This is a genomic window from Clostridium sp. K13, from assembly GCF_019734195.1.
GTDB lineage: Bacteria > Bacillota > Clostridia > Clostridiales > Clostridiaceae > Clostridium.
In genome coordinates this window covers 1-57,671 of sequence record NZ_JAASHM010000020.1, presented here as the reverse complement: position 1 = coordinate 57,671, position 57,671 = coordinate 1, and the positions used below count along the sequence as shown (strand labels likewise).

Sequence of the window (57,671 nt, the reverse complement as noted above, 5' to 3'; positions counted from 1 at the left end):
TTTTTAATAGACTTTCTACTCCTAACTATTAAAAACTTTTCTTTAACAACATCAGCAGCAACATTATTTTCAATAAAGTATTTAATTAAACCTTCAATCTCTTTAACCTCATAATCATCCTTTAATATTTCAAAATACTCTTTCTCTAGTTGTTGCTCTATCTCTTGCTCTATCTCTTGCTCTATCTCTTGCTCTATCTCTTGCTCTATGCAACACTTTTGAACATCTTTGTTACTTTGTAACAATTTACGTTTTGCTCTACTTTTTCTGACCCTTTCAGCACTATCACTTTCGCTTCCTATCGCTGATATTGTTTGAGGTAGAATATATTCGTCCTGAGTAGCTTCTTCTAATAAACCATGTTTCATTAAATAGCTAACTGTTAATTGAACATTATCCGTATCCTCATCAATTTCCAACGCTAACTCTTCACAAAAATTATCTTCTATACCTTCATAAAACAACTTTCCATTATCCTTTAAACTTAAAAGTTGCATTTTTAAATAGATAATAGTAAAGGTATCTCCACCTGCTATTCTTCTAAGTTTCTTAATTTCTTTTTGCCTAAAAAAATCATCTTTAAGCTTTAACCAAAAATATTTTTTTGCCATACTTATTACCTTTCTGCTATACTAAACTTGAATATTTTTTTGTCTGGACACACCTTTAAGTTTGGTCGCTGGGGTATGTCCTTTTTTCTTACTTACGAAAATCCCATAAAGTTTCAGTGTAAATATTGTAGAATACAACTTCCTCTGTAGTTGCTCTTTCAACTAAAAAGTCTGCTGGATCTAACCCCTCATTAATTAAAAATTTCTTTTGTTCTATTGTTAACTTTTTAAGTTTCTTCATTTCATCACCCCTTTAAAGTTTTTTAATCTAGAATTATCTTCTGAACCTTCTATTTTTATTGATTCTTTTTATAAAACTTATAATTTCATATACCAATACTGCTACTGGTCCGACGGTTATTATCAATGTTAGAGGAATTACAAAAATACATATTCCCCACAAATTTAAACCTTCCATAAATTCGCCCTCTTATGCTTCTTTAAGCAATCTTTCTATAATATAAGATTGTCCTTTGCCCGTTACCCTTGTAGTTCTATAGGTAAATACCTTTCCTTTAGCTTCTTTAGTGCCTTCATTAACTTCAAAATACCCTCTATCAATTCCACATTGTTTTGGTTCTGTTGAGTTTTTAAATATTAGTCCCCACTCTCTAAGCTTGGACCATAATTTCTTTTCCCCAATTACTACATCAGCTTTAGATGCAACCTTTGCAACTTCTCTAACTAACAAACTGTTTTCACTAACTGCTATCTGGTTAATAAATCGATTCTTATCGTCCAGCTCTTCTGATATAACTTTTATCTCCTCGTCCTTAGCTTTTAATAATTCATCTTTCTTATTCAAAGTATTTTGAGCTATCATTAATGCTCTTGCCATAATTGAAGCTTCATCATCATTCTCATTTATTGCTATATATCCACCAGTTTTTCTTATTTGCTTCAAGATCAACTTAACTTCTTTCTTAAATTGCTTAGCAATTGGTTTTCTACTTTGCATCAACACTTCATAAAATCCATCTTCTGTTAAGAAATGTGATTTTCGTTTTTGACCTGAACGGAAAGTTATTCCGACTAGCCTTTCATCTTCATCTACAGACATTATTAACTTATTAACTGATGAAGTATCATAATTAATCCATTCAGCTACATCCTTAGCTAAGAATAAAGGATTTTCATAACTTCCATACATTCTAAATTGCTTCCCTAATAACTCTCTTTCATCAATAACAGTTAATTCATTGCTACTATAGCCAATTGTCATGCCCTCTTTATGAGAATGTTTTACATTTTCCATTATTTATCCCTCCATTATTTCTTTATTCAACGGTCTTTTTCGCCATTATAGTATTTTTAAAAAGCTTTATCGCCTTTACTGTCTTTTTATTAACTTTTTCTACATCATTTTTCGCGCATTTGACCATTTTAAAAGGCTTTTCAGCCTTACTTATCTTATGTTTAAAGTTCATTCATTATCTTTAATAATAGTGCCTTAATTTTTAACACTTCCATAACTTTCTCCTCCTATTTAGTTAAAATGCTATTCATTGCAGCACTTACTATACTTTCTTTAATTTCATCCAATAATGAAATTGTAAAGTTAGGCGTTGCTTCTGGATTAGCTTCAATTATCTTTTCCACTATCTCCTTCTTTAATTGATTTCTTTCCTCGTAATTCATACTTCCCTCCTACTTTTATAAAATCTTCTTCTGTCCACCCCATTCGTTTAAATACTTCTGTTGCCCATGAATCTCCAAATGTAATTTCTAAAGCAGTAATCAATCCTTGATAATACCTTTCTGAAATTTCTTTTATTTTCTCTGGATCTTCAACTGGATTGATGCAAACAGCTTTAAATTTACTTCCTGGCATTGTGAATACTTCTGTTCCTAAACCCATGCTTTTACCTCTTTGAAATTTTATTAAGATATAATATTCAAATTTTTATTTTTGGTTAAACTAAATTTGTATCCCATTTATTCCTGTTTGGGAACCTTGTTTTTAAAAAAAATATCCTCTATACTTTCACCAAGTAATTGCGATATTTTATAAGCTTCTTCTAATTGTATTGGGCTTACACCTAACTCTTTCTTTCTATATGTAGATATAGGCATCCCAATCCATGAAGCAAATTCTTCTTGGGTTAAATCATGTTCTACTCTTAACCCTTTTAATCTTCTTAAGTTAATCATTCCCCCACCTCCTTAATCCCATTTGGGAACCGGTATATTTATACTATAATTCCATTTTGGGAACTTGTCAACATATTTTTGCAAAAAAAATACTGAAATCGGGTACAATTATTCCCAATATGGTTATTGAGCTTTATAATTTTAATTAAGGAGGTGTTCAAATGGCAACTTTTGCAGAAAGATTAAAAGAATTAAGAAAAGAAAAACAACTTACAGTTGAGCAACTTGCTAATAATATTGGTAGTGCCAAATCTACAATTTCAAGATATGAAAATGGAAGAGAACCAAAAGGCGATATAATAAGATTGTTAACAGATTACTTCGATGTTTCTATAGACTACTTAATGGGTGTAAGCGATATAAGAACACCTAGTATAAAAAATCACACTAAAGATTTAAAGCTTTCTCCTGAAGTAGAAACAATAGCAGCTCACTTAGAAGGTAAAGATATTACACCAAAGAAAATGAAATTATTAAAAAGTTACATAGATACTTTATTTGATGATTTTGATGAGGAATAATTAAAATTTAACTAAATCTAAAATACTTTAGATAAAATGATATAAAAGGGATGGGATAAAAATGATATTTAGAGATATTGTTGACAACTTAAAAAAATTAGACGAATTATTAAATGAATTAAAACCACTTTATAGTACATCAATATTAATTAAAGATGAAATTAATTTAAACCATAAAGATCTTATAAATAAAAGTATTGGGTCATTTTCTTCAGGTCATTATGATGTATTGGTAAATAACTCAAAAAAACTTATACTTGATATAAAACAGTCTTTATTCAGTATTGATCTTTTTGAACTTGGCGAACTAAATGGTAAATTAACCGCTTTAAATAATGATTTTTCTAATCAAACTTTGCTTATTATTATGACTTCTCTTAGATCTTATACAACTGCAATACGTTTATTTATTTCTTCTTCACCACAAGAAATGCATGTAAACTTCTCTAACCTTACAATTGAATGTTATAACTTTATTCATGCTTTTTCTTTATCTAAAACCATTATTAATGAAATTGTATCATTCCAAACGCAACTTGATAATCATTGGGATGGTATAAATGAACATAATACTTTTTCTCTAAGATTAACAAGGGAAACTATTACTCTATCTGAAATGACTAGCTATAATAAAGCTGTAGAAAATATATATGATATATTATGCAGATGTTTAGACATTCCCTCAGAAGAATCTATTTTATTACCAGTAAAAATTGAAAGTGGTTCTTGGTATGCCAAGCTAAAAGGTAAAGAAGAAATCATTAATATAATGCTTACTTTTATGACGCTTGCTTATACTATTTCTTCTGATAACTTTAGTGAGATGGCAAAACTAAAAAATGATGTTGAAAAAGCTAACTTTATAGTCCAAAAACTTGAAATGATAGAGAGTGCTGAAAATATTGGTATTTCAATTTCTGAAGAAGTAAAAGAAAAACTAGGTGATGAAATTACAAATATTATACTTAATACTTTAACTCTTACTGATAAAAATACAGAAATAGAAATTAATGATAAAAAAATAGACCTAATTCCAATTGAAGAAGTTAATAAACTTATCGGGGTATCTTCTCGCCCTCAATTGGAAGAAGCGTATACTGAAGATTAATTATTTATATAAATATATCATAGCTAAATAATTTGCAATTTTAGGCAACCAATATATTATCTGAATACAAGCTATCATTATTAAAGATTCTTTAAATATTTTTGATAGTTACTTTAATATTTCATTTACTTGGTTCATATTATAACCTCCTAAAATAATAATTGATATAATTATATTAATTATCCAACTTAATAAAAGGGTTTATTCCCTTTTATTTTTTAACCGTTAACCGAACATATATTCGATAAAGAAAGGAAAATCACAATGGAATATGAAAAACTCATGATTAAATATCAAATAAACGTAAAAATTAAAGAAATGCCTTTAAAGTATGGTTTTAAAGGCTTGTATAAAAATAGCAAAATAATAATAGATTCTAATATAGAAACTAATTCTGAAAAAGCCTGTATACTTGCTGAAGAACTTGGACATCATTTTACATCTCATGGAGATATTATAGATCAATCTGATATAATGAATGCTAAACAAGAATTAAGAGCAAGGGAATGGGCTTATGAAAGATTAGTAGGAATAGTAGATTTAATTTCTGCTTATAAAATAGGAATTAAAGGTAGATATGACTTAGCCGAATTCCTAGAAGTACCTGAATGGTTTTTACTTGAAGCAATAGAGCATTATAAAGCTAAATATGGGACATACTATAAGATTGATAATTATCTAATTTATTTTAGTCCCAACTTTGGAATAATGGAACTATTTTAGATAAAACTATAAATGAGGTGATATAGAATATGAATGTTGCTATTTATGCACGAAAATCAAAAAATACTAAAAAAGGTGAATCAATAGAAAATCAAATTGATTTATGTAAAAAGTATTTTCTTAATTCTAACCCAGAAGCTGAAAATGTAAACTTTTTATTATATGTTGATGAAGGTAAAACTGGTGAAAATACTAATAGACCACAATTTCAAAAAATGATTCACGATGCAAAAAACAAAAGATTTGAATGTCTTATTTGCTATAAGCTAGATAGAATAGCTAGAGACGTTGCTGACTTTTCAACTTCTTATAAAATACTTCAAAAAAATAATATTGATTTTGTAAGTATTACAGAACAATTCGATACTACTACAATTATAGGGCGTGGAATGATTAATATAGCAGCTACATTCGCTCAGATAGAAAGAGAAACTATAGCTGAAAGGGTTAGAGATAATATGCTAGAATTATCTAAAACCGGAAGATGGTTAGGTGGCACTCCTCCCCTTGGCTTTAAATCTGTACAAATTCAATATGAACATAATGGTCAAGTTAAAAATATGTTCAAATTAGAAGTTGTACCAGAAGAAATGGAAATAGTAAGGCTCATATATAGCTTATATCCTCAATATAAGAGTACAGTTCCAATAGCAAGGTATTTAGTCTCTAATTACATAAAAGGCAAAAATGGGGGCGATTTTAGTAGAAATACAGTGCTTCAAATATTAAAGAACCCAGTTTACTGTTGTTCTGATGCTGAAGCTATAAAATATTTTGAAAATAAAGGTTCAACTCTTAATTGTAATGAGGATAATGAACTTGGCCTAATGGTCTATAATAAGCGTAAAGGTGGAAAGAAAGAAAATCCGGTTGATGAATGGATTATTGCTACTGGTAAACATCCTGGTGTTATTTCAGGTGTTGAATGGATAAAGTGTCAAAATATTTTATCTGAAATTTCAAGTAAAATATCACCAAGAAAAGCAACTGGCAATAAGTTTTTACTTAGTGGATTACTTAAATGTGCAAAATGTGGTTCTAGTATGTGTTCTTGGTCCAGAACTAACAGAGGAATATATTATAGAAGTTATAGATGTGAATTAAAAAATAGATCTGCTACTAGGTGTGATCAAAAAATGGTCAATGCTGATGAACTTGAAGAATTTGTAATAGATTTATGCAAAAATATTAATCTTGAAGATATTATTAATTCTAAAAAAACTAAAAATAATAATGCTGCATTAAAAAGAGAACTAACAACATTAAATAAAAATCTTATTGAAAATGATAAAGTACTTCAAGGACTTATTAAAAAATTAGCCTTACTTGATGATCTTGATATATTATCTATGATTCAAAAAGAAATAAAAAATATAAAAACTGAAAATGATAATATTAATAAAAAAATAAATGAAATTAATTTATCTATTTTTGATGTTGAAGATGAAGGAAATAAAAAACAAATACTTTTAGAAAGTCATAAGATTTTTAAAGATACTATTGATTTAATTGAAGATGTTGAAGCTAAAAGAAATTTAATAATGAACTTTATAGAATATTTTACTTACAACAGTGAAACTAATGAAGTTGGATATAAACTAAGGTTGTAGGTAATTCTACAACCTTTTTTATATTGTGGACATATGTTGTAAATTAGACCTTGTTGCATCTGCACCTTGACCTGTAGATAAATCAATTTTTAGACCTTCTTCTTCAAAAAAACCTTCACTAATGGCTACGTACATTGGTGCATAAAAAACGGATCTAACTACTTCATTTAATCGTACAGTTTGCAATTCCTCACTACTAGTATTTTCTTTAGTACTATTCTCACCCTTGGTAGTTGTCTTTTGACATCCTGCAAAAGTAGCACCAACAATAGCTACTATCCCTACAATAATAGCTAATTTTTTTAAGAATTTACTCATACTTACTCCTTTTTAACTAAACTAATTTATATTACTATGATTCATATTATGATTTATAGTTATATTTTGTTAATTAATGTAGTTTTAATTATTCCAGATTATATGGGTGTTTACTATTTATTTTTTTAGTGTTAAAGTATTTCTGTACTAAAAAAAAAGGAGGTTCTATAATGAAATTCTTTAGAGAATCTATTTTACTTCTTTCTATATATTTTGCAGGAGAAATAATTTCAAAGCTTCTTAATTTACCTATACCTGGAAATATAATAGGAATGATTTTATTATTTGTTTTATTAACATCAAATATTATAAAAGTTGAAAAAGTTGAAAATTTAGCTAACTTCTTTTTAGATCACTTAGCATTTTTCTTTATTCCAGCTTCAGTAGGCCTTATGACATCCTTTGTTTCTCTTAAAGGCAATATTTTCAAAATAATACTTTTATGTATATTAACAACTATAATTGTTATAGGTATTACTGGCATTACAGTTCAATTTATATGTAATAAAACATCTATTAAAGAAAAAGATAAAAATAAACTAAATAAAAAGGGGGCTTAATTAAATGGATATATTTACAAACAATATGTTTTTTGGCATATTTATTTCTTTAATTGCTTTTGAAATAGGCCTATTTATTTATAGAAAAACAAAATTTCCACTTTTTAATCCGCTTTTAATAGCTGCAATACTTGTAATTGCATTTTTAAAGATTTTTAACATTGATTTTGATACATATAATAAAGGTGGTCAATTTATCAATATATTTTTAGGTCCAGCTACAATAGTACTAGCTGTACCATTATACAAAAATTTGCATTTGCTTAAGAAAAACTTTCTCCCTATTTTTGCAGGTATTTTTATTGGAAGTTTAGTTAGTGTCTTATCAGTTATTTCTATCTCTATTTTCTTAGGATTAGATAATAGTTTAACTATTTCATTGTTATCAAAAAGTGTTACTACTCCTATAGGTATTGAAATTACAAATAGTTTAGGTGGGGTTTCATCAATAACAGTTCTTGCTATTGTTCTTTCTGGAATAATAGGAGCTGTAGTTGGACCTACAGTATTTAAAGTTTTAAGAATTAATCATCCAATTGCTAAGGGAATTTCACTTGGAACAGCCTCTCATGCCGTTGGAACAAGTAAAGCCTTAGAAATAGGTGAAACTGAAGGTGCAATGAGCTCCTTATCTATTGGAGTTGCTGGAATAATAACTGTATTTTTAGCACCTATTTGTTACTCACTAATATCTATTTTCATATAAAAATAAACACCGCTGGAAAAGTAGTATTAATACTTTTTCCAACGGTATTTTTATTTAAGCTTTCATTTCTTATATCTTCATAAATTAAATTCCTTCATTTAACCTAGTGCTACATCTAAAATCATCATTACTACGAATCCTATAGCAAATCCAATAGTACTTATATTAGAATGTTCACCCTTAGATGCTTCTGGAATTAATTCTTCAACAACAACATAAATCATAGCCCCTGCTGCAAATGATAAAAAATATGGCATCATAGGTGTAAGTGCCTTAGAAAATATAATTGTCAAAAGTGCGCCTATAGGTTCAACAATTCCAGATGCAAATCCATAAAGAAATGATTTTCCTTTACTTACTCCTTCACTCTTCAAAGGAAGTGATATAATAGCACCTTCAGGAAAGTTTTGAATTGCAATTCCAATTGATAGTGCAAAAGCTCCCGCTATTGTTATAGCTTCACCTGTATTCATTGCACCAGCAAAAACAATTCCTACAGCCATCCCTTCTGGTATGTTATGTAGTACAACAGCTAAAACTAACATTGTTGTTTTCCTAAGCCTTTCACTTTTCATCCCTTCTGGTTTATCATTATCTAAATGAATATGGGGTATTAGCTTGTCTAGTATAAGCATAAATATTATCCCTACTAAAACACCTATTGCAGCTGGAAGAAATGCTAGTTTATTCATATTAGAGCTCATATCTATTGCTGGTATAATTAAAGACCATACAGAAGCTGCAATCATTACACCTGATGCAAACCCTAGCAGACACTTGCTAACTAATTGATTTAACTCCTTCTTTATAAAAAAAACACATGCTGCACCAAGTGTTGTTCCTAACAATGGTATTAATATACCAATTAAAGTATTCATATTATCACCCTTTTCTTAATTGATAATTATTCTCACTAACTATATTATACTACCATTTTTTTATTTTTGCTACTATATTTATTTTTTTATTTAATAATTACTATTTTTGTACTTCTAATAAATATTAAAAATTTAAATTAATCTTATTTATACACTATCCATTTTTTATTATAAAAAAATAGATAGCTACCACCTCTTCAAGGCTTCACTATCTATTACACTTATGAATTATTAATTTATAAATTCAAACTTCCAACTATAATAGCCTGTTTTTTCATCCTTTTCATATCTTAAATAAGCTGAGAATAAAGTTCCTTTTTTACTTTTTAAATTTCTAAAACCTACTTTTCCATTCTTAAGTAAAAGCTCAACCATTTCCTTAGTTACCTTTTTTCCCATAGACTCTATAAACTTATCATTTTTCCAAATAGTAAACTTACATCCATTTTTCCAGTTAGTACATCCAAAGCCCTTTTCGCCTTCAATTATAGCATTACCACAAACAGGACATTTTCCTACCTCTTCTGCACCTTCTGGCTTTTCAACTTTAAACTTATGCAACATAGATGTATCATTTTTTATTTTCTCAACAGAATTTGTAGTAAAATCAAATATTAATTTTAAGAAATCTTCTTTTTTGAATTTACCTTTTTCTATATCTGATAACGTTTTTTCTAATCTACCTGTATATTCTAAATCTAAAAGCTCTTTTGCCGGGAAAATTTCTACTATAGTTCTTCCAAGTTCTGTAGTAGTAAGACTTTTTCCTTTTGTTCTTATGTATCCTATATCCTTAAGCTTTTTTATAGTTTCAGCCCTTGTGGCAGGAGTACCTATACTAAATCCACTTAAGATAGCCTGCATCATTTCCTCTGAATTACTTTCATCATCTCCGCTATCATCTTTATCTTCTTTTTCTTCCTTAAAGCCTTTACCACAAGTCTCCATTACTCTTAAAAGTGTTTTTTCTGTATGAAGCTTAGGTGGTTTCTTAGTTACTTTATTAACTTTGCTATCTACAACATCTAAGTTTTCACCTTTTTCAACTAAAGGAAGTATTGTATCTTTTGTTTCTATTTTTTCAACTACTCTCCAACCTTTAACTATTTCAACTTTTCCTTTTGAAATAAATTCACCTTTTAATAATTCATCATTAACCTTTAAAGTAATTTTAGTTTCTTCAAATTCAGCTACAGGCATGAATTGCATAATAAATCTATTTTTAATAGCATTATATACATGTTGCTCCTCTGTAGTTAATCCCTTCGGAATAACATATGTAGGGGTAATAGCACTATGGCTTTCTACCTTAGAATTATCAAATACTCTTTTTGATTGAACAAACTTAATTTGACTTTCATAAGGAAGACCCTTTTTATGAGTTTCTAAAACCTTTTTAGCCTTATCAACTAAACTTTCTTCTAATACGCTACTAGCTGTTCTTGGATAAGTAATAAGCTTCTTTTCATATAATCCTTGAGCAACCTTAAGAACCTTATCAGAAGTCCAACCTTTATATTTACTAGTAATATACCCTTGTAAGTTAGAAAGATTAAAAAGACTTTGAGGATACTCCCTCTTCTTTTCTATTTCCTTATCTACAACTACTGCTTGCTTTTCTTTTAATACTTTACTTAAATTATCTAGATAATCCTTCTTTTCAAATTTTTCTGAAGAATTTTCATAATAAAGACTTTCAAACTCTATATTGTCTTTAGATTTTAAACTAACTAACAATTTATAATAAGAAGATTCTTTAAAATTTTCTATTTCTTTATCTCTATCATAAATAATTTTTAATGTTGGAAGTAGAACTCTTCCAATATTGATAGTCTTTTTTTCGCTTGCTCCATAACGAAGAGTCGCAACTGAAGTTAAATTTATACCAATTGTCCAATCTGCTAATTGTCTTCCAATACCAGCATCTTGAAGTGGCTTCATTTCACTATTTAATTTTAAATTTGCCATTCCTTTTTTAACTTCATCTTCTGTCCATTCATTAAGTAAAAGTCTATATATTGGCTTCTTAATATCATAATGAATAAATAATTCATCCGATATAACTTGCCCTTCTCTGTCGTAGTCAGTAGCAGAAACTACTCCATCAACATCGTCTCTATCTATTAATCCTTTTATTGTATTAATTTGCTTTTCTGCACCCTTATCTACAACTTCCCTATTGCTACTATCACATTTTATCTTATACTTAAAATCCTTAGGAATAAAGGGGAATTTCTCCATCCTCCATCCTTTCATATTTTCGTCATAATCCTTAGCATCATATAGTTGAAGCAAATGACCAAAAGCCCAAGTAACTAAATAATCTTCGCCTTCATAATAACCATCTCTTCTTGTCTTTATTTTAAATGCATCTGCTATATTTTTAGCTACTGATGGTTTTTCTGCTATAATTACTTTTTTCAAAATGCTCTTCTCCTTAACTCAGTATCTATATTCCATTTCTAAGTCTATATTTTATAATATTTATTTTTATAATTCAAATTTAATTTAATCACATCTCATTAAATATCCAAACATATGCTGATAAATAACTAGCAAATATTAGCCAAATTATATATGGAATCATTAATGCTCCAGCAATTTTATCTGTTTTAAAGAACTTTATAGTCGTAATTATAACCAATACTAATAAAATTAATATTAATATAAATGAAATACCATACAATCTTAAATTAAAGAAAATAATTGACCATAAAAAGTTAATTAGTAATTGGATTAAGTAATAAAAATATCCATCATGATCATTTTTTCCTTCTTTATTACTCATATATATTCTATAAGCAGCAATTCCCATTAAAACATATAATATTGTCCATACTATTGGAAAAACTATATCTGGAGGTGTTAATATACTCTTTTTTAACTGACTATACATACTCATAGAATTTTTAGTTAATAAAGCAACTAATATTCCTCCACCAACTGGAATTGCAATATTTTTTAATAATCCAAGAAGTTCAAATTTATTATTTACACAAAATAATTCTTTAATAATATTTTGTCTTTTCTTTTTAGGCCTCTTATTTAATTCACCTTTCTTTTTCTTTTTCATCTCCATCACCTCTTATTATTACTACTAAAATATATGTTTCATAATAAGAAATAATGTTTACCGTCTCTGTTTTTTCAATTATAAATTGTTAAACAGTAATTTTATTATTAATCCAATCTAATAAATCCTTTATAACTTCATCTTTATTATTTTCATTTAACATCTCATGTCTTCCATTACTATATAATTTATAATTCAAATTATATATTCCTATAGATTTATAAGTATCATACAGCTTAACTATACCTTTTCCAAACTTACCTACTGGATCTTTATCCCCTGCAAAAATATATATTGGTAAATTTTTAGGTATATTATTTAAATTTTCTTTTTTATTAATTTTCCATAATCCTCTAATTAAATCATAATAAAATGATGTGCTACAAATAAATCCACACACAGGACTTTCTATATATTTATCCACTTCTTCATTTACTGAACATAACCAATCATAATCTGTTCTAGTAGGTTTAAAATTAGAATTGAAATCTCCAAAAGATAACTTGTCCATTAATTTGCTTTTAGCTTTTCTCCCTTTAAGCATAATTTCTATTTTTGAAATTAAAATTCCTAATTTAGTAATGCGATCAGGCTTACCATTAGTTCCTGATAAAATAACTCCATCAATTCCATTACCATAAAGTTCAATATATCTTTGAGAAACAAATGACCCCATACTATGGCCAAATAATATTATAGGTAAATTTGAATTTTCCTTTTTTGCAACATCTGTTAGTTCTTTTACATTTTCAACTAAAATATCAAATCCTTCATCATCTGCAATATAGCCTTTTTCTTCATCTTTAGGTGAAGTTTCTCCATGTCCCCTTTGATCATGTGCATAAACAATATATCCATTTTCACAAAGCTTCTTTGCAAAATAATCATATCTTAATGCATATTCAGTCATGCCATGAACAATTTGCACTATTCCCTTAGGATTTTCTACTTCACTCCATTTATAATACTTAATCTCTTTTCCATATCTATCTACAAAACTAAAGTTCTTCAAAACTATTTTCCCCTTTTCAGTTTTTACTTATATTATTCTTCTTAATTATTATAGTGTCAATTAGAAATAAATATTTTTAATTATTTTTTTACAATTTACCTTATTAGAGTTAAAATATTATAATTTAGCTTAAAGATAGATTTGTTAAAGCGTAACTTTGTGTTATACTATTTTAGTATTGATATGGCATTTAAGATAGATATATGCGAATTTAAGATTAATATTGGAAATCATTATAATTTTCTTATATTTATTTGAAATGTTTATATTTCAATATTAGTGTTAATAATGTAAATAAATTATTGTAGGTGGTGAAGGAAATTAGTATTAAGTCAATTCTAAGTATATTAGCAACAAAATTCACATTATTTCTTACTAAAACCATTTTAAAAGGTGGAACTACTTTTCCTGGAAGGGTGGCTTTAAAGCTAGATAGCAATATATTAGCTACAGTTTCTAAAGGATATAAAGTAGTTTTAGTTACAGGAACTAATGGTAAAACTACTACTACAAGCATGATTTATAACATCATTAAAGAAAAAGGATATTCTGTTATAACTAACAATACTGGTGCAAATCTTTTCCCAGGTATAGTTACTACATTTGTAGAAAACTATAAATTTTTCAACAAAGATGAAGATAAATATGCAATTATTGAAGTAGATGAAGCGAATTTAAAATATATTACAAAATATATTACTCCAGAAATAATAACAGTAACTAACCTTTTCAGGGATCAACTTGATAGGTACGGGGAAGTATATACTACACTTACTAAAATTTTAGAAGGTATAACTCTTGTTCCTGAAAGTAAGCTTGTACTTAACGGAGATGAATCTCTTCTAGGAAAGTTAGATGTAAAAAATGAACTTGTATTTTATGGTTTTAAAACAGCAATTAATGAAAATAAAACTATAGATGTAAATGCAGACTCAAAGTTCTGTAAGTTCTGTAAAACGCCATATAGTTATAACTTCGTTACATATAATCATTTAGGTGATTACTACTGTACAGGCTGTGGTTATACTCATCCAGCAATAAAATATGGTGTTGATGAAGTATTAGATTTAACTTCTGAAAGTTCTACTGTAAAATTTGGAGATACAGAAATCTTCTTAGGTCAATCAGGTATCTATAATATTTATAACGCTCTTTGTGCTTATGCCATTACAAAAGAACTAAATGTTGATGATAGCACAATTAAAAAGTCTTTAGAAAGTCAAAGTTCTAGTTTCGGAAGACAAGAAATAATAAATATTGATGATAAAGAAGTTAAAATTATACTTGTTAAAAATCCTGCTGGATATAATCAAGCATTAGATACTTTATGTCTTAACAAGGACTCATTCTCTTGCGCATTCTTGCTTAATGATAATTATGCAGATGGTAGAGATGTATCTTGGATTTGGGATGTTAATTTTGAAAATTTAAAAGATGTTAATTTAGATGAAGTATATGTATCAGGTCTTAGAGCATTTGATATGGCAGTAAGACTAAAAACTGCTGGTATTTCGCCTTCAAAGCTTATTATTGAAGAAGATTATGAAAATCTAACATCTAAAATTAAAGATGGTAAAAACAATAAATTATATATTCTTGCAACTTATACTGCAATGATAAATTATAGAAAGTATTTACATTCTAAAGGCTATATTAAAAACCTTTGGTAATATAGGAGGAATTTATGGAATTAAATATTTGTCACCTTTATCCAGATCTTTTAAATGTTTATGGTGATGTAGGTAATATATTAATTTTAAAACACAGAGCTGAAGAACGTGGAATTAAAGTTAATATTATAAATGTATCTTTAAATGATGAATTTAATGCTGATGAGTATGATATTGTATTCTTTGGAGGTGGTCAAGACTATGAACAATCAATAGTTTCTGACGACTTAATGAATAATAAAAAGGAAGAACTATCTAGATATATTAATAACGGTAAAGTGTTACTAGCTATTTGTGGTGGTTATCAATTACTTGGTAAACATTATACAGCTCCAAACGGTGAAAAAATTGAAGGTTTAGGTATATTAGATATATATACAGAAGCTGGAGATACTAGATTCATTGGAGATACTGTAATATATAACGAAGATTTCAATGAAACTTATGTTGGTTTTGAAAATCACTCTGGTAGAACTTATCTTAATGGTCTTAAACCATTAGGAAAGTGTATTCATGGCTATGGAAATAATGGTTCTGATGGATATGAAGGCTGTGTATATAAAAATACTTACTGCACTTATTTCCATGGTTCACTTTTAGCAAAAAATCCTGAGCTTGCTGATAGATTTATTAAAATGGCACTAGAAATTAAATATTCAGAGGTTGCCTTAGAAAAACTAGATGATAGCTTAGAATTAAAAGCTAAAGAAGTTATGATTACTAGATTAAATAACAAATAAATTTGACTAATAGAAGAAATAGTTTCTTCTAAATATTTAAAAATTATTTACTTAGATAAGAAGGACGGGGAGTTTTATGACAAAAAAGTTTTTTAGAGCATTAACTTTAGTTATTTGCTTAACTTTAGTAGTACCATTCTTAAATACTACTAAAGCATTTGCTGCTACAGAGCCTCAAATAATAGGAGCCTCTGCTATAACAATGGATTTAGAGACTGGTGAAATAATATATTCTAAAAATGCAGATGTTCAACGTTCACCTGCTAGTACAACGAAACTATTAACATCTTTACTTTTTGCTGAATCTAAAAGTAAAGATGATTCAATTCCTTATACAGAAGATGCAGCTGCAGTTAAAGAAACTGCATTACAAAACTTCTTTGGAAACAATATATCAGTAGGTGCTACAATGACTGCTGATGATGTAATGAAAGCAGTTCTTGTTTATTCTGCAAATGATACTGCTGTAATGATGGCTGATTCTGTTGCAGGTTCTGTTGAAAAATTTACTGAGCTTATGAATGAAAGAGCAAAAGAAATTGGTGCTGTTAACTCTAACTTTGTTAGTCCAAATGGATTAGAAACTGATCCAAATAATCATAACGTTACTACTGCTTATGATTTAGCTCTTATTGGTAAAGCTGCTTATGAAAATGATTGGGTAAGAGAAACTTGTGAATTACCTAAGACTTCTGTTACTTTAGATGGTAAAAAGGTATATATAGATTCAAGAGACCTAACTATTGGTGTAGATGGTAATATGGGTGGTAAAACAGGTCGTGAAACTAAGGCTGGACATTGTTTTGTAGGTTTTTACAATAAAAATGGTAGAAACTTAATAACTGTAGTACTTGGTTCTGAATATGGTGCTGATGGAATGAATGTATTTAACGATACTCAAGCTATTGCAGATTATAGTTATGCTGCTGAAAAAACTACTTATAAATCAGTTGGTGATGAAGTTTCAACTGTAGAGTTAAACTATAAATTATTCAGATTTTTTGGTCCTACAAAAACTATAACTGCTCCAGTTATATTAGATGAAAATATTGAATATTACAAAAACGACTTTAATGATTCACATGCTAAAATTGAAGTTCCAGCTAATGAATTAAACGCTTGGAAGGTTGCTTCAAATAATAATGTTGATTTAGTTTTCAATGCTGGAAACTATACTCAAACAGTTAAAGGCTCTATTACTTTAACTGTAGGCCAACTATTAAAAGCTAATTTTGGAATTTACGTTCTTACTTTATTAATAATAATATTAATAATTGTATTAATATTAGTTGTAATCAAATTAATGATTAATTCAAGAAAACGTAGAAGAAATAGAAGAGGTAGATTCTCTAGATATTAAAAAAAAATGCTATGCAAACTTAAAATTTGCATAGCATTTTTTATATTAAAATATTATTTAAATACTGCAGTAACCCATTCATTAGTTTGATGTTTGCTTATAAGATTAAATCCATAGCTTTCTACATCTTGCTTTACCTCATCAAAGCTCCATTCAACAAGACCAGAAACTAATATATTTCCATTATTATTTAAGTGTTCTTTTATATATTTCATAAACATCTTAGTTTCTTCTCCACCTATGTTTATAAAAATCCAATCAAAGTTTTTCTTAACTAAAGCTTCATCATCTAGTATATTCCCAACTACAACTTCTATATTACTTAAATTATTTAATGAAGCATTTAGCATAACCTCATCTTCAACATCTCTTATATCAACTGCTACTACTTCTGAAGCTCCTGACATAGCAGATGCAATAGAAAGTATTCCTGATCCAGTTCCAATATCTAAAACTGATTTTCCTTTTATATCTAACTTATTTAAAATTAATCTTAATATATCTTGAGTTGTTTCATGTAATCCAGTACCAAAAGCTCCTTGAGAAATAAAATTAATCTTTGTTTTTCCTTCAAACTCTTCTTCTGGACTTGCTATAACATATTTATCATCTAAATGTATTGCTGGAAAATCATATGTATTATATTCATAATTATTTTCTTCTACATTTATGTAATCCATTTTTAAAATTTCTTTTAAAGTATTTTTAAATTCTTCTAATTCTTCTTTTTCACCTTCAAAAGCAACTTTTAAAATTATCTCCTCATCTTGTTTTTCTAAATATCCATACCCATAATTATCAGTAGTTATTTCTAATGGATTTTCATAAAAAACATTATATATATCATTTATAGCTAAAAGCTCAATTGTAGAGTCTAATTTTTCATATGGTAATTTATAAGATATTATAAACATAAAATCAACCTTTCTTTATTTAGCACTTCTATTTGATTTTTTACTTGTGTTTTTAAAGCTTTTTTTAGAGTTAAAGTTTTTCTTTCCTTTATTTTTATCAGTTTTTTTCTTCTTAAAGTTTTTTCTATTATCTTTTCCTTCACTTTTGTTACTCTTAATAGCTTTTTCTTTAATCTCTTTATTATTATGTACTTTAGCATCTTTTTTAGGCTTTTCTTTTTTAACTTCTGTATTTTTAGCCACAGAATATCCAAACCTTCCTAGTGCTTCAGTATCCATTTTAAAATACTCACCATGACAATATGTAATTAAATCTGCCTGTTCAAAATGTATTTTTCCCTTTTCATCTATCAAATCTTTATCTATATGAGAACCAACAACATCTGCAATAAATAAATCATGAGTTCCAAGAGGAATTATATTTTTTACTTTACATTCAATAGAAACTGGGCATTCATCTATATATGAAACACCAACATTAGTCCCTTCTCTCATTGTAAAGTTCATATCTTTTATTTTATCAAACTTACGACCTGGTCTTACTCCACAATAATCAACAGCTTTTGTCATATTTATACTTGGTAAGTTAACCGTAAATTCCATAGTTTCTTTTATATATTCATAAGACAGCCTTTCAGGTCTTATAGATATTGATAACATAGGTGGCTTAGTACAAACTGTTCCAACCCATCCCACAGTAAAAACATTATCTTTCCCCTCTTTATTTTTAGATGTTATCAAAACAACTGGCACAGGGTTCAAAACTACGCTACCTTTAAACTCCACTTTTTCTTTCATAACATTTCACACCTTTTCAAAATTATCTTAACGATTATAACATAATTATGTATAAATTGCGAAGCAATTTATACAGTGATAACCTATAAGTGACAAGCCAATTAATAAATTTAGCCTAAGTTGAATTTATTAATTAACTTGAAACTTAACACTGAAAAAAAGAAGCCTTATGGCTTCCTTTTATTCATAAAGAAATTTATAAATATTATATCTAGTACTAACCTTATCAACATATTTTTTTGTTTCTTTAAACGGAATATATGTTAAGTTTTGTCCGTCATTTGAATATTCTGGATCATTAAGCCATTTTGTTACATTACCACTGCCTCCATTATAGGCTGTTAATGCCAAGCTTAAATCATCAAATTCTTTTAATAAGTTATTTAAATACCAGCATCCAAACTCAATATTAACTTCAGGGTCATAAAGCATATTAGTATTAAAATTATCAACTTCTAACTTACTTGCAATCCATTCACCTGTAGAATCCATAATCTGCATTAATCCTTTAGCACCTTTATTAGATTCAGCATTTGAATTAAAATTACTTTCTGTTTTTATAACTGCTAAAACTAAATACGGATCTAAATTATATTCATAGCTATATTTATCTACTATCTCACCATATTTATATGGATATAGATATTTTTTAATACAATAATTTCCACAAACTAAAATCACAATGGCAACTATAAGCCACATTATAATCTTCTTAAACTTCATTCCCTCTCCCTACTTTAAAATAGCTTAAATAGATTTTAAAAACTCTATTAGTAAGTCAACTTGGTCTTTAGTTTTAGCTAATGTATCATTATTCTCAATAATTATATTAGCGAAATCCTTCTTTCTATCTAAAGGCATTTGAGAATTTATTCTATTTATAGCTTCATCTCTTGACAATGTATCCCTTGATCTTACTCTTTGAATTTGTGTGTTATTATCTACCCAAACTAAGATAACATAATCCATATCTTTATGCAAATCATTCTCTATTAATGTAGGTGCATCTACAATAACAAAATCTGCTTTTTTCTTTTCTAATTTATCTATATTTTCATATATCTCTCTTTTTATATATGGCAATATTATTTCTTCATATTTCTTTCTTTGTTTAGGAAACCTAAATATATGATTTCCAAATTCCTTTCTACGGAATTCCCCTCTCCAGTCAAAAAAGCCTGCTCCAAATTCTATTCTAACTCTTTCTAATATTTCTGGATACTTTACAAGTACATCTCTAGCTATTGTATCTGCATCTATTATATTAAATCCTGCTTCTTTTAACATAAATGAAACTGTACTTTTTCCTGACCCTATTCCTCCTGTTAATCCTATTTTAATCATATTTACCCCCTACTTTGCTTCATACCATGTGTTACCTATATTTTCATCTATATCTAATTTTACTGACATCTTTAGTACATTTTCCATCTCTTCTTTTACTAAAGCTTTAACAACTTCCAGTTCATTTTCTTTAACATTTAAAATAAGTTCATCGTGTACTTGAAGAATCATTTCGCTATTTAATTTTTCCTTCTTTAATCTATTATAAACTTTAACCATAGCAAGCTTTATAATATCAGCTGCACTTCCTTGAATTGGTGCATTCATTGCTAATCTTTCTCCAAGTGCTTTAACAATTTTATTTGAAGACTTTATTTCTGGTATAAATCTTCTTCTATTTAAAACAGTTAATACATAACCTTTTTCCTTAGCCTCTTCTTTAACACTTTCTAAATACCCTTTAATTTTTGGATATCTATCAAAATATATTTCCATATATTCAGCAGCTTCTTTTCTAGTTATCTTTAAGTCTTGAGAAAGACTAAAGTCACTTATACCATAAACTATACCAAAGTTAACAGCCTTTGCCCTACTTCTCATTAAAGATGTAACTTCTTCTACTGGTACCTTAAATACTTCTGATGCAGTTTTAGTATGAATATCACTATGATGATTAAATGCATCTATCATATTTTTATCATCTGCCATATGAGCAAGAACTCTAAGCTCTATTTGAGAGTAGTCACAAGATAATAATACATCAGTAGACTCTTTTGGTATGAATACCTTTCTTATTTCTCTACCCATTTCATATTTAACAGGTATATTTTGAAGATTTGGCTCTGTACTTGATAATCTACCTGTTGTAGTAACAGTTTGATTAAAGCTTGAGTGAATTGCACCATCTTCATCTATAACGTTTTTAAGCCCCTCAACATATGTAGAATTAAGCTTTGTTATTTGTCTATAGTAAATAATCTTTTCTATAACAGGATGTTTATCCATTAATTTTTCTAGTACTTCTGCATTTGTTGAATATCCTGTTTTTGTCTTTTTAACTACTGGCAAATCTAATTTTTCAAAAAGAATTTTACCTAACTGCTTTGGTGAGCTTATATTAAATTCTTCTTCGCAAAGTTCAAATATCTCTTTTTCTGTTCTAGAAATCTCTTCTTTAAATTTAATAGCAAGTTCATCAAGTTTTTCTCTATTTACGTTAAATCCTATAGCTTCCATACTTGATAAAATAGCTATAAGCGGATGTTCAACTTCATAATAAAGCTCATCCATTCCTTCTTTATTAACTCTTTCTTTTAAATACTCATAAAGCTCTTTCATACTTGCCATAGCATTGCAAATTAATTCATCGCCTTCACCTTTTACTTCCTTCATTAAATACTCGTTAATTAATACTTCTAAAGGATAGTTAGATTTTGCTGAGTCTATAAGATAAGCTGCTACTACTGTATCAAATATAAAGCCTTCCACTTGAATATCATGCTTTGTTAATATTGTAATTAAGTTTTTTCCATCCTGAATTACTTTCTCAATATTTTTATCTTCCATAAAAGCTTTAAGAATATTAATTGCTTCAACAGTATTTTCCATGCTTATTAATTTAAAATCTATTAAGCTTACTTTTTCTCCATAGCTTATATATAATTTATCTAATTCTATTTTAGAATAAAGATTTGCATTTGAAGTAGTATATGAAATAAATGCTCTATCTTCTTTTTTACTAAGTGCTTCTTTAAAAGCTTCTATTGTATTTACTTCATTTATTTCTACCTTTTCTTGTTCCTCTTCTTCATCACTATCTTCCCCTGGTAATTTTGCAAGTAAAGATTTCATTTGAAGTTTAAAGAATAGTTTTTTAAGTTCTTCTCTATTATAATTTTCCTGACTCTTAATATCCTCTAAATCAAATTCTATAGGAACTTCTGTCATAATTGTAGCAAGCTTCTTACTAAAAATTGCTTGTTCACTATAAGTTTCTAAGTTTTCTTTAAGCTTTTTACCACTTATTTCATCAATATGTGAAAGTACACCTTCCATAGAACCATAAGTAGAAATAAGTTTAAATGCTGTCTTTTCTCCTACACCTGGTACCCCTGGAATGTTATCTGACTTATCTCCCATTAGACCTTTTACATCAATATATTGAGTTGGAGTAACACCAAACTCTGCTTCAAAAGCTTCTCTATTATATACTGCAGTTTCTGTAACACCTTTTTTAGTAATAACTACCTTAATATTATCACTAGCAAGCTGAAGAGCATCTCTATCTCCAGTTACTACAAAGACTTCAATTCCATTACTTTCTGCAAATTTAGCTAATGTCCCTATTATATCATCTGCCTCAAATCCATCTATTTCATATATGTTAATTGCTAATAAATTAAGTACTTCTTTAATAAGAGGGAATTGTTCAGCTAATTCTGGAGGCATCTTTTTTCTACCAGCTTTATAATCTTCATACTCTTTATGTCTGAATGTTGGTGCCTTTCTGTCAAAAGCTGCAACTATGTAATCTGGCTTTATTTCTTCCTTCATTTTGAATAACATATTTGTAAATCCGTAAACAGCATTAGTATGAATTCCTTCACTATTTGTTAATGGTGGTATTGCATAAAATGCCCTATTTAATAAACTGTTTGAATCTAAAATCAGTAATCTTTCCATTCTTTCCTCCAGTGTTATATTTTTTAACTATTATTTAGTAATTATATCATATTTATATTAAAATATACTAAGTTCTAATTCTTCTGATAAATCTTTTAGTATATGTACTCCACCTATACTATTTCCCTTTTCATCTAGTGAGGGACCATAGATTCCTATTCCAAATCTTCTTGGAACCGTTGCTATTATTCCACCACCTACTCCTGATTTAGCTGGTACACCAACATGAACTGCAAATTCTCCTGATGCATCATACATTCCACAAGTAACCATTATAGTTTTAACTATTCTGCATACTTCTCTTGAAATTAAAACTTCATCATTCCATGGTGCTATACCATCATTTGCAATAACAGCTGAAAACCTTGCTAAGTCTTTAGCACTTGCTTCTATAGAACATTGTTTAAAATAAAGATCTAATATATCTTCTACATTTCCTTCTAATATATTTGAGCTTTTCATAAAGTAAGCTAACGATCTATTTCTATCTCCTGTAGCTTTTTCGCTTTCATATATTTCTCTATTTATATCTATTGTAGGATTATTAGTTGCTCTTCTTAAGAAATTTAATATTCTTTGTAGCTTATGTTCTTCATTTTCTCCAAATATAAGAGAAGTTGTTACTATTGCACCTGCATTTATCATAGGATTATATGGTCTGTCTTGATTTCTAATTTCAAGGTTTACTATACTATTAAATCCCATTCCTGTAGGCTCAACATTTACTTTTTTAAATACATTTTCTCTTCCATTATCATTTAGTGCAATTATTAAGCTTACTACTTTTGAAATACTTTGAATTGTAAATTTAATATCACTTTCTCCAGCCCAGTATTCTTCATTATTTTTTATATCATATATACAAAGACCTAAATCTTCTTTATTGGCTTTTAATAATGCTGGTATATATGAAGCAATTTTCCCCTCATCTGTGTATTTTTTATTTTTTTCTACTAAGTTAATTAATAAATTTTTCATTTGTTATTCTTCCTTTTCTTTAATAGAATGAGTTTCATTTTATTATTGTAGTAATAATTATAGTTATATTATCGTTTTCTTACAAGGTATTAACTACCATATCTCTGAATTATTTTTATATTAATTTAACATAATAAACTTATCACATTATTTTTTTATTTCCATCATTTAGATTTGAATTATATTTTAACTACAAACTATGATATAATTATTTTACTAATATTTAGGAGGGCTATACAATGGATAAAGATTTATTAAAAAAATATGCTTCCCTTGCTGTAAATACAGGGGTAAACATTCAAAAAGATAACATATTAGTTATTACATCACCAATAGAAACAGCTGAATTTGCTAGACTTATTGCAGAAGAAGCTTACAAAGCTGGAGCTAAGGATGTAATTGTACATTATGGTGACCAAAAACTTACTAAAATAAAATTAGAAAATAGTTCCTTAGAAACTATTGCTGACTATCCAGCTTGGATGGCAGAAAGCTATAACTCTTATGCTAGACAAGGTGCTTGCTTTATTTCAATATCAGCAAATGATCCTGATGGATTAAAGGGAGTTTCTGTTGAAAAAATAGGTACATCTCAAAAAGCTAGAACATCAGCTTTAAAGGAATATTATGATAACTCAATGTCTAATAAATGTCGTTGGTGCGTATTATCAGTGCCTACACTTTCATGGGCTAAAAAGGTATTCCCTAATGTAAGCGATGAAGAAGCTATGGAAAACTTATGGAATGTTATCTTTAAGACAGTAAGAGTTGATACTGAAAATCCAGTAACTGCTTGGGAAAAACATAATGCTTACTTAGATGAAAAAGTTAAATTCATGAATGATAATAACTTTAAAAGTGTTCATTTAAAAAGCAGTAATGGAACTGATTTAAACATAGAACTTCCTGAAGGACACCTTTGGGCAGGTGGATCTGATGATGATGTTAATGGTGTATTCTTTAATGCAAATATGCCAACAGAAGAAGTATTTACTTTACCTAAGAAAACAGGAGTTAACGGTATAGTATACTCTTCAAAGCCATTAAGCTATGGTGGTAATTTAATTGATAACTTTTCAATTACATTTAAGGATGGTAAGGCTGTAGATTTTACTGCTGAAACTGGATATGATGTTTTAAAACAAATGCTGGATAGTGATGAAGGTGCTAAATATTTAGGAGAAGTTGCTTTTGTTCCTTATGATTCACCTATTTCTAATTCAAAGCTAATATTCTTTAATACATTATTTGATGAAAATGCTGCTTGTCATTTAGCTTTTGGTAGAGCTTATGAATCTTGTGTAAAAGATGCTGATAAGTTTTCAGAAAAAGAATTAGAAGAGATTGGTGTTAATAATTCAGTTATTCATGTTGACTTTATGATTGGAACTAGTGATCTTGAAATCACTGGTATTAATAAAAATGGAGAAACTGTTCAAATCTTCTCTAATGGTAACTGGACATCTTAATATTTAAATATTTATATTAAAAAGGAGCGTTTCTTGCTTAACGCTCCTTTTTCTACTATTCATTATATATTTTTTAGGTTTAATATTATCATTCAAAAATTTAATTATGTACTATTGTCCTATCTTTTGAGCACTATCTGGTCTTGGCTGATCTTTGCCAAGCTTTCTTGATTCTTTAGAGTATCCAACTTCATTTGCAGTTTCTACTCTCATTTTTTGTAATTCAGCCTTAGTCTTTTGACCTGACTTTTTGTTGCTCTTAGAATTTTTATTATTCTTATGTGACATCAATTTTACCTCCTTTATTACATTTATCTTTATTTTATGTTTAACAAAACAAATTATACTTTACAATATATGGTTCTACCCCTAGAGTTAATCCAAAATATGGATTCATTCCAGGGGCAGATTTTTTTATAATCTATTTCTTATTTCCTTTATAAATTCATATGTGTTAACAGTTTTAACTTCTTTTAATTCAGTAAGCATAGCTAAATCCTTAGTCATAACACCATCTTCAATAGTTTGAATAGATGCTTTTTCTAGCTTATCTGCAAAAGAAACTAATTCATTATTACCATCTAATTCTCCTCTTTTTCTTAGAGCTCCAGTCCAAGCAAATATAGTTGCCATAGAATTAGTTGATGTTTCTTCACCTTTTAAATGCTTGTAATAATGTCTTTGAACAGTTCCATGAGCTGCTTCATATTCATAATATCCTTCTGGAGAAACTAAAACTGATGTCATCATTGCAAGAGAACCAAATGCTGTTGCAACCATATCACTCATTACATCTCCATCATAGTTTTTACAAGCCCAAATAAATCCACCTTTAGATTTAATAACTCTTGCAACTGCATCATCAATTAATGTATAGAAATATTCAATATTAGCTTCCTTAAACTTTTCCTTATATTCTTCTTCAAATATTTCATTAAAAATATCCTTAAAAGTATGATCATATTTTTTAGATATTGTATCTTTTGATGCAAACCAAATATCTTGTTTTGTATCTAATGCAAAGTTGAAACAACTTCTTGCAAAACTAGATATAGATTTATTAGTATTATGCATACCCATTACTACTCCACTATCATTAAAATCATGAATAGTTTCTCTAGTTACTTTTCCATCTTCATCAGTAAAAACTAATTCTGCTTTTCCTTTTCCTTCAATTTTCATTTCAACATTCTTATAAATATCACCATAAGCATGTCTAGCTATTGTAATTGGTTCCTCCCATGTTCTTACAAAAGGCTTTATTGAAGTAACAGTTATAGGTGCTCTAAAAACTGTTCCATCTAATATTGCTCTTATAGTTCCATTAGGGCTTTTCCACATTTCTTTCAAATTATATTCTTTTATTCTATCAGCATTTGGAGTAATAGTTGCACATTTAACTCCAACTCCATATTTTTTTATAGCTTCTGCCGCTTTTATTGTTACTTCATCATCAGTTTCATTTCTATACTCTATCCCCAAATCATAATATTCAGTTTTTAAATCAATAAAAGGATTTAATAATTCCTCTTTTATCATACTCCAAATAACTCTAGTCATTTCATCTCCATCCATTTCAACTAATGGAGTTATCATTTTAATCTTTTCCATAAATATGCCCCCTTGTTTTGAATTTATTTACATCTCAAAGCAATTATACCATATATCTCTTTTTATTCAAAGACCTTTTTGATGGATTTTATTTTACTTCTTGCATTTTTATGTATATAACTAATACTTTAACAAAACTTTATTATTTTTTATGAATTAAAAAATTTTTTTCTTGCATTTCTCTTGAATTTTTAATTATATTTTTCACCTATATAAATTCATTTTCTTTTTTATACAACTTAAAAAGGCTTTGCCATATAGCAAAGCCTTTCTAATAAAGAATTATTTTATTTTAAAAAAGCATCAATATTTTTCTAGCATAAAAATTCATCATCAACTGCATCAACATCAACATGCTCTACTCTAACAGCTTTTACAAGAATTTCTATTGCCATTTTTTCACGTAGTTTTCCATATTGATATAAGTTTGGTTCAAAATGTCCTGAACAACTTGGTAAAGCGCCTTGTTGTGCAACTTCTAAATCAGAATATACTGTATGGTGACATTGTGGTGCTCTTCTAGCTTGGTGTGTTTCTTCAACTTGTTTTCCCATAAAATATCCTGGAGTTATTTCAGCAGGGCATAATAATTCATCATTACTTCCAATAACCTTTGCTGATAAAACTTCAGCTTTATCAGATTTTCTTAAAATTACACCATCTTCTAAATCTAAATTTATAGATCCTCCAAATTGAATAACCTTTGTCATGTGTCTTAAAGGTCCAACAACTGTTGGAATTCCATTTTCATCTACATAAGCAGCTTCAGCTACTTTATATGCTACATTTTTAGTTATCCAAGCATTAAACATTATTGTATTTCCTGCAACAACGTATGGTATAACTTTAACGTCTTCTGTAACATTCTCAACCATAAATATTCCTCTTGGATAAATTTTTGTAAAATCGAATTCTACTTCTTCGAAAAACACTTTACTTCCTTCACCTAGCACAACATTTGTTTGAATAATAGGAATCTTTAGTTCCTCCCCTTATTTATTTTCATTTGATTTTTTTCTATACTATATTTTATTTAAATTTTGATAATATGTTACATTTTCTACCAATCCCTTAATAAAAATATTTAACTAATAAAAGAAAATATAAAAAAATTCAGCAACCTAATATTGCTGAATTTTTAATATTTAATTTATTTTTATGTGTTCTCTATTAATTATAGATGGATAAATAATATTATTAAATGTTATTTATCTACTTCCTTATAATCTACATCAATTACTTCACCATTGCTGTCACCATCTATACTACTTTCTTCATAAACATTTTGATTTTGATTATAAGTATTAAAAGTTTCATCATTATATTTTTTCTTTCTAAAAGCCTTTTTACCTTTAAATACTAAGTAACCAACTAATGCTATTATTAATATAAAAGGTAAAAGATATATAAAAAATTTAATTATCGCTATAAAAATTACTATTCCAACTATTGTCCACAATAAAGATTTTAAATTATTCATTTAATCAACCTCATTTACACTATAATATTTAACTTATGTTCTCATTATACTATCAATTATTGCTTTTTGCAATATAAGTTATTAAATATTTTCTTAAGAGGTTATTAATACTTTATATAGTTTTTCTTAATAGTTTTTACTTATTTTTCTTTTCAATTTTTATGCAATATTTTTTGATTTATTTTTTTCATTTATGCTACCATTTGTTTTTTTAGCTATCATAGGTAATATAAATCCTAATCCAATTAATACAAATGGAGTAATAATATTTAATGATACTTGGAACCACCAAGCACCAGTAAATGCTTCAACGCTGCTTGGGAACATCCCCATAATACAAGCAAATGCAGTAAATACAAAACACCAAATTCCTATTCCCATAGCGAATTTATCATTTTTTACAAACTTATAATCTGACTTATATCTAGCAGCAGCCTTTTTAAGTCCTATAAATGCTAAGAATACCCAAAGATATCTCATTGGCATAACCACAGAATTTAACTGAAGTAACCAGTCAAATAAAGAGTTCATATCTCCAATACCAAGCACTGGTACTATTATTAATATACCAACTAATATAGCTGTCATTATATAACCATTAATAGGTGCACCATGTTTATTAGTCTTAGTTAATGCCTTAGGTATAAACTTTCTATCTCCATCAGCTAAAAGAACCTTTAATGGAGCATCTATAGAGAATACTAGTGCAGAAATTTGAGCTAATAAATTAGCTAATGCATAAATCACTATAAATAATTTTCCAACACCATAGTATTCACCTAACATTTGGAATGCATAATATTGACCATTCATTTTTAAATCTGCTGGTATATTATTAGCATCAAACATCATAGCCATAGCTATTGAACCAAGTAATGCTGATACTGCAACCATTATAGCTAATGTAATCATTCCCTTAGGGAAGTTTTTACTTGGATTTTTCATATCATTTACATATGGAGATATTTTTTCTGCTCCTCCAACTGCAAATACTAACATAGACAAGGTTGTAAAATATGAAAAATTAAAATTCGGCATCATATTTTTAAAACTAAAATCTATTGTTGCTGGCTGCATCCCTCTAATTGATGGTGCAGCTAACATTAATACAACATATAAAAGTGACATAACAAATACAGACGTACCTGCTATTGTTCCTATCATTTTAAGAGATGTTACACCTCTTGAAGCAACCCATAAGAAAAATAGAAATACTGCTAATGTCAATAATTGAGCTACTAGAGGGTCCATTCCTTTTATAAAGTTACCATCTTGCTTTACAGTCCAACCTAGTGCTATTAAAGCAGCTTGTGGCTTTTGTGCTAAATATGGTATATGAACAACCCAATATGTCCATCCTGCAAAATAAGCTAGTGTAGTTCCAAATGTTCCTCTTATCCAAGAACTTACTCCACCTTTACTATCTTTAAAAACAGATCCTAATTCTCCTACCATTAATGCATAAGGTACAAAATATAATCCAATTATAAGTACCCATGATACAACTACTGTTAATCCTTGATTTGCAAAGTTATTTACAACATTACCAAATCCCCACACTGATACAAATGCCATCATGGCTAAATTATACCAACGTAGATTCTTTTCTTGTTCACTCATTAAATTTCCTCCTTAGTATAGATGTACCTTTTTATAATACATAGTAAGAAATATTTTGTCCATACTTTAACAATTATGTTTTTTATACCTTTTTATTAAATCATTTAATAATTTAGCTGTTTTTACTGGATATTTACTAACAGATGTTTCTCCCGCTAATAAAAATCCTGTTACTCCACTATTTATAAATGTATATATACTTTCTATTTCACTTATAGTACCATTTAATCCATTTTTCATGCTATCTAATATATGTGTAGCTATTATTATTTCCTTATCATATTTATCATTTCTTAATTTCATTAATAATTCAAATTCTTCTTCTACAGAAATTTCAATTCCACACTCTGGTACTAAATCTCCTCTTGCAATAACAATTCCATCACTACAATTCATTATTTCCTTATAATTGTTCAACCCAACCATAGTTTCTATCTTTGAAAATATTTTAATATCACCTGAATTTTCTTTATATCTTTTTATGTATTCTCTTAAATATAATACTTCACTAGCACTTTCTGCATAAGATTGTCCAATTATATTTATATTATTATTAATAGCCCACTTTAAATTTTGTTTATCCTTATTATTTAATAAATTTTCTCCTAAATAAGCTCCTGGAATATTACACCCCTTTCCCCCTCTAATTACACCACTATCATTTGCTTCTGCCTTTAAAAACACCTTATCTTTATCAATAATATTAAAATTCATAGTTCCATCTTTCATAGATATTTTTTTAATATCATTTTTTTCTATTATTTCTGACTTTATATTAAGTGGAATAATTTTTATTTTTTCATTAGTATTAACAATAAGTGAATATACATCATAACTACAAAAGTATACTATATCTCCAGGATAAACTTTAAAAACACTTTTTAAATCTTCGTATACTCTAACTTTTTTTCCGCATAAATCTGCCATAATGATTATATCTTTTTTTATACTTCTAGAATCATTCAATATTTTTAAAAATTCACTTTCATAAAAATGAGAAAAATTCAACCTAAAAATATCTACACCATTATTAATTAATTCAGCTAAAATCTTTTTATTTGATGAGTTAGGGCCAATAGTTGCAATTATTTTCATTAATATCCTACCTATATATTACTTATAAATTATACTATTATAATTTTTTTCTTTTTATTACATATTGTTACTTTTATATTTAATTAAATGATAAATAATTAAATTGTTTATAAAATAATAAAAATCTATTTCTCTACTAACCTTGTTCTAAATAACACTTTTACAGAATAATTATTTATATAATCATTTTTGGGAGGATAAAATGAAATACTTAAAGTTTATTTGTATATTATTATTAGTTACTCTTCTCTCTGGCTGTGTTTTTAATGATCCTAAATACATAAACCTTAGAAGTAAACCTAATCTTTATTATTATTCAAATGAAATCTATGAGAAAATAAAAAATAATGAAAGTTACTCACTTAAAGTATTCGATGTAAACTCTTATGAATACCATGATGTTTCAGAAGAGGATAAAGACATTCTTCCTTGCTTTTTAGAATCTTTAAATAATGATAACTATGTAAGTGAGCTAACCTTAGAAGATGAAAAGGTTAAATATAAACTTATTATTGATTTTGATGATAAATCAAAATATGTTATAAATGTCTATGATAAAAATTCTATAACACTTTTTCCATGGGATGGAAATTTACAAGAAGATATGATAACTATGAATGATGTACCTATAAGAAATAATATTTATTCATTTTGTATTTATATAATTAATAAAACTACTTCTAATAAGTAACTTAATACCCTATAAAAAATACACTCAAAATATACTATAAAAATTATAGTTATTCTGAGTGTATTATTTTTAATCTAATAATTCAAAAACTCTTTTATTCTTTAATGGATGTAATGCATATGGAGCTATTTCATTTAGTGGCTTTAATACAAAGTCTCTTAAATGCATTAATGGATGTGGTAAAATAATAAACTCATCATTACTTATTACATCATCATATAATACAATATCTAAATCTATTATTCTTGGACCCCATTTTATTTCTCTAACTCTTCCTAGCTCTAATTCTATTCTAAGAAGCTCAGTCATAAGCTCCCTTGGTGTTAAATATGTTTCTACTTTAATTGCACCATTTAAGAATTCTTCTTGATCTTCATTTCCCCATGGCTCTGTTACTATAAAAGAAGATGTTTTAGTAATTTTTATTCCATTAACCTCTTCAATCTTTGCCATAGCATTTTTAAAGTTTTCTTGTCTATCTCCCATGTTACTTCCAAGTGTTATATAAGCATTATGTCTTTCCCTAGTAATTTCAACTGCTGCGTAATCCAAATGCCTTCCAATAGGTGCCCATGGCTTTTTTAATAACACTTTAACAGCTGTAACCATTGAATAATTATCTAATACAAAGCATGCAACCTTATTTACAACACTTTCAATTAAATCTAAAGATTCCTCTTGAAAAATATCTATGACCTTATGACATAATTCTCCATAATGAACAGATTTAGTTAAATCATAAGTTGTTCCCGCTTCTTTAATATCTAATGATAATTCTAATGATAGTATAAATTTTTGACCTAATGTTTTTTCTTCTTGAAACACTCCATGGTTTGCAAAAATTTCAATATCCTTTAAATATATTTTATCCATATTTTTACCTACTTTACCTTTAATATAGTATCTGTCATAACAGCTACTCTCTTATTTTCTAATACATCATGAACACGAATAAATTCCATACCTTTAGTTATTCCTATAACAGTAGTTGCAAGTGTTCCTTCTACTCTCTCATTAACTGGTAAATTTAAAGTTAATCCAATCATAGACTTTCTTGATGTTCCTAAAAGTACAGGATACCCCATAGCTTTTATAACTTCACAATTATTCATTACTATTAAATTTTCTTCATATGTTTTAGCAAATCCTATACCTGGGTCTAAAATTATATTTTCTTTTTTCACTCCAGCTTCAATAGCAATATCAATACTTTCCTGTAAATCACTTATTACATCCTTCATTAAGTTTTCATAAGGTTTAGCTTCTCTATTATGCATTAAAATTAGTGGCACATTATATTCTGCTGCCACCTTAGCTATATCCTTATCATATTTAGCTCCCCAAATATCATTTATAATATCAGCTCCAGCCTTTACAGCTGCTTCTGCTGTTTTACTCTTATATGTATCTATTGATATAGTAACATCTAATTCTTTCTTTATAGCCTTAATTATAGGAACTACTCTTTTTATTTCCTCTTCTTCAGTTACATATTCAGCTCCCGGTCTTGTTGATTCTCCACCAATATCTATAATATCAGCTCCATCTTCCACCAACTTCTTAGCTTGAGCTACAGCTGCTTCTATTTCATTATACTTTCCGCCATCTGAAAACGAATCTGGTGTTACATTTAATATTCCCATTATATAAGTTCTTTCTCCTAACTTATACTCCTTATTTCCTATTCTCAACGCCTTTTCCTCCTTAATATGTTATTTTAAAATTCTTCTTGTCTTTACTCCAATAACATTCATTTTCTGCTTTGCAACTAAAACATTGTCTAGATAGTTTATCAGCCCTATATATTATCTCTTCTAACTTATTATCACTTTCTTTTCTGTGATTAGCTATTCCATTTAAAATAATCTTAACTTCCTCTTCTGTAAAGCTTGTTTCTTTTAAAATTTCTCTACTCATATCTACACTAGCAATATCATGATGTATACCTTCTTCATATTGTTTTACTCTACCTATATCATGTAATAATCCTATAGCATAAATTACTTCTTTAGACACCTTCAAATCTTCTTCTAAAACCATTATATATGCAATTCTTGCTACATCAATAAAATGCTCTATAGTATGATTACAAAACTCTCTGTTTTCCTCATACTTTTTTAACTTTTCTAAAGATTCTGTGTACATACTATTGTTCATTATTATATCAATATTCTTCATTCTACCTCCAAGTTAGCTAATAATTACAAAGTAATACATATTCCAAAATTTAACCTTCTAAATTTATCTCCTAACTCCTTAATGTCTTAACTGTCATAAGACCTTACCTTTTTAACTTTTTACCTGCCCCTAATGCCTTAACATTTTAACTTCTTAATTAAAATATTCCCTATCTTATAAAGTTCATAACTTCTCTTCTAAGTTCAATATCCTCTCTAAAAACACCTCTATATGTAGTAGTTACAGTTTTAGCTCCTGGCTTCTTTACACCTCTCATAGTCATACAAGTATGTTCTGCTTCAATAACAACCATAGCCCCTTCTGCATCTAAATATTCCATTATTGCATCTGCAATTTCTGTTGTTAATCTTTCTTGTAATTGTGGTTTTTTAGCATATACCTCTACTGTTCTTGCAAGCTTAGAAAGTCCTGCTACTTTTCCTTTTGGTATATATGCTATATGTGCTTTCCCGAAAAATGGTACTAAATGATGCTCACACATAGAAAAGAATGTTATATCCTTTTCTAATACTAAATCATTATTTTCTACAGAAAATGTTTTAGATAATATATCCTTAGCATCCTTGCCTATTCCTTCAAATATCTCCATATACATTCTTGCTATTCTATCAGGTGTTTCTATTAATCCTTCTCTATTAACATCTTCCCCCACACCTTCTAGTATTAATCTTACACCTTCCATTATCTTTTCTTTATTCATACTTTTCGCCTCCATTTATTGCTTTATCATATTGCTCTTTTATTTTTACAATTAATTTACTATCAAATAACTTGTTTTCTATTTCAGAAACCTTAATTACCCCAACTAATGAATTAGTTAAGAAAACTTCATCGCTATTTAATAATTCATCCTTTGTTATTTTAGTTTCTATTACATCAAAGTTATCTATAACCCATTTACGAACTACTCCAGGTAATAATCCACATTCAATTTTGGGTGTATATATTTTTCCATTCTTAACAATAAAAATATTTGTTGTACACCCTTCACATAGATATCCTTGTTCATTAAAGAAAATAGCTTCATTAAGTCCATTTCTTTGACATATTTCATATTCTATAATATTTTCTAAATAATTTAAAGTTTTAAAGGTTATTATTCTAGATGTTGAATTTCTTAATACTTTAGAAATACTAGTCTTAAAGCCTTTTTTATAATCTTTATCTTTATATTTTATTTCTCTCACAGAATAAATTAGATTTTTCTCAGTAATAGTAATTTTTAAGGCTTTATTTTTTATTCTATTTTCTTTTATGAATCTTTTTACATCATCTATACTCACTAATTCTCCTAGATTCATTGCTCTAATTGAATTATTTAATCTTTTTATATGTGCTTCTAAAAATATAGGTAATTCTTTTATTAATATAGTTTCAAAAACACCTCTACCAAAAAACAAACCACTATCTATACTTATATTATCATTCTCATATATAACTTTTCTCATATTTTACCTTCTATAACACTCTCATTAATGCTTTTGCTTTATCTAGTGTTTCATTATACTCATCCTCTTCTATTGAATCATAAGTAATTCCGCCACCAACACCAAAATAAGCCTTATTATTCCTCTTTAATATAGTTCTAATTACTATATTAAAATCACAATTGCCTCTAAAATCAAAATATCCTATAGAGCCTGTGTAAATATTTCTTTTTAAACCTTCTAATTCTTCAATTATTTCCATAGCTCTTATTTTAGGTGTTCCTGTAATTGACCCACCTGGAAAACACTCTTTAATAAACTTTACTGATGAAACATCTTCTTTTAGCTCTCCTTCTACAGTAGAAACTAAATGAAAAACTGTAGCATATTCTTCTAATTTAAAGTTTTCTCTTACTTTAACAGAATGAGGCTTACAAACCTTACTAAAGTCATTTCTTTCTAAATCTACAACCATTAATAACTCTGCTTTATCTTTTTCACTATTTATCAATTCTAATTTATTTTTCTCATCTTCTTCATGAGTTTTCCCTCTAGGCCTTGTACCTTTTATAGGTCTTGTATGTGCCTTATTATCAACAACTTGGATAAATCTTTCAGGTGATGAACTTATTACTTGAAAATCACTAAAATTTAAATATGCTGAAAATGGCGCTTTATTTATACTTCGTAATTTCTTATATATATCAAATGAATCATCTTCATTATTACACCAAAATCTTTGAGTCATATTTGCAATATAAACATCACCTGATACTATATAATCCTTTAATCTAGTTACTGCACTTTTATAATCTTCTTTAATAAAATTTGAGTAAAAAATATTATTACTTTTTTCAGCTACTATTTCATCATTAATTTTATGTCCATTATCTATTTTCTTTAAAATTTTATGTATTTTTTCATTATTTCCATCTAAATCAGTTATGTATTTTTTGTCATTTATTAAATCAAATATTATTATATTTTTATAAAAAATAAACTTCATGTCTGGAATATTAAAGTCTTCTTCAGATATATCAGGTAATTCTTCTAATATTCTTCCACTATCATAAGTAATATATCCCATAGCTCCACTTAATAATGGAATATCATCTTGAAGATCATTTTTATACTCATTTATTAGATTTTCTAATATTTTAAATGGTTCCCCTTTAATTTCATTACCATCAATATATGTTTTTTTATTCTTTAATTCAAATATTAAAAATGGATTTAGTCCAATAAAAGAATATTTAGAAAGTCTTTCATCTTCTTTTGAACTATCTAATAATATAGTATCTTTTTCTTCTTTGAATAGATTATATACTTCAAATGCATTTAATTTACTACTAAATTCTGTTTTAATTAACCCCACTTAACTCCACTCCTAATAGTACTTTTATTAGTATTAATTGCTTTTTTTATTAAATTCTTTTGTTATTTTTATAAAGTTTTCTAATATTTTATGTCCTTCTTCAGTCATTTCTGCTTCTGGATGAAATTGAACTCCATATATATCATAATCTTTATGTCTAATTCCCATTATTATCTTATCATCTGTTTCACTAGTTATTTCAAGGCTATCTGGAAAATTCTCTTTACTTACTATTAAAGAGTGATATCTTGTAACTCTTAAAGGATTCTTTACATTATTAAATACTCCTTTATTATTATGAGTTATATTAAACATTTTTCCATGAACAGGCTCTTTTCCTTTTTTTACAACAGCATTGAAGTAATGACCTATACATTGATGTCCTAAACAAATTCCTAGTATTGGAAGCTTATCTTTAAATTTATCAATAATATCTAAACTTAACCCTGCCTCATTTGGCGACTTTGGCCCTGGTGAAATTATTATTCCATCAATATTCATTTTTTCTATTTCTTCAATAGTTATTTTATCATTTCTATAAATAATAATTTCTTCCCCTAATTCTTCAAAGTATCTAACTAAGTTATATACAAAAGAATCATAGTTATCAATCATTAAAAGCATTATATCCCTCCAACTTTATCTATATCTTTATTTATTAAATTTTAAGCTATATTTTTTTTAATTAAGCACAAATTATTAATAATATATTACTAATACCTTATTACTTTTTAATAATAATTAAAGTTATTTTATTATTATTGCATTATTAATGAATAAATTATATCATAGCTTTATATACTACAAAACATTTACTTGAAGGGAGTTTAAATTTATTATGATTATATGCGATTTACATACACATTCTACTGCATCAGATGGTAAATATTCACCTAAAGATGTTGTAAAAAGAGCTTACGATAGAGGAGTTAAATATTTAGCATTAACTGATCATGATACTTTATCAGGTATAGATGAAGCAAAATCTGAAGCGGAAAAATTAGACATGCATTTTATTCCTGGAGTAGAATTATCTACAACTTATAAAGGAGAAACTGTTCACATTTTAGGATACTTCAGAGGTGATGATTATAAAAATCCAGATTTAAATCATTTTCTAGAAGATTTAAAAGCTAAAAGAATTGCACGTGCTCATGAAATTGTTAGAAGGCTAAAGAAATTTAACGATATTGAAATAGATGTTAATGAAGTTCTTAAAAATGGTAAAGATACTATTGCAAGACCTCATATAGCTAAAGCTATAATAGATGCAGGCTATAATTATTCAAAAGAATACATCTTTGATAACTTTATTGGTGACCATTGTCCTGCATATATACCAGCAAATAAATTAGATGCAGAAGAAGGAATCAAGTTATTAAAAAATTATAATGCTATTGTAATTTTAGCTCATCCAGTTTTATTAAAAAAATTACATGTACTTGATGTACTTCATCTTGATTTTGATGGAATTGAAGGTATATATGGGCTAAATACCCCAGAAGATACTGAAAACTTTTTAAAAATTGTAGATAAAAAAGATATACTAACTTCTTGTGGTTCTGACTCTCATGGTCATGAAGAGGATGATTCAAAACATGGAATTTTAGGTTCACAATCTATGGAAGAACATAGATTAGAAAAGTTTTTAAATAAACTAAACAAATAAGAGTTGCCTTATGGCAACTCTTATTTATTTTAAATTTATATTTATTCTTCTATTAAAAATGCTTTATATCCATTTTTAGTTTCATAAATATCTACTTTACTAGCTACTTCCCATGGAGCATGCATATTTTGTAGTGCAACACCACAATCTATAACTTCCATATTATATTGAGCTAAAATATAAGCGATAGTACCACCGCCTCCTTGGTCAACCTTACCAAGTTCTGCTGTTTGATATGCAACATCATTTTTCTCCATAATTTTTCTAAGCCAAGCAACAAATTCTGGATTTGCATCATTACAACCACTTTTTCCTCTTGCACCAGTATATTTACTAAATACTAAGCCTCTTCCAAAATAAGCTGTATTTTTCTTTTCACAAGCTCCTGGATAATTGGGATCAAATGCTGCAGTAACATCTGCAGATAGCATTGCTGAATTTTGAAGAGCTCTCTTTAATTTTAATTCAGAGTATTCCCCTTTTCTATCCATAACTTCTGCTACAGTGTTTTCAAAGAATTTTGAATGCATTCCTGTAGCACCAATACTTCCTACTTCTTCTTTATCAACAAGTAAAATTACTGATGTTTTATCTACTGATTCAACCTCTAATAATGCCATTAATGAAGTATATGCACAGATTCTATCATCCTGTCCATATCCCATTACCATACTCTTATCAAGACCTAAATCTCTTGCTTTTCCTGCTGGAACTAATTCTAATTCTGCTGATATAAAGTCTTCTTCTTCAAAATCATATTTTTCTTTTAATAACTTTAATATATTAGCCTTTACAGCTTCTTTTTCTTCTCCTTTAAGTGGAATATTACCAACTAATACATTTAAATCTTCACCTGCAACAACATCTGCTGCTTTCTTTTGTAATTGTTCTCCTGAAAGATGTATTAAAAGGTCTGAAATACCAAGCACAGGATCAGTATCATCTTCACCTACAACAACATTAATTTTAGTTCCATCTTTCTTAATTACAACTCCATGTAAAGCTAATGGTAATGTAACCCACTGATATTTTTTAACTCCACCATAGTAATGAGTATCCATCAAAGCTAAATCCCCATCTTCATATAATGGATTTGCTTTTATATCTATTCTAGGAGAATCAACATGAGAACCAATAATTCTCATTCCATTTTCAATTGGATCTTTTCCTATTAAATATAAAGCTAAAGTTTTATCCTTATTATTAGCATAAACCTTATCCCCAACTTTTAAGGTTTCATTATTTTTTAATACCTCATTTAAGTCTCTGTATCCCTTTTCTTCTGCTAATCTTATAGCCTCATGAATACATTCTCTTTCTGTTTTTCCTACTGAAAGATAATTCTTGTATCCCTCACAAAAATTAAAAACCTCTTGTTTCCCATTTTCATCATATTTTAGCCATGCATTTTTTTTAGCATCTTTACCCATAATATAGCCCTCCTTATTCTTCCTCACTAACTTCACACATTCTTTGTTCTATTATATCTACTGGTGTAACATCAGACATTAATGAGTGTCTATAATTACCTGCCGCAGCTTCAATTATAACTGCAATATTTCTTCCTGGTCTTACAGGCACTCTTAATCTTCTAACATTTACTCCAAGTATATCTTGTGTTTCCTTATCAATACCTAATCTATCATAATCTCCATCATCTTTCCAATGTTCAAAATGCATTAATAAATTTATGTCTTTTGACGGTAATATAGAACTTAATCCATATAATGATGATATATCAATAATACCTATACCTCTAACTTCTAACATTCCAATAGTTATCTTAGGTGATGTACCTATTAAACTACCATCTATTTCTTTAATGTCAACTGCATCATCCGATACTAGTCTATGTCCTCTTTTTATAAGCTCTAATGCAGTTTCACTTTTTCCTATTCCACTTTCTCCTGTTATAAGTATACCTATACCATATACATCTACTAAAACTCCATGTAATCTTGTTTCTGGAGCAAGTTTTCCTGCTAAGTACATAGTTAGCTTACTTATAAATTTAGTTGTAACAACATTAGTTCTCAATAACCATGATTTTGACTTTTTTGCTGCTTTTAGAAATTCAGCATGTGGTTCTAATCCCCTAGTTATAATTATGCATTTAGAGTCAAAGCTAAAATACTTATTGATTCTTTTTCTCATTAACTCTATTCCCATATCATCTAAAAAGCTCCATTCAGCTTTACCAATAACTTGGATTCTTTCAGGCGCAAAATAATTATAAAAACCAGCTAACTGTAACCCAGGTCTATTTATATCGTTAACAGATATCTTTACATCCTTTTCACCTTCAACTAAAACTTCTAATTCAAAATCTGTAATTAATTTTTCTACAGTAACTGACAATATCCATCACCCTCTATTACTTTCTATTCTTAAGTTCAACGCCCTCTAATTGTACTCTAAAGTTTGCTTTTACATTATCTATGTATCTTCTTCTTAGAATTTGTTGTTCTTCTTTTTCTTGTTCTGTTAAACCTTCTTCTTTACTCTTTTTATATAATTCATTTATTCTTTTTATAACATCATCTATTTTTGCTTTTGTATAATCCATTTTTTACTTCCTCTCCTTTATATAAATATTTAAATATGTAAGTTTAACTTACAAAATTAATAATGACTTTAACTTTAAATCTTTATTTAATATTTTTAATTTTAGTTTAAGTTAGATCTATTAAGTTAAACTTTAGAATCTTACTTAATCTTATTTTACATTTATTTCTTTTATATATCAACTTTAAATATTTTATATTTCATTTTTTTGATAAATTCGCCAAAATACCTCCTTATATTTAAAATGATTCTATTATATATTATTTACAAAAGGACTCTTAAAGATACTTATGTTTCTTTAAGAGTCCTTTTGTATTTTTTTGTAATATCATATTATTTTACTTTTCTACCATATATGGTATAATAATCCATATAATGTTAATTAATGGCAAAAGGAGGTGTATTATGAATAAAAAAAGTCTTAAAAATAAAATTATTCTACAAAAGATAACTTTAAATTTACTTTTGAAATTTCTATCTCCTCGAAATAAATTCGTAATATACATATCGCAAAGTTTGGACGAGCATGTATGGCGATACCAAAATCTTATTTATAAAAAATATAAAAGAAAACATTTAAATAAATATTCAATTTCTAAATCTAAGGCTGCATGACATGAAAAAAACACCTCAAAATTGAGGTGTTTTATCCTAATTAATTCCCAACATGCCGGTCGCTTAAATATTCACACCTGCAACTCGCAGGTGGGTTCTGCTCAATTTGCTTCTGCCATCTTCTGATCTTATGAAGCCCGACATCCACAAACCTGTTGCAAATCCCGTAAATATAATGTAGGTTGAACATCATAAGCTAAGCGCACATCTCAGGATTTCATGCTTTTATTATATCAAATTAAATAAAAAGTTCAATAGTAATGTATGCCATTTTATAAAAATTATTTAGACACGTAATCCTTTACCGCTTCTTCTATTGATATATTGCTATCTTCTTCGGTAAATAGCGCCATAAATTGTACATAATCGCTAGTTTTTTCAGTCATTTGAATAGCCATCATTTCGCCTTCAATACCTAATTCTTCTACTATTTCTTCTATTATCTCTAAGACTTCATCGTTTGCAAAATCATAAAGATAAGGGAAGTAATATTCCTTATACCAATCTTTACTGTACTCTTCTAAACTGCTCTCCTCATTAGAATATGCTTTTGCTGCATCTAGTACATCTTTGTCAAAATCAAAATAAAAGTTTATTAAAACAAAATCATCATCTTTTTTTAATACTTCTATCTCTGATAATTCATTTTCATTTAATATTTTTATAATTTGTGATTCTTGCACTTTTTTTCTCCTTATAATTAATATAATAACTTATTATATTCTTTTTTTACTGCTATAAACTCTTTATCGTCTTCAACAAGGTTTAATTCTTGCTTTCCTTCTACTTCATCTATTCTAAATACGTAGATATCTTCGCTCTCTTTATCTTCCATTGGTGCTAATAATAGATATTCCTTCTCTTCTAAATAAATTCTAGCAACAGCTTCAAATTGAACCTTATTTCCATTTTCATCTAAGAAAGTCATTACTTGAGTTTCTTCATTTTGAACGTCTTTTATATCTTCACTCATTAATCTATTCTCCTTTTCTTCTAATGTTATACAATTATAAAAATTTACTATAAAAGCTTATCACAAAATAGCTTTTCATTACAACATTTAGATACATATAATCTTAATTTTCTTTCAGCTGCATCTTTTCTAATATGCATACATACAAGTTTTTTGCAATTACTACAATATATTTTATACTTATATTTAGATAAATCTTTTTCTGTTGTATTATTGTATTTAAATGTAGTACTACTAGATATACCACTTTTTATGCAGCAAGCTTTAAAAAACTTATTATGCCCATTATTAGCATTAGTTATAGTATTACAATAATAATGTAAATACTCATGAATTATAACTTCTTTAACTATATCTTCATTATATCTACCATTAATTAAATCCTCAGCAAACACAAATTTTAAAGGAACTATTTTATTATTATACTTTTTGTAAAAGAAAGCCCCCATTCTTTTTTTTGTTCTTTTAGATATTTCTATTTTTATATTACATGGGTAATTCCATTTTTCTGATATTTCATTTATAATTATCTTTATATCTGATATAGACCAAGTCTTATACATAATTTACTCCTAAATCGTAACTAATAAATTGCAATGTTTTCATTATAAATTGTTTTTTTAATTATGTATATTAGATTTTTTTTATTAATATAAATAATTAGGTGATTTTTTTATGATTGATAATATAAATAATATTTTTTCAAATTATACTCCTTATATCAATGGATGGGAAAGCTTTAAAAGAGCTTCTGTTACTATTCCTCTTGTTAATTATAATAACTCTTTACACATTCTTTTTGAGGTTAGAGCTAAAACATTACGTAATCAACCAAATGAAGTTTGTTTTCCAGGAGGTAAAATAGAAGAAGATGAAAGCCCACTTACTACAGCTATAAGAGAAACTTGTGAAGAAATAGGTATATGTGAAGATAATGTTACAGTTATATCTCCACTAGATATTTTTATTTCTCCATATAATACTCTTATCCATCCTTATTTGATTTTTATTAATGATATTAGCTCTCTTAAAATTAATACTGATGAAGTTCAAGAAGTATTTTTTGTACCACTAGATTACTTACTAAATACAAATGTAGATACTTTTATTAATAAAGTTAATATTACTCCTACTGATAATTTTCCTTATGACTTAATTCCTCAAAAACATGATTATAAATTCTCCACTGGTTCTTATGAAGTTCCATTTTATATTTATAATGATTATGTTATTTGGGGAATTACTGCTAAAATTCTGCTTAGCTTTTTATCTTATTTAAAGAAAAAAAACTACCACTTTTAATTTGTGGTAGTTTTTTAATCTTTACTATTATTAATTTGTATCTGCAGTTCCTTCTTCTGTAGGTACTGTAGTTTCAGTTGTTTCAGTTTGTTCTTCTGAATTTGCATTATCTGTAGATTTATTTTCTAAAGATAAGTTTTCAAAAGAGTTTGTTATAATGTATTGTCCATCTCCTACTTTTATGAACTTAAGTGAAACAGTATCTCCAACATTAGTTAATGCCACTTCTCTTGAAGTTTCTGTAGATACAGAGAAGAAACTTTCTTCACCTTTTATCTTAATATCATAAATACTTGAACCTTCTTTAACAACTAAACCAATTCTTTCTACTTCTCCAACTAATGATTCCTCACTATTACTTCCTTCTAATGAAATATTTGTGTTAGTTAAAGCTTCTAGATATCTATTTAATGTTGATTGAAGAGTATCTCCAACTGCAACAGTATTATAGTTTTTAACGTTAACCATAGCATATTGTTTAACAAGTCCATTAGAATCCTTTAATGTCATAAAGTATGTTGGTTCTGATTGTATATTTATTAAATATGGGAATGTAGCAATATATCCATATTGTTGAACTTTACCTTGAGCTGATTTCATACTTGCCTCTTCAGTAGCACCTGAAGTCTTGTACATTGTTGTTTCACCAGTTCTAGTATTAGTTAACATAAATCCAACTAAACCTTCATCATTACCTACAGAAGTTATTCCTGTATAATAATAACATGACTCATCATTGAAAATTATATTCATTCCTTGAGTTGGTTTTAATTTATCTTTATCACTAAAGTTTAAGATACCATGAACTAACTCTCCCCATTTATTTAAGTAATTATTTATATAATTTACAGGCTGAATTCTATCAACCCATGTTGGTGTATTTTCTATATCATAGATATTAGTTTCACCTGTTTGTGCATTTATTATTTCTGTTCCTATTGCTTTTTGTTCTGTTATTCCAATGGCATTATCATATCTAGTAATTACCCAGTAAGGATTTCCTTCGTCATCTAATTCAAAAGTATAATCAGTATGTCCAGCTTTCATATCTTTAAAGTAAGCATGTCTATCTAAATCACTAAAAAGATAAGCTGATGGAATATATTTTAAACGGATCTCTTCTCCATTTAATTCTGTAACTAATTGTACATCATTTTGATTAGTTGCACTAACCTTTATATATCCCTTTGTTCCATCACTATTAGTAAACCATTTAAAGAATGATGAATGTTCTAATGGACCTACATAATATAATTCTCCATTTACACTTTGCAGGGATAAATCCCCTATTGTTACCTGGCTACCTAAGCTTGGTATTTCCCCTAACTTTTTATCTGCTAGCTTATAAGCTAACTCTTTATCAATAATAGGTAATTGTTTTAAATCCATATGTTCAATTTGACTTGAAAATTCTATTTCTTCTACATTTCCTATTAAATTTCTATGAGTACTTGGCATAAATATTGGACTAAAAGCTACTAATGCTACAACATATAATACTCCAACAGCAACTCCACTAGTTATATATTTTTTATTTAGTGTCATTGCTCCATATGCTACTGTACATAATACAAATGGTCCCACTAAAATAAATGCACTTAGTGAAACATCTAAAATAAGCTTACTATTAAATGCTAATAATAATCCTATTGCTAAATAACTCCCTATTAACCACTTTAAATATTGTTTAAAATTACTTTGAAATCTCATTTTTATCCCTCCATAATACTAATTATAAAGGCATATTTAATTGAATTCAATACTTTTTTTAAAGTTTTATACTATTCTATAATAAGTTATTTAATAACCTATTAATAATATTTAAAAATTTTGTTAATTTTTTTATTATATTTTAATAAATACTCCATTTATTAAACTCATATATTTTATTTGCTATATTTTTAATACTTTTTTCATCTATGTTATCCCCATTAAAATTTCTTATAAATAATTCTATATCTCTCAAATCTAAAACCTCTTGCTCTAAATCTGATTGCTTAATATTAGGCTTATCATTTACAGTTTTTTTTGCAATTACATTAGTACAATAGTTATTTTTGGTGAATGATAATTTATAATAAAATCTAGTAAATGAATCTATATCTACTATTTGATATTTGTTATAAAACATTAAATGTAATAAGGACTTTCTTCCTTCATGGTTATTTTGAGCTATGACTAATTGATGAACTACCTTATCTATTTTTTGATGAAGATCATTATATAATTTTATTTCCTTATCAGTAGCTCTTTTATCATTTATTAATAACCAGTAAAATGACAGCTTATTACTTAACTTTTTTATTTTTTCTAACTTCCCATGCTTTACTTCTGATATTACAATATTGTTTATACTATTTTCAGTAATATCCCTTAAAATATCTTCACTATTTCTATCATCTAATTTTGGTATTATCTCTTTATATTCCATGCCCTCAAGTGGTCCATTATTTATATATGTCATTAAATATTTCACCGTATTATTTTTATTTTTTCCTAACTCATATAATAATTCAACAGTATTCATATTACATATATCTAATGACAATATATCTATTTTTATGTTTAAATCTTGTTTTATTTTGTTTATTGCAAAACACATTTCATACATTCCCATAATATATGGTTTATCTCCACATAAATCTGATAAACTTGCTACTATAAAGCCATGTCCTGAAATAATTAACATATATCTTTCTGCAGGATAATTATTTATTGACCATTCTATAAAGTTATATAAGATTTTATAATCTGCCATGTTTAGGTATGAATATTCTTCTTGTAACTTTGCTTCTCCATCAATTATTGAATATCTTCTTGTACCTATCCATTTTTCTTTATATTCTACATTTTCTTGTCTTATTAAATTAACTATTTCAATGGGAGCTTTACTTAATTGTATAACTATATTTATATCATTATTTTTAACTTTACAAACTTCTTTAAATGTATCTTCCATCTCAATTCCTAACTCATTATTTCCATTCAGATACATTATCACTGTCCACTTTTTCTTTCCCATAGATAATCCCACTCCTAATAGCAAATAACATTTATCATTTATACTTATGATTATATAAGGTTATAATAGACTAAATTATTTAAATATATCTTTTTAATAAGTATAAAAAAACTGTAACATTAAAACAAAATACAACATGTATAAAAACTTTATTAAATACATTGAATATGAAGCTGCTCCTTCGCTATCTATTATTTCTACAACAAAAGAATCAGTTCCAACAAAACCGACCTTAGGTGTATAAATTTTTTTACATTTAAATAATAATTCTCCCCATTTGGCTGAGTATACTGCGCATCTTGTGTAGTTATTTTATTAGAAGTTGATCCTACTATAAACTTTATTGGATCGCTTACATTATCAACTCCTACTTGATAAGATCCTGCCAAAATAAGATCTGCATATTCAATTTTACTTCCTGCTGGCAAATTTAAATATGCAAATGAACCATTTCCATTATTAGCTACAACTATATTTTTAGTAACATTTCACTAAATTAATTTACAATAATATCTTTATTTAGGCCTACAAGAGTTAATGTATTAACTGGTAAACCTATTGATATACCTACTTGTGATAATCCAATTGAACCATGTGAAGATTTCAATAGCATTCCCTTCCCTTATGAATCTTTTGATTTTACATGTGAACGACATTGTAAATAATTGAATAATATAAAAGGATCAGTATTTTATACTAATCCTTTTATTATTTTATATTAATATTTAATATAGTACTTTTATTTAAAATAGTATTTTCTCCTAGTCACAATCAGGTATTTCTCTTGCTGAAACAGTATATTCCACTAAATTTACTGTTGGATTTGGTCTAAGTCCAGTAACAGTAGATGTTACAACAATAGTATAATTTACTGTATTTTCAGTTACTGCTAAAACTGGATAACCTATATATTGAAGTACTTGTTTCCATGTTTCTATCACTGTTACAGGAGCATCACCAATATTTGCTGGATAATAGTGGTGTCTAATTAATGGTTGTGTTGTATATATTGGTGTTCCTGTAGCTGTTGTTCCTTGATAAATTGAAATTGTTGTTGTATCAACATAACTTCCTGCAACTGCCCCACCAGGTATACTTGCTGTATAAGTTAAAGTAAATAACCCATGAATTTTCAACAGCATCCTTTTTACAAGTTAAATTTAAAGATAAACCTCCTGGTATTGTAACTGGACTAGGTAAATTTGCTGAAGTAGTTACTATATAATCATTAGCTGTTGGTCTTAAACATAATGCCATTTGTTTTTCTTCTTCCTTAATTGTCCTTTAGTAAATCTAATCTTAATAATATAATATGAAGCCTATATATACTTGTTACTATTTAATTTTGTTAAAATACTTATATTCTTTACTTTAATCCCAACGAATAAAAAATGCTAATTAAGTCTCTCTGATATTAAAAACTCAGTTAAAAGTAATACAAAAGCTATAATTGTTAATCACGGCTCAAATGTATTAGGAACAGTACAAGATATTGAAACAATAGGAGCTTTATCAAAATCTCTAGGCTTAATATTTATTGTTGATGCTGCTCAAACAGCTGGATATTGTGATATAGATGTTAAAAAAATGAACATTGATTTACTTGCCTTTCCTGGACATAAGTCTCTTTTAGGCTTACAAGGTACTGGTGGTCTATATATTTCAGATAACATAAATTTATCAACACTTAAAGAGGGGGGAACTGGTAGTAATTCTGAATCAATGATACAACCAGATTTTTATCCTGACAAAATGGAAAGCGGAACTTTAAATGCTCCAGGAATAGTTGGATTAAATGAAGGTGTTAATTTTATATTAAATAAGGGTGTTAAAGAAATACGAAGCCACGAAACTGAAATCATGGAATATCTTACATGTGAGCTAAAAAAATTACCCTATATAAAACTATACGGAGAAACTAATGCCTCTATAAAAACTCCAGTTTTATCTTTAAACATGGATAGATTCGACAGTTCTGAAATAGGAGAATTCTTAAATAATAAAGGCATTTATTTAAGGACTAGCTATCATTGTGCTCCACTTATTCACAAGATTATAGGAACTGAAGGTAAGGGAACAGTCCGTGTAAGCCATGGATATTTCAATACCTTTAACGATATTGAAGCTTTAATAAACACACTAATTAATATATATAATTTTTCTTAAATAAAAAAGACTACTTTTATTTAGTAACCATTGTCTAATAAACATTGGTAAATAAATAATTTGTAGTCTTTTTTTACTTTATTCTCCTGTTTTAAATAATTTCTTTATAAATGAATCATTATTACTTTTATCCTCTAAAAAAGCAACTTCTTGTTTTAAAGAATTAATTTCATTATTATTATCATCTATTATATCATTTAAAACCTCAATATTGCTTTTCAAACTATTAATTTCATTTAAATATGATGATTTTTCTAAATTAAGCTTTTTATATTCTTCTTGTAATCTTAAAATTTCGTTGTTTAATCTTGAAATTTCTACTTTTTTATTTTCACTTATTTCTTTTATATTTTTATCTTTTTCATTAATAATATTGATATAATTACTTTTTTCTTCTTCCTTTTTAGTTACTATTTCTTTAAGCCTTATTAATTCTGGATCTGCAACTTTTTCTTCCTTTTTATTTAAACTTCTTGTTAATTCATCAATTTTTACTCGATATTCTCCTACAGAAGCCTTGTTTTGAGCTAAAACATTTTGTAAATTATTTATTTGGTAGCTTTTTTGATTTAACTGTGTATTTAAATAATTTATATTTTCCATTAGCTTTTTCTTTTCTTCATCTGCAATTATAAACTTTTCTGTTAAATTATTAATAATTATTTCATATCCTTTTATTTTAGATAAAAAAGCTTTTAGATATTCCTTATCAGCCATTTCATCGTTTATATTAAACTTAATTATATTTTCATTTAAATCTTCATCTGTTATAACTGCATTATTAATAAATTCAGGCAAATTTATATTAGCTTTATATTTTTCAATTGTAATATTCTTAATAAAATTACTATCTGTATATATATCTCCATAATCAGATTTTATAATTAACATGCTATTTTTTAATATATCCTTATCACAGGAATAACTATATTTTTTATAATAATTTATATTATTTAATTTTATATCATCTATAAATTTAATTTCTCCATTCATTTCTAATTCTTTTATTTTTAAAACATCACCAATTAAATATATTAAATACATCTTATTATCTTCTGAAATATAAATATCACTTAATTCAACATTTGGTTCTGCTTCTTGAATATTTTTATTTTCAATATTTTCTTTGCCTATTCCACACACAATATTTGCTCTTCTGTAAGTAGTAAAAGTATATGAATATGCTATAGTATCTCGCTTAACTACAAAATCAAAATTATTTATTGGATAATTACATTTATCTAGCTCTTTAAAGCTTGACCAACTATTTCTTTTAATATCATAAACCCTATATCCAATACAATTAGGATATCCTATTTTTACATAACATATAGCTAATTCATTATCACTTGCACTTATTATATATGGAACTTCACGCTTTGTATCAATACCATCTATTATTACAGTAGGTGTTAATATAAGTTTATTACTTAAAATTCTAAAACAAATTGTACTTATAGTATTAACTTCATTAATATAAAAAATATTTAAGGAATTATTAACTGAAGCAATTTGCATATAATTATTTTGAGATACTGACCTTGTTAAAACCATACTACTATCTAAAGTATCATCTGAAAAATTACTTAAAAATAATTCTCCTTTTAAATTAATATATATAAGAGAAATATTTTCATCTTTACTTAAAATTACAGAGTTTAATATTTTACACTTATCTATTATAACTCTTTCCTCAATTAATTTATGTTCTTCATATTTAGCTAAGTATATTTTATTATCTTTTTTGTAAAAATTTAATAAATTATTCTTTAGTTCTATCCAGAAATTCTCCTCTTCATGATAATCCATCATATTCCCCCATGATATTACTACTATAGCTTATAAATATTCAATTTTTAAAAATATATAACTTATCTTTGATTCAATAAATTATATATAATTTTATCCTTTTCATTAATTATATTATTTAATTCTCTTATTTTAATTAAATAATCTTCACACCTATCATTATATAGTTCTTGAATCTTTATCATATTATTTATATTATCTAATTTATTATTTAAGTTATTTTCATAAAATAATAACTCTAATAATTTATAATTATTTTCTTTTAGTTTATAACTATCTCTATTTTTTATTAAATTATATACTATATTACGTTTAATATAGGTGTTTATTTTTTGTGCCTTATTATCAATAACCTTTATTATATTTACATTCATACTATTAATATTTTTTCCAGAATAATTTATACTCCAATTGCTTAAATCTGAAGATTTAGCATTTATAATATATTTATTATTTTTCCCAACTAAATATATGCTTCCCATATAAACAGAAATACTAGGCTCTATTATATTATCTGGAATATTATCTAAACTTTTCTCTTCATTTATATATTTAATTTTATCTTTTATATCAAGATACCTATATTTAAAATATACATTACTATTAATTTTTTTATTATAAAAAAGAACTGGTCTATTTTCATATTTAATAATAGAAGCATTAGATGTATTAGGTAATAAAAAATTATCTTCTGCAATATTTTCTAACAAATTATATAATACATATTCCTCACATTCATTTTTTTCTGAAATTAACACCATTGCTTTATCATCTTCTGAATAAATAGAAAATGGACTTATCTTACTATTTAAAGTGTTATCAGAAATAATATTAAAATTATTTTCTATACTTACATTACTGTTAAATATAAAAGATTTATCATTATTCCATGCCCTAAATATTAAATTTATTTGTTCCTTATTTTTAATTATCATATTTAAAGAATCTATCTTATTAACATATTTTTGTATATCTAAAGCTAAATGCTTATTAATGTTTCTTTTTCTATAAATACATTATATAAATTTTCATTGTAATTGAGTAATTTCAAAGACCTTATCATAACATCACCCAAACTATACTATATATTAAAAATATGATTAATTTAAAAGGCTTTGTTTTAAAATAATGTTGAAATAAGTATAATATAAAGGGATGTCCATCGGACATCCCTTTAAATCGCAATAGTTTAAAATTGTTCCTCATATCTACTAAATAAATTAGAGTATATTATAAAAAATAGAACCCTTGATAATATATTCTAATTATCTTTAATAGTAATCATTGTTTTCAGCAAGTATTTCTGGAGGAATTTCATTATTATAAATTTTTTTCATCAATAGAGAGTTTATTGATTTATTATATATATAAGTGGCTTCATCCCTTGCAGTTAAAAATCCTACAATCCTGATATTATATTGTATATTTTTGTTAATAACCTTAATTTCTTCTGGTTTTGAGAATAATACACCCATAGAGCCAAATGATAAAGTAAAACCTAAAGATATAATTACTGGAGTTAGAATTATAATATTTTTTAAGGCTACTACTTTACCGCTATTCTTCTTAATGCTTTCCTGGATGATTTTTATACTTATTATAAACAATAAAAGTATTGCTGAGATTAAATTAGCAAAACTAATTATAAGAATTATATATGAAACTGTTCCTTTAAAATAAATGTTATTATTCATAAATATATTTTCAATTATTATAAAAATTAAAGTTAATATATAGATACTTATTGTAATTCCTATATATATTTTTAAAAATAGATTAAATTTTAATGATAAATATTTATATATTTTAAACAAGATAAAACCTATAGTACATAAACATAGATTAATTAAAATCATATAAATTAGGTTTACTTTATATATATTTGTTATATTACAAATTATTTTCAATAGTGGTGATAATATCAATAAAAATCCCCAAGTTAAAACTGCAAATAGCATTTTTATATCTATTTCTTCGATTTCATATTTTTCTAATTTCTTTTTCATAGTTTCTCAACACTACCTCCATTTACTTTTACGAATAGTAATTTAATTCTTCTTTATTAGAGCTAATTAGCGAAAGTATTTTTTACTATTCTTAACCAGGTAACTTTTGGTCACAATATTTAACGATTGTTCATCAATCATTATATTAATTGTACACCAAAAACAGTAAAATTAAAATAAATTTTACCTTTTATACATATATTGGTCTTCTAATCTTAAAATCCTTTATTAAAGATACAGAATGTGTTGAATTAGCATGAACAAAGAATTTTTTAGGCTTATTTCTTTCCATTTCTGTTTTAAATAATTGGCTCCATTTATACCAGAATAAATAGTTAGTTAGGTATTTTGTTGAAACTCCATTGAATTTATTTATCCATCTTTTTAAACTGCTATGAAAGGCATTAACTCTTTGAATATTATAAATATCCACAGTTTTTCTTCCACCCCTAATTTGATGTAATTCAAAATTACGTTGAGCTGCAAAGGGGATATAGCTCCTATGCTTATCAGTACATAATATAGAATTCTCTTCAACAACATCTGATAGAGCCCTATTTATATCAGTATATTTAGGTCTACCATCACATATTAAACCAGTATAAATATTTCCTAATCTATCTACACCACACAACACACAGGCAAATTCCTTTGATATACCCCTTATATTTATTTCTTTGCCACGCTTTCTTGGTTCTCTTGGCATAGTAAAATTAGAACTTTTACTGTGATTACCTTTATAGCTAATAGCAAAGTAGGTTTCGTCCAATTCAATAACACCTTCAAGAGAGCCATAACCAATAAACTTCCTAATTGCGTCTATAATTTTATGTCTCCAAAAGAAAGCTGTTGCAATATTAATTTCAACTATTTCAGCACATTGCCTAATAGTATTGCCATTTACCATACATTGAGCATATAGTAACCATTTATCTATTCCCTTTTTGCTACTTGAAACAGGAGACTTAGAAAAGTCATTGAAAGTTTTTCTACACTCAGGATTCTGACATTTATATCTTTGTTTAACACCATTTTTGCCATGATATTTTCCATACTTAGATATTTTGTTATGATTGCAAAAAGGACAGCATTTTCCCTTATTAAATCTATTTTCAGTGATTTCTTTATTTACAGAGTTAGTAATTCCATTTGACATCAATACAACTTTCAAGAATTCAAATACCTTACCTTGCTCATATGTATTTAATTGTGAAACTTGCTGAATAACATTATTAACTCTTGGCATAAAAAACCTCCTAAATAGTAGTCATATTGTATATTATAACCATATTTATAGAGGTTAATCAAATTTCCACAGTTTATTAAAACAAAGCCATTTAAAATAAATATTCATATTCAAATATTAAATCATTCTAAATGTTTTTTTAAAACTTTATATATCAACTCATATTATATTATTAGATTAATCGCTAATCTTTAACAAGGAGGATTATATATGTCACAAGACAATTTTAACGTATTACAACCTGAAGCACTTACAGATGAATGCTTAATTGCAAAAAAAATATACGGTCGTTGCAAACAACAAGATTGCTTAAAACCAACAGATCCTTATTTACCTAAACCACCATGTCATGATGGTATGTTACCACCTGAAACTCCTGATATATAAATATATCTTCAAGCTTTTATGGTGGTTCAGCCACTGGTACTGGCTTAAAAAATAGCACTGCAACAGGCGCTCTAGCTATTTTTGGAGCAGGAGTTACTATTTCTTATGGTCAACTTATAGTTTTTAATAACCTTGTACACGGAGTAAAAATCGTTGATGGAACATTTAGTACTAAAATAACTAATATAACAGTAAATCCACCTGGACAATTTTGTATTCCTGGATTTTATGATGTAACTGTTCAATATGAATTTGATTATAATTTAAATTTATTGGACGTTAATAATAATCCAATAATAGTTAATGAAAATGGTAATAATACAGCAACTGCTATACCTGCATACACAACTTATACTAAAACAATATCTTTAGAAGGTGGATGTGTTAATCCACATACTTCAATAGCTATAGGTGATAGCTGCTGTTGTCCTTGCAATATTGGATCACAACCTAAAAATGTACCATGTGCTTACGTACAAGCAATAGCTAATCCTTTAATAGAAAAGGTTGGTAAATATTTAACTGCTCCTGGTTCTACTACTTTCGAATATCATGCTGATGTAGTAATTGGTTTATTTACAATAATTGAATTATACAGAATCACTAGTATGACAGTAGCTTCTAGCGGACCTATAGAAGTTCCTCAATGTCAACCATCTGTAATTAATGATCCATGCGTTGGATTTAATCAATTATTATTCCCATACGATGATTTTGATCCACCATATAGAAAATGCTAATATTTTCTACAAACTCTTAATATATCTATTAAGTCTATATAACAGAAAATCTCTACGTGAAAGAAATTTACTTTTAATTTCTTCACGTAGAGACTTTTTTAATTTCTAATTATTATATATGCCATATAAAATACATAAAAGGCAACTAAAATAATACCTTCTTTTTTACCAAAGTTTTTTTCCTCTTTTTTATTAAAAAATATCATAATACCAATTATTAAAGTTACTATAATTAAAAATATAAAATCAAATAATAAATTATTAGATACAGCTATTGGACTTATAGCTGATGATAATCCTATAATTAATAAAATATTAAATATATTTGATCCTAATATATTTCCAAGTGCAATATCCTTTTCTCCTTTAAGCGCTGCTACTACTGATGTTACAAGTTCCGGAAGAGATGTTCCTATTGCTACTATAGTAAGTCCTACAAGCTTTTCACTCATTCCTAATGAAGTTGCAATATTAGTTGCTGAATCTACAACAACTTGTCCTCCGATAACAATTCCTGCTATCCCTATAATTAATTTTATTATACTTTTAAAGATACTTATTTCGCTAACTGATTCTACTGCTAACTCTTCTTGTATATTTTCACTTGATACCTTACCTCTTTTTACAGATAAAACCAAATAAGTTATGTATGAAATACATCCTATTAATAAAACAATTCCATCAAGTCTTGATATATAATTATCTCTTCCACCTAATATAGTTGTGAAAGTTAAAAATAAAAGTACTGTAGTTGCTAATATGTTTATAGTATAATCTCTTTTAACTTCAGATTTCTTTATTGTTAATGTCATTATTATAGTAGTAACTCCAAGAACAACTAGTGTATTAAAAAGATTTGATCCTAAAACATTTCCAACTGCTATCTCATTATTTCCTTTTATTGCTGAAATAGCACTTACTGCAAGTTCTGGTGCACTTGTTCCTAAAGATACTATTGTTAATCCAACTATAACTGAAGGTATTCCTAATCTTTTAGAAATATTAGAAGCACCACTAACAAAAATATCTGCTCCTTTGATTAATAGTACAAAACCTATGACTAGTAATATATAACTCATTTCCATCCTCCTATGCTTTTCTATAATTATTATATTTTTAGTATTAATATACAATAAAATTATTGTATCTCACTCTATATAATCTTACAAATTATTTTTATATTAATTTTAAATGAATATAAAGTAAGCTAATGATAATATTTGCATACTTCACTAACTTACTTTATTTAACTATTATATTTTTATGATATATCAAAATTTATATTTTTAGACAGCTTTTCTTCTGTAATTATAAACTCACTATGAAGAGCTCTTGTAAGTGCTACATAAAGAAGTCTTTGATTTAATATATTATCCGGATAATTCTTTTCTGTTGGATTATATATTATAGTTCCATCAAATTCTAAGCCTTTTGTTAAATATGCTGGTATTACTACTATATCTGTTTTAGGACTTTCTTTTTCATTTCCTTTAATTAAAGTAAATTCTAAATCAGTATGTTTTTTCAATTCCTTTTCTAAAAGCTTACCTTCATTATAAGTTTTTGTTATTACTGCAATACTATGCTTTCCTTTTGAATTAAGCCTTTTTACAATTTCCTCAATTAACCTTACAGATTCTCTTCTTGAAACTGACTTAATTACTTCTGGTTTATCTCCATGTCTTAATACAGGTTTTGCACTTTTTAATCCTAATCCTTGAGCATGTAAAGCTGAGTTTGCAAATTCAATTATTTCAACTGTTGAACGATAACTTTGGCTTAATGTTATAAATGTTGCCTTCCCATCAAATACGCCCTCCGTAATATCCTTCCAAGTTCTAATTCCCTTATAATGATAGATTCCTTGCGCTAAATCTCCAACTAATGTTAGAGAATTTCCCATAGATAAACTATTTATTAAATATATTTGGAATGGACTATAATCTTGAGCCTCATCTACTACTATATGCTTGTATTTTGATTTTTCATCTATTCCTTCTAACAACATATGTATATAGAAAAGTACTGGTAAATCATCTTCATCTATTATACCTTTTTCATGATTTTCTATTGCTTCATCTCTTATATATTCAGCTAATGCTTTAGGAATTCTATTTCCAGTTGAAATTTCAAAAACTTGATCATCTTTAAATAAGTTGATGTAAATATCACTGCAAGTTATTCCCCTCCAGTTTTTAAAGTACTCATTCATAACTTTTTTTGCATCATGCTTAATATATTCTTTAAGATTATCTCTTTCATTATATATTTCTCTTAATTTATGTCTTCTTATTTCACCATCTTCTAATTCTTTTTTTACTTCTCTAATTTTTATATCCCATTCTCTATCAATTTGAATAATAAGACTTTCTATTCTTTCTTTCAGTTTTAATGATAAATATCTTTTTATCTCATCTTTTCTTTTATTTATGGCTCTGTTTTAAATAGTGGTTGATATATGATACTTTTCTGAAAATAGGTTATAATATAGATATAATCAATTTTCG

62 protein-coding genes, 1 other RNA gene and 1 pseudogene (1 of these 64 running past the window's edge) are annotated in these 57,671 nt (G+C 27.0%); 16 read left to right on the top strand and 48 right to left on the bottom strand.

Annotated elements, in window-relative coordinates; all coding sequences use genetic code 11:
- The 7 genes from HCG76_RS12015 to HCG76_RS11985 all read right to left on the bottom strand — a co-directional run.
- Nucleotides 1–611, bottom strand: partial view of a phage replisome organizer N-terminal domain-containing protein gene (locus HCG76_RS12015; protein ID WP_221699097.1) — the 5' portion only. The gene continues 196 nt to the left of window position 1, outside the view; the window shows 611 of its 807 coding nt (coding positions 1–611); its start codon is at nucleotides 609–611; its stop codon lies off the left edge, out of view.
- An 88-nt stretch (nucleotides 612–699) separates the two neighbouring features.
- Nucleotides 700–852, bottom strand: coding sequence for a DUF6906 family protein (locus HCG76_RS12010; protein ID WP_221699096.1), 153 nt, complete (start codon nucleotides 850–852; stop codon nucleotides 700–702).
- 33 nt (nucleotides 853–885) lie between these two features.
- Nucleotides 886–1,029, bottom strand: a complete 144-nt coding sequence (locus HCG76_RS12005; RefSeq protein ID WP_221699095.1) for a hypothetical protein — start codon at nucleotides 1,027–1,029, stop codon at nucleotides 886–888.
- A 12-nt stretch (nucleotides 1,030–1,041) separates the two neighbouring features.
- Complete coding sequence (locus HCG76_RS12000; protein ID WP_260458023.1) at nucleotides 1,042–1,866, bottom strand: phage antirepressor KilAC domain-containing protein; 825 nt, start codon at nucleotides 1,864–1,866, stop codon at nucleotides 1,042–1,044.
- A 22-nt stretch (nucleotides 1,867–1,888) separates the two neighbouring features.
- Nucleotides 1,889–2,038 carry a hypothetical protein gene (locus tag HCG76_RS11995; protein ID WP_221699094.1) on the bottom strand — a complete coding sequence of 50 codons (150 nt, stop codon included), beginning with the start codon at nucleotides 2,036–2,038 and terminating at the stop codon, nucleotides 1,889–1,891.
- Between the two features lie 155 nt (nucleotides 2,039–2,193).
- Nucleotides 2,194–2,469 carry a hypothetical protein gene (locus tag HCG76_RS11990; RefSeq protein WP_221699093.1) on the bottom strand — a complete coding sequence of 92 codons (276 nt, stop codon included), beginning with the start codon at nucleotides 2,467–2,469 and terminating at the stop codon, nucleotides 2,194–2,196.
- 77 nt (nucleotides 2,470–2,546) lie between these two features.
- Nucleotides 2,547–2,762: a helix-turn-helix transcriptional regulator gene (locus tag HCG76_RS11985; RefSeq protein ID WP_221699092.1), complete on the bottom strand. Its 216-nt coding sequence runs from the start codon at nucleotides 2,760–2,762 to the stop codon at nucleotides 2,547–2,549.
- 161 nt (nucleotides 2,763–2,923) lie between these two features.
- Here HCG76_RS11985 and HCG76_RS11980 point away from each other — a divergent pair, with 161 nt between their 5' ends.
- The 4 genes from HCG76_RS11980 to HCG76_RS11965 all read left to right on the top strand — a co-directional run bounded on the left by HCG76_RS11980 (nucleotide 2,924) and on the right by HCG76_RS11965 (nucleotide 6,724).
- Nucleotides 2,924–3,283, top strand: a complete 360-nt coding sequence (locus HCG76_RS11980) for a helix-turn-helix domain-containing protein (protein ID WP_221699091.1) — start codon at nucleotides 2,924–2,926, stop codon at nucleotides 3,281–3,283.
- Nucleotides 3,284–3,344: 61 nt separating this feature from the next.
- The gene (locus HCG76_RS11975) at nucleotides 3,345–4,391 is read left to right on the top strand and encodes a hypothetical protein (protein WP_221699090.1); all 1,047 of its coding nucleotides are present in this window, start codon (nucleotides 3,345–3,347) and stop codon (nucleotides 4,389–4,391) included.
- Nucleotides 4,392–4,655: 264 nt separating this feature from the next.
- On the top strand, nucleotides 4,656–5,114 hold the full coding sequence (locus HCG76_RS11970) for an ImmA/IrrE family metallo-endopeptidase (protein ID WP_221699089.1): 459 nt from the start codon (nucleotides 4,656–4,658) through the stop codon (nucleotides 5,112–5,114).
- Nucleotides 5,115–5,143: 29 nt separating this feature from the next.
- Nucleotides 5,144–6,724, top strand: a complete 1,581-nt coding sequence (locus tag HCG76_RS11965; protein WP_221699088.1) for a recombinase family protein — start codon at nucleotides 5,144–5,146, stop codon at nucleotides 6,722–6,724.
- Nucleotides 6,725–6,775: 51 nt separating this feature from the next.
- On the opposite strand, the pseudogene HCG76_RS11960 reads toward HCG76_RS11965, so the two are convergent.
- A pseudogene (locus HCG76_RS11960) lies at nucleotides 6,776–7,042 on the bottom strand (ABC transporter substrate-binding protein); the annotation flags it as partial.
- A gap of 170 nt (nucleotides 7,043–7,212) precedes the next feature.
- Here HCG76_RS11960 and HCG76_RS11955 point away from each other — a divergent pair.
- Both HCG76_RS11955 and HCG76_RS11950 read left to right on the top strand, forming a co-directional pair.
- Nucleotides 7,213–7,602, top strand: coding sequence for a CidA/LrgA family protein (locus HCG76_RS11955; RefSeq protein ID WP_221699086.1), 390 nt, complete (start codon nucleotides 7,213–7,215; stop codon nucleotides 7,600–7,602).
- 4 nt (nucleotides 7,603–7,606) lie between these two features.
- Nucleotides 7,607–8,308, top strand: a complete 702-nt coding sequence (locus tag HCG76_RS11950) for an LrgB family protein (protein WP_221699085.1) — start codon at nucleotides 7,607–7,609, stop codon at nucleotides 8,306–8,308.
- Between the two features lie 98 nt (nucleotides 8,309–8,406).
- Here HCG76_RS11950 and HCG76_RS11945 read toward each other — a convergent pair whose 3' ends face one another.
- The 4 genes from HCG76_RS11945 to HCG76_RS11930 form a co-directional block, all read right to left on the bottom strand.
- Nucleotides 8,407–9,186, bottom strand: coding sequence for a ZIP family metal transporter (locus tag HCG76_RS11945; protein WP_195987583.1), 780 nt, complete (start codon nucleotides 9,184–9,186; stop codon nucleotides 8,407–8,409).
- Nucleotides 9,187–9,417: 231 nt separating this feature from the next.
- Nucleotides 9,418–11,610, bottom strand: a complete 2,193-nt coding sequence (locus HCG76_RS11940) for a type IA DNA topoisomerase (protein WP_221699084.1) — start codon at nucleotides 11,608–11,610, stop codon at nucleotides 9,418–9,420.
- An 88-nt stretch (nucleotides 11,611–11,698) separates the two neighbouring features.
- Nucleotides 11,699–12,259 carry a TspO/MBR family protein gene (locus HCG76_RS11935; protein ID WP_221699083.1) on the bottom strand — a complete coding sequence of 187 codons (561 nt, stop codon included), beginning with the start codon at nucleotides 12,257–12,259 and terminating at the stop codon, nucleotides 11,699–11,701.
- A gap of 88 nt (nucleotides 12,260–12,347) precedes the next feature.
- Nucleotides 12,348–13,271, bottom strand: a complete 924-nt coding sequence (locus HCG76_RS11930; RefSeq protein ID WP_221699082.1) for an alpha/beta hydrolase — start codon at nucleotides 13,269–13,271, stop codon at nucleotides 12,348–12,350.
- Nucleotides 13,272–13,582: 311 nt separating this feature from the next.
- On the opposite strand from HCG76_RS11930, the gene HCG76_RS11925 reads away from it, so the two are divergent.
- The 3 genes from HCG76_RS11925 to HCG76_RS11915 all read left to right on the top strand — a co-directional run bounded on the left by HCG76_RS11925 (nucleotide 13,583) and on the right by HCG76_RS11915 (nucleotide 17,041).
- On the top strand, nucleotides 13,583–14,941 hold the full coding sequence (locus tag HCG76_RS11925) for a Mur ligase family protein (protein WP_221699081.1): 1,359 nt from the start codon (nucleotides 13,583–13,585) through the stop codon (nucleotides 14,939–14,941).
- A gap of 14 nt (nucleotides 14,942–14,955) precedes the next feature.
- Nucleotides 14,956–15,681, top strand: coding sequence for a type 1 glutamine amidotransferase (locus HCG76_RS11920; protein ID WP_221699080.1), 726 nt, complete (start codon nucleotides 14,956–14,958; stop codon nucleotides 15,679–15,681).
- A 76-nt stretch (nucleotides 15,682–15,757) separates the two neighbouring features.
- Entirely contained in the window at nucleotides 15,758–17,041 is a 1,284-nt protein-coding gene (locus HCG76_RS11915) for a D-alanyl-D-alanine carboxypeptidase family protein (RefSeq protein WP_221699079.1), read from the top strand.
- 53 nt (nucleotides 17,042–17,094) lie between these two features.
- On the opposite strand, the gene HCG76_RS11910 is transcribed toward HCG76_RS11915, so the two are convergent.
- The 6 genes from HCG76_RS11910 to glsA all read right to left on the bottom strand — a co-directional run bounded on the left by HCG76_RS11910 (nucleotide 17,095) and on the right by glsA (nucleotide 23,697).
- Complete coding sequence (locus tag HCG76_RS11910; protein WP_221699078.1) at nucleotides 17,095–17,955, bottom strand: 50S ribosomal protein L11 methyltransferase; 861 nt, start codon at nucleotides 17,953–17,955, stop codon at nucleotides 17,095–17,097.
- A gap of 15 nt (nucleotides 17,956–17,970) precedes the next feature.
- Complete coding sequence (locus HCG76_RS11905) at nucleotides 17,971–18,753, bottom strand: flavin reductase family protein (RefSeq protein ID WP_221699077.1); 783 nt, start codon at nucleotides 18,751–18,753, stop codon at nucleotides 17,971–17,973.
- Between the two features lie 180 nt (nucleotides 18,754–18,933).
- Complete coding sequence (locus tag HCG76_RS11900; RefSeq protein ID WP_221699076.1) at nucleotides 18,934–19,476, bottom strand: lytic transglycosylase domain-containing protein; 543 nt, start codon at nucleotides 19,474–19,476, stop codon at nucleotides 18,934–18,936.
- Between the two features lie 24 nt (nucleotides 19,477–19,500).
- Nucleotides 19,501–20,097 carry a dephospho-CoA kinase gene (gene coaE / locus HCG76_RS11895; protein WP_221699075.1) on the bottom strand — a complete coding sequence of 199 codons (597 nt, stop codon included), beginning with the start codon at nucleotides 20,095–20,097 and terminating at the stop codon, nucleotides 19,501–19,503.
- Between the two features lie 9 nt (nucleotides 20,098–20,106).
- Nucleotides 20,107–22,719, bottom strand: coding sequence for a DNA polymerase I (gene polA / locus HCG76_RS11890; protein ID WP_221699074.1), 2,613 nt, complete (start codon nucleotides 22,717–22,719; stop codon nucleotides 20,107–20,109).
- Between the two features lie 57 nt (nucleotides 22,720–22,776).
- Nucleotides 22,777–23,697 (bottom strand): glutaminase A, encoded by a 921-nt coding sequence (gene glsA / locus HCG76_RS11885; protein WP_221699073.1) that lies wholly within the window; start codon nucleotides 23,695–23,697, stop codon nucleotides 22,777–22,779.
- 239 nt (nucleotides 23,698–23,936) lie between these two features.
- Here glsA and HCG76_RS11880 point away from each other — a divergent pair, with 239 nt between their 5' ends.
- Nucleotides 23,937–25,166 carry an aminopeptidase gene (locus tag HCG76_RS11880; RefSeq protein WP_221699072.1) on the top strand — a complete coding sequence of 410 codons (1,230 nt, stop codon included), beginning with the start codon at nucleotides 23,937–23,939 and terminating at the stop codon, nucleotides 25,164–25,166.
- A gap of 111 nt (nucleotides 25,167–25,277) precedes the next feature.
- Here the strand turns inward: HCG76_RS11880 and HCG76_RS11875 are convergent, their stop codons facing one another.
- The 6 genes from HCG76_RS11875 to HCG76_RS11850 all read right to left on the bottom strand — a co-directional run bounded on the left by HCG76_RS11875 (nucleotide 25,278) and on the right by HCG76_RS11850 (nucleotide 30,972).
- The gene (locus HCG76_RS11875; protein ID WP_221699071.1) at nucleotides 25,278–25,454 is read right to left on the bottom strand and encodes a small, acid-soluble spore protein, alpha/beta type; all 177 of its coding nucleotides are present in this window, start codon (nucleotides 25,452–25,454) and stop codon (nucleotides 25,278–25,280) included.
- A gap of 126 nt (nucleotides 25,455–25,580) precedes the next feature.
- Nucleotides 25,581–26,777, bottom strand: coding sequence for an NADP-dependent isocitrate dehydrogenase (locus HCG76_RS11870; RefSeq protein WP_221699070.1), 1,197 nt, complete (start codon nucleotides 26,775–26,777; stop codon nucleotides 25,581–25,583).
- Nucleotides 26,778–27,091: 314 nt separating this feature from the next.
- Nucleotides 27,092–27,652, bottom strand: coding sequence for a hypothetical protein (locus tag HCG76_RS11865; protein ID WP_221699069.1), 561 nt, complete (start codon nucleotides 27,650–27,652; stop codon nucleotides 27,092–27,094).
- Between the two features lie 329 nt (nucleotides 27,653–27,981).
- Nucleotides 27,982–28,257 (bottom strand): hypothetical protein, encoded by a 276-nt coding sequence (locus HCG76_RS11860; RefSeq protein ID WP_221699068.1) that lies wholly within the window; start codon nucleotides 28,255–28,257, stop codon nucleotides 27,982–27,984.
- Between the two features lie 159 nt (nucleotides 28,258–28,416).
- On the bottom strand, nucleotides 28,417–29,877 hold the full coding sequence (locus HCG76_RS11855; RefSeq protein WP_221699067.1) for an amino acid permease: 1,461 nt from the start codon (nucleotides 29,875–29,877) through the stop codon (nucleotides 28,417–28,419).
- 66 nt (nucleotides 29,878–29,943) lie between these two features.
- On the bottom strand, nucleotides 29,944–30,972 hold the full coding sequence (locus HCG76_RS11850; protein WP_221699066.1) for a pyruvate kinase: 1,029 nt from the start codon (nucleotides 30,970–30,972) through the stop codon (nucleotides 29,944–29,946).
- Between the two features lie 202 nt (nucleotides 30,973–31,174).
- Here HCG76_RS11850 and HCG76_RS11845 point away from each other — a divergent pair, with 202 nt between their 5' ends.
- Entirely contained in the window at nucleotides 31,175–31,663 is a 489-nt protein-coding gene (locus tag HCG76_RS11845) for a DUF4883 family protein (protein ID WP_221699065.1), read from the top strand.
- Nucleotides 31,664–31,732: 69 nt separating this feature from the next.
- On the opposite strand, the gene folK is transcribed toward HCG76_RS11845, so the two are convergent.
- The 7 genes from folK to HCG76_RS11810 form a co-directional block, all read right to left on the bottom strand.
- Nucleotides 31,733–32,536: a 2-amino-4-hydroxy-6-hydroxymethyldihydropteridine diphosphokinase gene (gene folK, locus HCG76_RS11840; protein ID WP_221699064.1), complete on the bottom strand. Its 804-nt coding sequence runs from the start codon at nucleotides 32,534–32,536 to the stop codon at nucleotides 31,733–31,735.
- A gap of 8 nt (nucleotides 32,537–32,544) precedes the next feature.
- Entirely contained in the window at nucleotides 32,545–33,354 is an 810-nt protein-coding gene (gene folP / locus HCG76_RS11835; RefSeq protein ID WP_221699063.1) for a dihydropteroate synthase, read from the bottom strand.
- A gap of 13 nt (nucleotides 33,355–33,367) precedes the next feature.
- Entirely contained in the window at nucleotides 33,368–33,841 is a 474-nt protein-coding gene (locus HCG76_RS11830) for an HD domain-containing protein (protein WP_221699062.1), read from the bottom strand.
- Nucleotides 33,842–34,010: 169 nt separating this feature from the next.
- Nucleotides 34,011–34,562 (bottom strand): GTP cyclohydrolase I FolE, encoded by a 552-nt coding sequence (gene folE, locus HCG76_RS11825; RefSeq protein WP_221699061.1) that lies wholly within the window; start codon nucleotides 34,560–34,562, stop codon nucleotides 34,011–34,013.
- The gene (locus HCG76_RS11820) at nucleotides 34,555–35,310 is read right to left on the bottom strand and encodes an aminotransferase class IV (RefSeq protein ID WP_221699060.1); all 756 of its coding nucleotides are present in this window, start codon (nucleotides 35,308–35,310) and stop codon (nucleotides 34,555–34,557) included. Before HCG76_RS11820 ends, folE begins: the two co-directional genes overlap by 8 nt.
- Before the next feature lie 10 nt (nucleotides 35,311–35,320).
- A complete protein-coding gene (pabB, locus tag HCG76_RS11815; protein WP_221699059.1) occupies nucleotides 35,321–36,664 on the bottom strand; it encodes an aminodeoxychorismate synthase component I in 1,344 nt (447 codons plus the stop codon).
- A 33-nt stretch (nucleotides 36,665–36,697) separates the two neighbouring features.
- Nucleotides 36,698–37,288: an anthranilate synthase component II gene (locus HCG76_RS11810; RefSeq protein WP_221699058.1), complete on the bottom strand. Its 591-nt coding sequence runs from the start codon at nucleotides 37,286–37,288 to the stop codon at nucleotides 36,698–36,700.
- A 214-nt stretch (nucleotides 37,289–37,502) separates the two neighbouring features.
- Here HCG76_RS11810 and HCG76_RS11805 point away from each other — a divergent pair, with 214 nt between their 5' ends.
- Nucleotides 37,503–38,333 carry a PHP domain-containing protein gene (locus tag HCG76_RS11805; protein WP_221699057.1) on the top strand — a complete coding sequence of 277 codons (831 nt, stop codon included), beginning with the start codon at nucleotides 37,503–37,505 and terminating at the stop codon, nucleotides 38,331–38,333.
- 41 nt (nucleotides 38,334–38,374) lie between these two features.
- Here HCG76_RS11805 and HCG76_RS11800 read toward each other — a convergent pair whose 3' ends face one another.
- The 7 genes from HCG76_RS11800 to HCG76_RS11770 all read right to left on the bottom strand — a co-directional run bounded on the left by HCG76_RS11800 (nucleotide 38,375) and on the right by HCG76_RS11770 (nucleotide 43,049).
- Nucleotides 38,375–39,763: an aminopeptidase gene (locus tag HCG76_RS11800; protein ID WP_221699056.1), complete on the bottom strand. Its 1,389-nt coding sequence runs from the start codon at nucleotides 39,761–39,763 to the stop codon at nucleotides 38,375–38,377.
- 13 nt (nucleotides 39,764–39,776) lie between these two features.
- Complete coding sequence (gene hprK / locus HCG76_RS11795; RefSeq protein WP_221699055.1) at nucleotides 39,777–40,691, bottom strand: HPr(Ser) kinase/phosphatase; 915 nt, start codon at nucleotides 40,689–40,691, stop codon at nucleotides 39,777–39,779.
- 16 nt (nucleotides 40,692–40,707) lie between these two features.
- Entirely contained in the window at nucleotides 40,708–40,899 is a 192-nt protein-coding gene (locus tag HCG76_RS11790; protein WP_221699054.1) for a DUF896 domain-containing protein, read from the bottom strand.
- A gap of 654 nt (nucleotides 40,900–41,553) precedes the next feature.
- Nucleotides 41,554–41,732, bottom strand: a non-coding RNA gene (ssrS, locus tag HCG76_RS11785) — 6S RNA.
- Nucleotides 41,733–41,794: 62 nt separating this feature from the next.
- The gene (locus tag HCG76_RS11780; RefSeq protein WP_221699053.1) at nucleotides 41,795–42,196 is read right to left on the bottom strand and encodes a hypothetical protein; all 402 of its coding nucleotides are present in this window, start codon (nucleotides 42,194–42,196) and stop codon (nucleotides 41,795–41,797) included.
- A 17-nt stretch (nucleotides 42,197–42,213) separates the two neighbouring features.
- Entirely contained in the window at nucleotides 42,214–42,486 is a 273-nt protein-coding gene (locus HCG76_RS11775) for a DUF1292 domain-containing protein (RefSeq protein ID WP_221699052.1), read from the bottom strand.
- A gap of 47 nt (nucleotides 42,487–42,533) precedes the next feature.
- Nucleotides 42,534–43,049, bottom strand: coding sequence for a SprT-like domain-containing protein (locus HCG76_RS11770; RefSeq protein WP_221699051.1), 516 nt, complete (start codon nucleotides 43,047–43,049; stop codon nucleotides 42,534–42,536).
- Between the two features lie 112 nt (nucleotides 43,050–43,161).
- On the opposite strand from HCG76_RS11770, the gene HCG76_RS11765 reads away from it, so the two are divergent.
- Entirely contained in the window at nucleotides 43,162–43,788 is a 627-nt protein-coding gene (locus HCG76_RS11765) for an NUDIX hydrolase (protein WP_221699050.1), read from the top strand.
- A 30-nt stretch (nucleotides 43,789–43,818) separates the two neighbouring features.
- Here the strand turns inward: HCG76_RS11765 and HCG76_RS11760 are convergent, their stop codons facing one another.
- The 4 genes from HCG76_RS11760 to HCG76_RS11745 all read right to left on the bottom strand — a co-directional run bounded on the left by HCG76_RS11760 (nucleotide 43,819) and on the right by HCG76_RS11745 (nucleotide 48,067).
- The gene (locus HCG76_RS11760; RefSeq protein ID WP_221699049.1) at nucleotides 43,819–45,498 is read right to left on the bottom strand and encodes a cell shape-determining protein; all 1,680 of its coding nucleotides are present in this window, start codon (nucleotides 45,496–45,498) and stop codon (nucleotides 43,819–43,821) included.
- A 142-nt stretch (nucleotides 45,499–45,640) separates the two neighbouring features.
- Nucleotides 45,641–46,810 (bottom strand): clostripain-related cysteine peptidase, encoded by a 1,170-nt coding sequence (locus HCG76_RS11755; protein WP_221699048.1) that lies wholly within the window; start codon nucleotides 46,808–46,810, stop codon nucleotides 45,641–45,643.
- Nucleotides 46,811–47,571: 761 nt separating this feature from the next.
- Nucleotides 47,572–47,946, bottom strand: a complete 375-nt coding sequence (locus HCG76_RS11750) for a hypothetical protein (RefSeq protein WP_221699047.1) — start codon at nucleotides 47,944–47,946, stop codon at nucleotides 47,572–47,574.
- On the bottom strand, nucleotides 47,870–48,067 hold the full coding sequence (locus tag HCG76_RS11745; RefSeq protein WP_221699046.1) for a hypothetical protein: 198 nt from the start codon (nucleotides 48,065–48,067) through the stop codon (nucleotides 47,870–47,872). The genes HCG76_RS11750 and HCG76_RS11745 overlap by 77 nt, the downstream gene beginning before the upstream one ends.
- A gap of 156 nt (nucleotides 48,068–48,223) precedes the next feature.
- Here HCG76_RS11745 and HCG76_RS11740 point away from each other — a divergent pair, with 156 nt between their 5' ends.
- Complete coding sequence (locus HCG76_RS11740; protein WP_221699193.1) at nucleotides 48,224–48,976, top strand: aminotransferase class V-fold PLP-dependent enzyme; 753 nt, start codon at nucleotides 48,224–48,226, stop codon at nucleotides 48,974–48,976.
- Nucleotides 48,977–49,054: 78 nt separating this feature from the next.
- Here the strand turns inward: HCG76_RS11740 and HCG76_RS11735 are convergent, their stop codons facing one another.
- The 4 genes from HCG76_RS11735 to HCG76_RS11720 form a co-directional block, all read right to left on the bottom strand.
- Complete coding sequence (locus tag HCG76_RS11735) at nucleotides 49,055–50,785, bottom strand: hypothetical protein (protein WP_221699045.1); 1,731 nt, start codon at nucleotides 50,783–50,785, stop codon at nucleotides 49,055–49,057.
- Between the two features lie 62 nt (nucleotides 50,786–50,847).
- Nucleotides 50,848–51,720 (bottom strand): hypothetical protein, encoded by an 873-nt coding sequence (locus tag HCG76_RS11730; protein ID WP_221699044.1) that lies wholly within the window; start codon nucleotides 51,718–51,720, stop codon nucleotides 50,848–50,850.
- Nucleotides 51,721–52,056: 336 nt separating this feature from the next.
- The gene (locus HCG76_RS11725; protein WP_005214328.1) at nucleotides 52,057–52,791 is read right to left on the bottom strand and encodes a hypothetical protein; all 735 of its coding nucleotides are present in this window, start codon (nucleotides 52,789–52,791) and stop codon (nucleotides 52,057–52,059) included.
- Between the two features lie 190 nt (nucleotides 52,792–52,981).
- Nucleotides 52,982–54,037 carry an IS1595 family transposase gene (locus tag HCG76_RS11720; protein WP_221699043.1) on the bottom strand — a complete coding sequence of 352 codons (1,056 nt, stop codon included), beginning with the start codon at nucleotides 54,035–54,037 and terminating at the stop codon, nucleotides 52,982–52,984.
- Between the two features lie 210 nt (nucleotides 54,038–54,247).
- On the opposite strand from HCG76_RS11720, the gene HCG76_RS11715 reads away from it, so the two are divergent.
- Together HCG76_RS11715 and HCG76_RS11710 are read left to right on the top strand one after the other, a co-directional pair.
- Entirely contained in the window at nucleotides 54,248–54,424 is a 177-nt protein-coding gene (locus HCG76_RS11715) for a hypothetical protein (RefSeq protein ID WP_221699042.1), read from the top strand.
- A 272-nt stretch (nucleotides 54,425–54,696) separates the two neighbouring features.
- Entirely contained in the window at nucleotides 54,697–55,164 is a 468-nt protein-coding gene (locus tag HCG76_RS11710; RefSeq protein WP_221699041.1) for a hypothetical protein, read from the top strand.
- Nucleotides 55,165–55,262: 98 nt separating this feature from the next.
- Here HCG76_RS11710 and HCG76_RS11705 read toward each other — a convergent pair whose 3' ends face one another.
- Both HCG76_RS11705 and HCG76_RS11700 read right to left on the bottom strand, forming a co-directional pair.
- Complete coding sequence (locus HCG76_RS11705) at nucleotides 55,263–56,243, bottom strand: calcium/sodium antiporter (RefSeq protein WP_221699040.1); 981 nt, start codon at nucleotides 56,241–56,243, stop codon at nucleotides 55,263–55,265.
- 182 nt (nucleotides 56,244–56,425) lie between these two features.
- Nucleotides 56,426–57,376 carry a 3'-5' exonuclease gene (locus HCG76_RS11700; RefSeq protein WP_370778498.1) on the bottom strand — a complete coding sequence of 317 codons (951 nt, stop codon included), beginning with the start codon at nucleotides 57,374–57,376 and terminating at the stop codon, nucleotides 56,426–56,428.
- Between the last annotated feature and the right edge of the window lie 295 nt (nucleotides 57,377–57,671).

What these genes read in the sequence shown, in the direction of transcription:
- HCG76_RS11945 (WP_195987583.1), bottom strand. Translation starts at nt 9,186, where the DNA reads ATGAATACTTTAATTGGTATATTAATACCATTGTTAGGAACAACACTT.
- HCG76_RS11870 (WP_221699070.1), bottom strand. Translation starts at nt 26,777, where the DNA reads ATGGAAAAGATTAAAATGATAACTCCATTAGTTGAAATGGATGGAGAT.
- HCG76_RS11805 (WP_221699057.1), top strand. Translation starts at nt 37,503, where the DNA reads ATGATTATATGCGATTTACATACACATTCTACTGCATCAGATGGTAAA.
- HCG76_RS11990 (WP_221699093.1), bottom strand. Translation starts at nt 2,469, where the DNA reads ATGGGTTTAGGAACAGAAGTATTCACAATGCCAGGAAGTAAATTTAAA.
- HCG76_RS11720 (WP_221699043.1), bottom strand. Translation starts at nt 54,037, where the DNA reads ATGCCAAGAGTTAATAATGTTATTCAGCAAGTTTCACAATTAAATACA.
- HCG76_RS11980 (WP_221699091.1), top strand. Translation starts at nt 2,924, where the DNA reads ATGGCAACTTTTGCAGAAAGATTAAAAGAATTAAGAAAAGAAAAACAA.
- polA (WP_221699074.1), bottom strand. Translation starts at nt 22,719, where the DNA reads ATGGAAAGATTACTGATTTTAGATTCAAACAGTTTATTAAATAGGGCA.
- HCG76_RS11715 (WP_221699042.1), top strand. Translation starts at nt 54,248, where the DNA reads ATGTCACAAGACAATTTTAACGTATTACAACCTGAAGCACTTACAGAT.
- HCG76_RS11700 (WP_370778498.1), bottom strand. Translation starts at nt 57,376, where the DNA reads ATGAATGAGTACTTTAAAAACTGGAGGGGAATAACTTGCAGTGATATT.
- HCG76_RS11905 (WP_221699077.1), bottom strand. Translation starts at nt 18,753, where the DNA reads ATGAAAGAAAAAGTGGAGTTTAAAGGTAGCGTAGTTTTGAACCCTGTG.
- HCG76_RS11810 (WP_221699058.1), bottom strand. Translation starts at nt 37,288, where the DNA reads ATGCTTTTAATGATTGATAACTATGATTCTTTTGTATATAACTTAGTT.
- HCG76_RS11950 (WP_221699085.1), top strand. Translation starts at nt 7,607, where the DNA reads ATGGATATATTTACAAACAATATGTTTTTTGGCATATTTATTTCTTTA.
- HCG76_RS11920 (WP_221699080.1), top strand. Translation starts at nt 14,956, where the DNA reads ATGGAATTAAATATTTGTCACCTTTATCCAGATCTTTTAAATGTTTAT.
- HCG76_RS11985 (WP_221699092.1), bottom strand. Translation starts at nt 2,762, where the DNA reads ATGATTAACTTAAGAAGATTAAAAGGGTTAAGAGTAGAACATGATTTA.
- HCG76_RS12000 (WP_260458023.1), bottom strand. Translation starts at nt 1,866, where the DNA reads ATGGAAAATGTAAAACATTCTCATAAAGAGGGCATGACAATTGGCTAT.
- HCG76_RS12005 (WP_221699095.1), bottom strand. Translation starts at nt 1,029, where the DNA reads ATGGAAGGTTTAAATTTGTGGGGAATATGTATTTTTGTAATTCCTCTA.
- HCG76_RS11855 (WP_221699067.1), bottom strand. Translation starts at nt 29,877, where the DNA reads ATGAGTGAACAAGAAAAGAATCTACGTTGGTATAATTTAGCCATGATG.
- HCG76_RS11770 (WP_221699051.1), bottom strand. Translation starts at nt 43,049, where the DNA reads ATGTATAAGACTTGGTCTATATCAGATATAAAGATAATTATAAATGAA.
- HCG76_RS11745 (WP_221699046.1), bottom strand. Translation starts at nt 48,067, where the DNA reads ATGGCATTATGTTTAAGACCAACAGCTAATGATTATATAGTAACTACT.
- HCG76_RS11850 (WP_221699066.1), bottom strand. Translation starts at nt 30,972, where the DNA reads ATGAAAATAATTGCAACTATTGGCCCTAACTCATCAAATAAAAAGATT.
- coaE (WP_221699075.1), bottom strand. Translation starts at nt 20,097, where the DNA reads ATGATTAAAATAGGATTAACAGGAGGAATAGGGTCAGGAAAAAGTACA.
- HCG76_RS11830 (WP_221699062.1), bottom strand. Translation starts at nt 33,841, where the DNA reads ATGAAGAATATTGATATAATAATGAACAATAGTATGTACACAGAATCT.
- HCG76_RS11735 (WP_221699045.1), bottom strand. Translation starts at nt 50,785, where the DNA reads ATGGATTATCATGAAGAGGAGAATTTCTGGATAGAACTAAAGAATAAT.
- HCG76_RS11955 (WP_221699086.1), top strand. Translation starts at nt 7,213, where the DNA reads ATGAAATTCTTTAGAGAATCTATTTTACTTCTTTCTATATATTTTGCA.
- HCG76_RS11995 (WP_221699094.1), bottom strand. Translation starts at nt 2,038, where the DNA reads ATGAACTTTAAACATAAGATAAGTAAGGCTGAAAAGCCTTTTAAAATG.
- HCG76_RS11910 (WP_221699078.1), bottom strand. Translation starts at nt 17,955, where the DNA reads ATGTTTATAATATCTTATAAATTACCATATGAAAAATTAGACTCTACA.
- HCG76_RS11730 (WP_221699044.1), bottom strand. Translation starts at nt 51,720, where the DNA reads ATGATAATTAAAAATAAGGAACAAATAAATTTAATATTTAGGGCATGG.
- HCG76_RS11935 (WP_221699083.1), bottom strand. Translation starts at nt 12,259, where the DNA reads ATGAAAAAGAAAAAGAAAGGTGAATTAAATAAGAGGCCTAAAAAGAAA.
- HCG76_RS11820 (WP_221699060.1), bottom strand. Translation starts at nt 35,310, where the DNA reads ATGAGAAAAGTTATATATGAGAATGATAATATAAGTATAGATAGTGGT.
- HCG76_RS12010 (WP_221699096.1), bottom strand. Translation starts at nt 852, where the DNA reads ATGAAGAAACTTAAAAAGTTAACAATAGAACAAAAGAAATTTTTAATT.
- HCG76_RS11900 (WP_221699076.1), bottom strand. Translation starts at nt 19,476, where the DNA reads ATGAAGTTTAAGAAGATTATAATGTGGCTTATAGTTGCCATTGTGATT.
- HCG76_RS11705 (WP_221699040.1), bottom strand. Translation starts at nt 56,243, where the DNA reads ATGAGTTATATATTACTAGTCATAGGTTTTGTACTATTAATCAAAGGA.
- HCG76_RS11760 (WP_221699049.1), bottom strand. Translation starts at nt 45,498, where the DNA reads ATGAGATTTCAAAGTAATTTTAAACAATATTTAAAGTGGTTAATAGGG.
- HCG76_RS11845 (WP_221699065.1), top strand. Translation starts at nt 31,175, where the DNA reads ATGAAATACTTAAAGTTTATTTGTATATTATTATTAGTTACTCTTCTC.
- HCG76_RS11800 (WP_221699056.1), bottom strand. Translation starts at nt 39,763, where the DNA reads ATGGGTAAAGATGCTAAAAAAAATGCATGGCTAAAATATGATGAAAAT.
- HCG76_RS11880 (WP_221699072.1), top strand. Translation starts at nt 23,937, where the DNA reads ATGGATAAAGATTTATTAAAAAAATATGCTTCCCTTGCTGTAAATACA.
- HCG76_RS11765 (WP_221699050.1), top strand. Translation starts at nt 43,162, where the DNA reads ATGATTGATAATATAAATAATATTTTTTCAAATTATACTCCTTATATC.
- HCG76_RS11915 (WP_221699079.1), top strand. Translation starts at nt 15,758, where the DNA reads ATGACAAAAAAGTTTTTTAGAGCATTAACTTTAGTTATTTGCTTAACT.
- HCG76_RS11865 (WP_221699069.1), bottom strand. Translation starts at nt 27,652, where the DNA reads ATGGTTGAGAATGTTACAGAAGACGTTAAAGTTATACCATACGTTGTT.
- HCG76_RS11755 (WP_221699048.1), bottom strand. Translation starts at nt 46,810, where the DNA reads ATGGGAAAGAAAAAGTGGACAGTGATAATGTATCTGAATGGAAATAAT.
- HCG76_RS11860 (WP_221699068.1), bottom strand. Translation starts at nt 28,257, where the DNA reads ATGAATAATTTAAAATCTTTATTGTGGACAATAGTTGGAATAGTAATT.
- glsA (WP_221699073.1), bottom strand. Translation starts at nt 23,697, where the DNA reads ATGAAAAATTTATTAATTAACTTAGTAGAAAAAAATAAAAAATACACA.
- HCG76_RS11965 (WP_221699088.1), top strand. Translation starts at nt 5,144, where the DNA reads ATGAATGTTGCTATTTATGCACGAAAATCAAAAAATACTAAAAAAGGT.
- HCG76_RS11775 (WP_221699052.1), bottom strand. Translation starts at nt 42,486, where the DNA reads ATGAGTGAAGATATAAAAGACGTTCAAAATGAAGAAACTCAAGTAATG.
- HCG76_RS11875 (WP_221699071.1), bottom strand. Translation starts at nt 25,454, where the DNA reads ATGTCACATAAGAATAATAAAAATTCTAAGAGCAACAAAAAGTCAGGT.
- HCG76_RS11790 (WP_221699054.1), bottom strand. Translation starts at nt 40,899, where the DNA reads ATGGATTATACAAAAGCAAAAATAGATGATGTTATAAAAAGAATAAAT.
- HCG76_RS11975 (WP_221699090.1), top strand. Translation starts at nt 3,345, where the DNA reads ATGATATTTAGAGATATTGTTGACAACTTAAAAAAATTAGACGAATTA.
- folE (WP_221699061.1), bottom strand. Translation starts at nt 34,562, where the DNA reads ATGAATAAAGAAAAGATAATGGAAGGTGTAAGATTAATACTAGAAGGT.
- HCG76_RS11725 (WP_005214328.1), bottom strand. Translation starts at nt 52,791, where the DNA reads ATGAAAAAGAAATTAGAAAAATATGAAATCGAAGAAATAGATATAAAA.
- HCG76_RS11970 (WP_221699089.1), top strand. Translation starts at nt 4,656, where the DNA reads ATGGAATATGAAAAACTCATGATTAAATATCAAATAAACGTAAAAATT.
- folK (WP_221699064.1), bottom strand. Translation starts at nt 32,536, where the DNA reads ATGGATAAAATATATTTAAAGGATATTGAAATTTTTGCAAACCATGGA.